This is a genomic window from Aeromicrobium sp. REDSEA-S38_B2, assembly GCF_001628525.1.
Taxonomy (GTDB): Bacteria; Actinomycetota; Actinomycetes; order Propionibacteriales; family Nocardioidaceae; genus Aeromicrobium; species Aeromicrobium erythreum.
The window spans coordinates 1-53,017 of sequence record NZ_LUNH01000008.1; the positions used below are offsets into that span (position 1 = coordinate 1).

General features: G+C 73.0%; 52 protein-coding genes, 1 pseudogene and 1 riboswitch. Of the genes and pseudogenes, 16 read left to right on the forward strand and 37 right to left on the reverse strand.

What is annotated here, in order from left to right; translation table 11 throughout:
• Nucleotides 1–673: endonuclease/exonuclease/phosphatase family protein (locus tag A6Q81_RS01495; RefSeq protein WP_286689275.1), on the forward strand; the 673-nt coding region annotated here is incomplete at its 5' end.
• On the opposite strand, the gene A6Q81_RS01500 is transcribed toward A6Q81_RS01495, so the two are convergent.
• Together A6Q81_RS01500 and A6Q81_RS01505 are read right to left on the reverse strand one after the other, a co-directional pair.
• The gene (locus A6Q81_RS01500; protein ID WP_286689276.1) at nucleotides 663–1,643 is read right to left on the reverse strand and encodes a hypothetical protein; all 981 of its coding nucleotides are present in this window, start codon (nucleotides 1,641–1,643) and stop codon (nucleotides 663–665) included. The genes A6Q81_RS01495 and A6Q81_RS01500 overlap by 11 nt on opposite strands.
• Before the next feature lie 212 nt (nucleotides 1,644–1,855).
• A pseudogene (locus A6Q81_RS01505) lies at nucleotides 1,856–2,959 on the reverse strand (glycine--tRNA ligase); the annotation flags it as partial.
• 209 nt (nucleotides 2,960–3,168) lie between these two features.
• On the opposite strand from A6Q81_RS01505, the gene A6Q81_RS01510 reads away from it, so the two are divergent.
• Genes A6Q81_RS01510 through A6Q81_RS01535 form a run of 6 tightly spaced genes read left to right on the forward strand, consistent with a single transcriptional unit; the run spans nucleotide 3,169 to nucleotide 7,572 of the window.
• Entirely contained in the window at nucleotides 3,169–4,200 is a 1,032-nt protein-coding gene (locus tag A6Q81_RS01510) for a metal ABC transporter substrate-binding protein (RefSeq protein ID WP_286689277.1), read from the forward strand.
• Nucleotides 4,197–4,970, forward strand: a complete 774-nt coding sequence (locus tag A6Q81_RS01515) for a metal ABC transporter ATP-binding protein (protein WP_286689278.1) — start codon at nucleotides 4,197–4,199, stop codon at nucleotides 4,968–4,970. Before A6Q81_RS01510 ends, A6Q81_RS01515 begins: the two co-directional genes overlap by 4 nt.
• The gene (locus tag A6Q81_RS01520) at nucleotides 4,967–5,806 is read left to right on the forward strand and encodes a metal ABC transporter permease (RefSeq protein ID WP_236749843.1); all 840 of its coding nucleotides are present in this window, start codon (nucleotides 4,967–4,969) and stop codon (nucleotides 5,804–5,806) included. The genes A6Q81_RS01515 and A6Q81_RS01520 overlap by 4 nt, the downstream gene beginning before the upstream one ends.
• An 8-nt stretch (nucleotides 5,807–5,814) precedes the next feature.
• Nucleotides 5,815–6,204, forward strand: coding sequence for a Fur family transcriptional regulator (locus tag A6Q81_RS01525; RefSeq protein WP_286689279.1), 390 nt, complete (start codon nucleotides 5,815–5,817; stop codon nucleotides 6,202–6,204).
• A complete protein-coding gene (locus tag A6Q81_RS01530) occupies nucleotides 6,201–7,118 on the forward strand; it encodes a 3-methyladenine DNA glycosylase (protein ID WP_286689280.1) in 918 nt (305 codons plus the stop codon). Before A6Q81_RS01525 ends, A6Q81_RS01530 begins: the two co-directional genes overlap by 4 nt.
• Before the next feature lie 10 nt (nucleotides 7,119–7,128).
• Nucleotides 7,129–7,572 (forward strand): GNAT family N-acetyltransferase, encoded by a 444-nt coding sequence (locus tag A6Q81_RS01535; RefSeq protein ID WP_286689281.1) that lies wholly within the window; start codon nucleotides 7,129–7,131, stop codon nucleotides 7,570–7,572.
• A gap of 39 nt (nucleotides 7,573–7,611) precedes the next feature.
• On the opposite strand, the gene A6Q81_RS01540 is transcribed toward A6Q81_RS01535, so the two are convergent.
• Entirely contained in the window at nucleotides 7,612–8,373 is a 762-nt protein-coding gene (locus A6Q81_RS01540; protein ID WP_286689282.1) for a hypothetical protein, read from the reverse strand.
• A complete protein-coding gene (gene cimA / locus A6Q81_RS01545) occupies nucleotides 8,370–9,947 on the reverse strand; it encodes a citramalate synthase (RefSeq protein WP_144433711.1) in 1,578 nt (525 codons plus the stop codon). The genes A6Q81_RS01540 and cimA overlap by 4 nt, the downstream gene beginning before the upstream one ends.
• Nucleotides 9,948–9,988: 41 nt before the next feature.
• On the opposite strand from cimA, the gene A6Q81_RS01550 reads away from it, so the two are divergent.
• The gene (locus tag A6Q81_RS01550; protein ID WP_067856522.1) at nucleotides 9,989–10,687 is read left to right on the forward strand and encodes a hypothetical protein; all 699 of its coding nucleotides are present in this window, start codon (nucleotides 9,989–9,991) and stop codon (nucleotides 10,685–10,687) included.
• On the opposite strand, the gene A6Q81_RS01555 is transcribed toward A6Q81_RS01550, so the two are convergent.
• The 10 genes from A6Q81_RS01555 to A6Q81_RS01600 all read right to left on the reverse strand — a co-directional run bounded on the left by A6Q81_RS01555 (nucleotide 10,618) and on the right by A6Q81_RS01600 (nucleotide 21,679).
• Nucleotides 10,618–12,141, reverse strand: a complete 1,524-nt coding sequence (locus A6Q81_RS01555; protein WP_083516324.1) for an aspartate ammonia-lyase — start codon at nucleotides 12,139–12,141, stop codon at nucleotides 10,618–10,620. The two genes, A6Q81_RS01550 and A6Q81_RS01555, sit on opposite strands and share 70 nt — an antisense overlap.
• A 135-nt stretch (nucleotides 12,142–12,276) precedes the next feature.
• A complete protein-coding gene (locus A6Q81_RS01560; protein ID WP_067856520.1) occupies nucleotides 12,277–13,497 on the reverse strand; it encodes an MFS transporter in 1,221 nt (406 codons plus the stop codon).
• Nucleotides 13,494–14,057 (reverse strand): RBBP9/YdeN family alpha/beta hydrolase, encoded by a 564-nt coding sequence (locus tag A6Q81_RS01565; protein WP_067856517.1) that lies wholly within the window; start codon nucleotides 14,055–14,057, stop codon nucleotides 13,494–13,496. Before A6Q81_RS01565 ends, A6Q81_RS01560 begins: the two co-directional genes overlap by 4 nt.
• 10 nt (nucleotides 14,058–14,067) lie before the next feature.
• Complete coding sequence (locus A6Q81_RS01570) at nucleotides 14,068–16,311, reverse strand: acyltransferase family protein (RefSeq protein ID WP_286689283.1); 2,244 nt, start codon at nucleotides 16,309–16,311, stop codon at nucleotides 14,068–14,070.
• The gene (locus A6Q81_RS01575; RefSeq protein WP_286689284.1) at nucleotides 16,308–17,135 is read right to left on the reverse strand and encodes a sugar phosphate isomerase/epimerase family protein; all 828 of its coding nucleotides are present in this window, start codon (nucleotides 17,133–17,135) and stop codon (nucleotides 16,308–16,310) included. Before A6Q81_RS01575 ends, A6Q81_RS01570 begins: the two co-directional genes overlap by 4 nt.
• The gene (locus tag A6Q81_RS01580; RefSeq protein ID WP_286689285.1) at nucleotides 17,132–17,851 is read right to left on the reverse strand and encodes a hypothetical protein; all 720 of its coding nucleotides are present in this window, start codon (nucleotides 17,849–17,851) and stop codon (nucleotides 17,132–17,134) included. The genes A6Q81_RS01575 and A6Q81_RS01580 overlap by 4 nt, the downstream gene beginning before the upstream one ends.
• A 153-nt stretch (nucleotides 17,852–18,004) precedes the next feature.
• On the reverse strand, nucleotides 18,005–19,021 hold the full coding sequence (locus A6Q81_RS01585; protein WP_286689286.1) for an ROK family protein: 1,017 nt from the start codon (nucleotides 19,019–19,021) through the stop codon (nucleotides 18,005–18,007).
• On the reverse strand, nucleotides 19,018–19,662 hold the full coding sequence (locus A6Q81_RS01590; RefSeq protein ID WP_067856504.1) for an HAD-IA family hydrolase: 645 nt from the start codon (nucleotides 19,660–19,662) through the stop codon (nucleotides 19,018–19,020). The genes A6Q81_RS01585 and A6Q81_RS01590 overlap by 4 nt, the downstream gene beginning before the upstream one ends.
• The gene (locus A6Q81_RS01595) at nucleotides 19,659–20,399 is read right to left on the reverse strand and encodes an SDR family NAD(P)-dependent oxidoreductase (protein ID WP_286689287.1); all 741 of its coding nucleotides are present in this window, start codon (nucleotides 20,397–20,399) and stop codon (nucleotides 19,659–19,661) included. Before A6Q81_RS01595 ends, A6Q81_RS01590 begins: the two co-directional genes overlap by 4 nt.
• Complete coding sequence (locus A6Q81_RS01600) at nucleotides 20,396–21,679, reverse strand: sedoheptulose 7-phosphate cyclase (protein WP_286689288.1); 1,284 nt, start codon at nucleotides 21,677–21,679, stop codon at nucleotides 20,396–20,398. Before A6Q81_RS01600 ends, A6Q81_RS01595 begins: the two co-directional genes overlap by 4 nt.
• Before the next feature lie 265 nt (nucleotides 21,680–21,944).
• Here A6Q81_RS01600 and A6Q81_RS01605 point away from each other — a divergent pair, with 265 nt between their 5' ends.
• Together A6Q81_RS01605 and A6Q81_RS01610 are read left to right on the forward strand one after the other, a co-directional pair.
• Entirely contained in the window at nucleotides 21,945–22,373 is a 429-nt protein-coding gene (locus A6Q81_RS01605) for a hypothetical protein (RefSeq protein ID WP_067856500.1), read from the forward strand.
• On the forward strand, nucleotides 22,370–23,278 hold the full coding sequence (locus A6Q81_RS01610; RefSeq protein ID WP_286689289.1) for a zinc-binding dehydrogenase: 909 nt from the start codon (nucleotides 22,370–22,372) through the stop codon (nucleotides 23,276–23,278). The genes A6Q81_RS01605 and A6Q81_RS01610 overlap by 4 nt, the downstream gene beginning before the upstream one ends.
• A gap of 8 nt (nucleotides 23,279–23,286) precedes the next feature.
• Here the strand turns inward: A6Q81_RS01610 and A6Q81_RS01615 are convergent, their stop codons facing one another.
• From A6Q81_RS01615 to A6Q81_RS01640, 6 genes are all read right to left on the reverse strand, one after another.
• Nucleotides 23,287–24,411: an MAB_1171c family putative transporter gene (locus A6Q81_RS01615; RefSeq protein ID WP_286689290.1), complete on the reverse strand. Its 1,125-nt coding sequence runs from the start codon at nucleotides 24,409–24,411 to the stop codon at nucleotides 23,287–23,289.
• Nucleotides 24,393–24,902 (reverse strand): hypothetical protein, encoded by a 510-nt coding sequence (locus A6Q81_RS01620; RefSeq protein ID WP_144433710.1) that lies wholly within the window; start codon nucleotides 24,900–24,902, stop codon nucleotides 24,393–24,395. Before A6Q81_RS01620 ends, A6Q81_RS01615 begins: the two co-directional genes overlap by 19 nt.
• Before the next feature lie 99 nt (nucleotides 24,903–25,001).
• Nucleotides 25,002–25,832: an alpha/beta fold hydrolase gene (locus tag A6Q81_RS01625; RefSeq protein ID WP_067856489.1), complete on the reverse strand. Its 831-nt coding sequence runs from the start codon at nucleotides 25,830–25,832 to the stop codon at nucleotides 25,002–25,004.
• A complete protein-coding gene (locus tag A6Q81_RS01630; RefSeq protein ID WP_286689291.1) occupies nucleotides 25,829–26,992 on the reverse strand; it encodes an acyltransferase family protein in 1,164 nt (387 codons plus the stop codon). Before A6Q81_RS01630 ends, A6Q81_RS01625 begins: the two co-directional genes overlap by 4 nt.
• A gap of 133 nt (nucleotides 26,993–27,125) precedes the next feature.
• Complete coding sequence (locus A6Q81_RS01635) at nucleotides 27,126–28,223, reverse strand: branched-chain amino acid aminotransferase (protein ID WP_286689292.1); 1,098 nt, start codon at nucleotides 28,221–28,223, stop codon at nucleotides 27,126–27,128.
• 41 nt (nucleotides 28,224–28,264) lie between these two features.
• A complete protein-coding gene (locus A6Q81_RS01640; RefSeq protein ID WP_286689293.1) occupies nucleotides 28,265–29,359 on the reverse strand; it encodes a 3-isopropylmalate dehydrogenase in 1,095 nt (364 codons plus the stop codon).
• Nucleotides 29,360–29,896: 537 nt separating this feature from the next.
• Between A6Q81_RS01640 and A6Q81_RS01645 the strand changes: the two genes are divergently transcribed.
• A complete protein-coding gene (locus A6Q81_RS01645) occupies nucleotides 29,897–30,460 on the forward strand; it encodes an O-methyltransferase (protein WP_286689294.1) in 564 nt (187 codons plus the stop codon).
• Here the strand turns inward: A6Q81_RS01645 and yczE are convergent.
• The gene (gene yczE / locus A6Q81_RS01650; RefSeq protein WP_286689295.1) at nucleotides 30,441–31,061 is read right to left on the reverse strand and encodes a membrane protein YczE; all 621 of its coding nucleotides are present in this window, start codon (nucleotides 31,059–31,061) and stop codon (nucleotides 30,441–30,443) included. The genes A6Q81_RS01645 and yczE overlap by 20 nt on opposite strands.
• Nucleotides 31,049–31,189 (reverse strand): hypothetical protein, encoded by a 141-nt coding sequence (locus tag A6Q81_RS01655; RefSeq protein ID WP_158509192.1) that lies wholly within the window; start codon nucleotides 31,187–31,189, stop codon nucleotides 31,049–31,051. Before A6Q81_RS01655 ends, yczE begins: the two co-directional genes overlap by 13 nt.
• Nucleotides 31,190–31,309: 120 nt before the next feature.
• Between A6Q81_RS01655 and yczR the strand changes: the two genes are divergently transcribed.
• Nucleotides 31,310–32,740 (forward strand): MocR-like transcription factor YczR, encoded by a 1,431-nt coding sequence (gene yczR, locus A6Q81_RS01660; protein WP_067856474.1) that lies wholly within the window; start codon nucleotides 31,310–31,312, stop codon nucleotides 32,738–32,740.
• Here the strand turns inward: yczR and A6Q81_RS01665 are convergent.
• The 10 genes from A6Q81_RS01665 to A6Q81_RS01710 form a co-directional block, all read right to left on the reverse strand.
• Nucleotides 32,730–33,392: a TenA family protein gene (locus A6Q81_RS01665; protein ID WP_286689296.1), complete on the reverse strand. Its 663-nt coding sequence runs from the start codon at nucleotides 33,390–33,392 to the stop codon at nucleotides 32,730–32,732. The genes yczR and A6Q81_RS01665 overlap by 11 nt on opposite strands.
• The gene (gene thiD, locus A6Q81_RS01670) at nucleotides 33,389–34,192 is read right to left on the reverse strand and encodes a bifunctional hydroxymethylpyrimidine kinase/phosphomethylpyrimidine kinase (protein ID WP_286689297.1); all 804 of its coding nucleotides are present in this window, start codon (nucleotides 34,190–34,192) and stop codon (nucleotides 33,389–33,391) included. The genes A6Q81_RS01665 and thiD overlap by 4 nt, the downstream gene beginning before the upstream one ends.
• Nucleotides 34,189–34,842, reverse strand: a complete 654-nt coding sequence (locus A6Q81_RS01675; RefSeq protein ID WP_286689298.1) for a thiamine phosphate synthase — start codon at nucleotides 34,840–34,842, stop codon at nucleotides 34,189–34,191. Before A6Q81_RS01675 ends, thiD begins: the two co-directional genes overlap by 4 nt.
• Nucleotides 34,839–35,630, reverse strand: coding sequence for a hydroxyethylthiazole kinase (gene thiM / locus A6Q81_RS01680; protein ID WP_286689299.1), 792 nt, complete (start codon nucleotides 35,628–35,630; stop codon nucleotides 34,839–34,841). The genes A6Q81_RS01675 and thiM overlap by 4 nt, the downstream gene beginning before the upstream one ends.
• A riboswitch (TPP riboswitch) is annotated at nucleotides 35,619–35,712 on the reverse strand. (Overlaps the previous gene by 12 nt.)
• A 134-nt stretch (nucleotides 35,713–35,846) precedes the next feature.
• Complete coding sequence (gene ilvC / locus A6Q81_RS01685; protein WP_067856459.1) at nucleotides 35,847–36,872, reverse strand: ketol-acid reductoisomerase; 1,026 nt, start codon at nucleotides 36,870–36,872, stop codon at nucleotides 35,847–35,849.
• 35 nt (nucleotides 36,873–36,907) lie between these two features.
• The gene (gene ilvN / locus A6Q81_RS01690) at nucleotides 36,908–37,441 is read right to left on the reverse strand and encodes an acetolactate synthase small subunit (RefSeq protein WP_067856456.1); all 534 of its coding nucleotides are present in this window, start codon (nucleotides 37,439–37,441) and stop codon (nucleotides 36,908–36,910) included.
• A 31-nt stretch (nucleotides 37,442–37,472) separates the two neighbouring features.
• Complete coding sequence (locus A6Q81_RS01695) at nucleotides 37,473–39,260, reverse strand: acetolactate synthase large subunit (RefSeq protein WP_067856453.1); 1,788 nt, start codon at nucleotides 39,258–39,260, stop codon at nucleotides 37,473–37,475.
• Between the two features lie 935 nt (nucleotides 39,261–40,195).
• Nucleotides 40,196–41,647 (reverse strand): SDR family NAD(P)-dependent oxidoreductase, encoded by a 1,452-nt coding sequence (locus A6Q81_RS01700; RefSeq protein WP_286689300.1) that lies wholly within the window; start codon nucleotides 41,645–41,647, stop codon nucleotides 40,196–40,198.
• Nucleotides 41,647–43,365: a dihydroxy-acid dehydratase gene (ilvD, locus tag A6Q81_RS01705; protein ID WP_067856447.1), complete on the reverse strand. Its 1,719-nt coding sequence runs from the start codon at nucleotides 43,363–43,365 to the stop codon at nucleotides 41,647–41,649. The genes A6Q81_RS01700 and ilvD overlap by 1 nt, the downstream gene beginning before the upstream one ends.
• Nucleotides 43,366–43,406: 41 nt before the next feature.
• Nucleotides 43,407–44,006, reverse strand: a complete 600-nt coding sequence (locus A6Q81_RS01710; RefSeq protein ID WP_286689301.1) for a hypothetical protein — start codon at nucleotides 44,004–44,006, stop codon at nucleotides 43,407–43,409.
• A 121-nt stretch (nucleotides 44,007–44,127) separates the two neighbouring features.
• On the opposite strand from A6Q81_RS01710, the gene A6Q81_RS01715 reads away from it, so the two are divergent.
• Nucleotides 44,128–44,685 (forward strand): Pycsar system effector family protein, encoded by a 558-nt coding sequence (locus A6Q81_RS01715; protein WP_286689302.1) that lies wholly within the window; start codon nucleotides 44,128–44,130, stop codon nucleotides 44,683–44,685.
• Here A6Q81_RS01715 and A6Q81_RS01720 read toward each other — a convergent pair.
• The gene (locus A6Q81_RS01720; RefSeq protein ID WP_286689303.1) at nucleotides 44,679–45,365 is read right to left on the reverse strand and encodes a sigma-70 RNA polymerase sigma factor region 4 domain-containing protein; all 687 of its coding nucleotides are present in this window, start codon (nucleotides 45,363–45,365) and stop codon (nucleotides 44,679–44,681) included. The genes A6Q81_RS01715 and A6Q81_RS01720 overlap by 7 nt on opposite strands.
• Before the next feature lie 56 nt (nucleotides 45,366–45,421).
• Here A6Q81_RS01720 and A6Q81_RS01725 point away from each other — a divergent pair, with 56 nt between their 5' ends.
• Both A6Q81_RS01725 and A6Q81_RS01730 read left to right on the forward strand, forming a co-directional pair.
• Nucleotides 45,422–46,273, forward strand: a complete 852-nt coding sequence (locus A6Q81_RS01725) for an ATP-grasp domain-containing protein (protein ID WP_067856438.1) — start codon at nucleotides 45,422–45,424, stop codon at nucleotides 46,271–46,273.
• Between the two features lie 67 nt (nucleotides 46,274–46,340).
• Complete coding sequence (locus A6Q81_RS01730) at nucleotides 46,341–47,237, forward strand: alpha/beta fold hydrolase (RefSeq protein WP_286689304.1); 897 nt, start codon at nucleotides 46,341–46,343, stop codon at nucleotides 47,235–47,237.
• 12 nt (nucleotides 47,238–47,249) lie between these two features.
• On the opposite strand, the gene A6Q81_RS01735 is transcribed toward A6Q81_RS01730, so the two are convergent.
• The 4 genes from A6Q81_RS01735 to gatC are packed head-to-tail and all read right to left on the reverse strand — an operon-like array spanning nucleotide 47,250 to nucleotide 51,246.
• Nucleotides 47,250–47,942, reverse strand: coding sequence for a SanA/YdcF family protein (locus A6Q81_RS01735; protein ID WP_286689305.1), 693 nt, complete (start codon nucleotides 47,940–47,942; stop codon nucleotides 47,250–47,252).
• A gap of 7 nt (nucleotides 47,943–47,949) precedes the next feature.
• Nucleotides 47,950–49,455, reverse strand: a complete 1,506-nt coding sequence (gene gatB / locus A6Q81_RS01740; protein ID WP_286689306.1) for an Asp-tRNA(Asn)/Glu-tRNA(Gln) amidotransferase subunit GatB — start codon at nucleotides 49,453–49,455, stop codon at nucleotides 47,950–47,952.
• Nucleotides 49,452–50,945: an Asp-tRNA(Asn)/Glu-tRNA(Gln) amidotransferase subunit GatA gene (gene gatA, locus A6Q81_RS01745; RefSeq protein ID WP_286689307.1), complete on the reverse strand. Its 1,494-nt coding sequence runs from the start codon at nucleotides 50,943–50,945 to the stop codon at nucleotides 49,452–49,454. The genes gatB and gatA overlap by 4 nt, the downstream gene beginning before the upstream one ends.
• 1 nt (nucleotide 50,946) lies before the next feature.
• Nucleotides 50,947–51,246 (reverse strand): Asp-tRNA(Asn)/Glu-tRNA(Gln) amidotransferase subunit GatC, encoded by a 300-nt coding sequence (gatC, locus tag A6Q81_RS01750; RefSeq protein ID WP_067856425.1) that lies wholly within the window; start codon nucleotides 51,244–51,246, stop codon nucleotides 50,947–50,949.
• A gap of 88 nt (nucleotides 51,247–51,334) precedes the next feature.
• Between gatC and ppk2 the strand changes: the two genes are divergently transcribed.
• Complete coding sequence (gene ppk2 / locus A6Q81_RS01755; RefSeq protein WP_067856422.1) at nucleotides 51,335–52,231, forward strand: polyphosphate kinase 2; 897 nt, start codon at nucleotides 51,335–51,337, stop codon at nucleotides 52,229–52,231.
• The last annotated feature ends 786 nt before the right edge of the window (nucleotides 52,232–53,017 follow it).

Genomic DNA, 53,017 nt, shown 5'->3' on the forward strand with positions numbered 1-53,017 from the left:
GGCGCAGGAGATGGCCGCGCTGCAGGTCGACGTCCTGCTGCTGCAGGAGGTCGACAAGAACCGCATCAACAGCGGCCGCGTCGACCAGGCCGCCTACCTCGCCGGTCAGCTGGGCATGGAGTACGCCTTCGCGACCAACGTGCTGCGCCCGAGCGACAGCCGCTACGGCACGGCCGTGCTGTCGGCGTACCCGATCCTCGAGAGCAGCAACACCCTGCTTCCCCGGCCACCCGGCACCCAGCAGCGCGGCCTGCTCCGTGTCGTGGTCGAGCCGCTGCCGGGCCAGCGGGTGAGCGTGTTCACCACGCACTTCGAGCACACCTCACAGGACGCGCGGCTGACCCAGGCGCGCACCGTGGCACGCATCCTGGCCGACGACCCGCACCGCGTCGTGCTGGGCGGCGACCTCAACGCACGCCCGGCCTCGGCGCCCATCACCACGCTGCGCGGCGTCGCGACCGACACCTGGGCGGCCGCGGGTCGCGGCGCCGGCCTGACCCACCCGTCGGCCAACCCGCGCAGCCGCATCGACTACCTCATGCACCGCGGCCAGCTGGGGGTCAACGTCGTCAGCACCCACCCCAGCAGGGTCTCCGACCACCGCGTGGTGCGTGCGTCCTACGACCTGACGCCGGGCATCCCCGACGAGATCGTGGTCCCGCTCATCTGTTGATGCCGGCGTCGACGCCGAGCAGACGTCGCACCCGGCCCCGCCAACCGCGGCGGGCGCGCTCGGCCGCCTCCGCGGCCGCACGGTCCTTGCGGGTCCGGTGGGTGGTGAGCTGGCGCGAGACCATGGTGGTGAGCGCGTCGACCGCGACCTGCGCGACCTGCTCCTCGCTCACCTCCTGCTCGTCGGGCGCGAAGGCCGAGTCTCGCGGCAGCAGGTCCTCCACGTCGCCGACCACGTCGTAGCCGCCGTCGCGGACGTGGTCGACGTAGCGCTGCGAGAGCTCCTCGCACCAGGCGCGTTCGCTCTCCGGCAGCAGGATCGGCCGACCCTCGGCGCCACCGAGGACCTTGACCGAGAAGCCGCGCTTGCCCACATCGCCGTAGACGTCGCGGCGCTTGAGGTCGTCGGGGATGCCGGCGTTGACCCGGCGCAGCACCTCGGCCTGCTCCAGCCGCAGGCCGCGGTTGGCCCGCCCCACCGAGGACTGGTCGAGGAGAGCGGGGTCGATGCCGAGCACCGAGCAGAAGCGCTCGAGCAGCAGCCCCTTGTCGGCGCCGGGCGGCGGCACCGTCACGACGTGGATGCGCTCGGCCGGCACGTGCCGGCTCCACTTCTCCAGGACCGCCGGCAGGTCCTTCTGCCACCAGATCGGAGCGGGCGTGCCCTGCGTCTTGTGCAGGCGCGCGAGGTAGTCGGGGAAGGTGATGGCGCGGCCGGACTGCAGGCCCTGCTGCCACACCGACGGGATCTGGCGGCCCAGGTCGCGAGCGGTGACGACCACGTGGACCTCGCGGTCCGAGCAGGCCGCGAGCAGCCGCTGGACCTGCGCGTCATCGGCCGGGGAGAAGGACTCCTCGGAGACCAGCGCCGCCCGACCCTGCGCGGCGTCGAGGTTGCCGGGCAGGTCGCGCAGCCCCTCGCGCGCCTGCGGCGGGTCGTGCGGGCGGAACCGGTCGCGCACGTCGAGCATCAGCCGAAGAGCCCCTGGAGGTACGACGTGCCGGTCTTCTGCAGACCGATGTGGAGGTAGAGCGGGCGGGTCACGCGCACACCCTAGGGGGCAGCGGTCTCCTCCGGCGCCGGCGCGTCCCCGCCCTCACCCTCGCCGGGCTCCCCACCGGGCTCCTCGGTCGGCTCCTCGGGCTCGGCAGAGGGGGGCGCGGCGTCGGCCTGGAAGGCGCGGACCTGCTTCTTGTACGCCTTCTTCTTGGTCTCCAGGCGCAGCACGGTGCGCTTGTCGACCCCGCCCTTGGTGTTGGGCGCCTCGTCCTCGGCGTAGGCGTCCACGAGGAAGGCCATCATCGAGCGGTTGACGCCGGCCGCGGGCTCGATGACGTACGGCGTGTACCGCTCGCCCGTGGCCTGGTCGAAGTAGGACAGATCCTTGCCCGAGTGCTTCGCGTGGGTGCTGAGGTCGTAGTCGGTGCGGTTGGCGATGCCCTCGAGCTCGCCCCACTCCGAGCCCTGGAACTGGAAGCGGTACTCGATGTCGACCGTGCGCTTGGAGTAGTGCGACAGCTTCTCCTGCGCGTGCTCGTAGAAGCGCAGGTTCTCGGGGGCGACGCCGAGGTCGGTGTACCAGGCCATCCGCGTGGCCAGCCACTCCTCGTGCCACTGCTCGTCGGTGCCCGGCGGGACGAAGAACTCCATCTCCATCTGCTCGAACTCGCGCGTGCGGAAGATGAAGTTGCCCGGCGTGATCTCGTTGCGGAAGCTCTTGCCGATCTGCGCGATGCCGAACGGCGGCTTCTTGCGCGACGTCGTCAGCACCTGCGCGAAGTTCACGAAGATGCCCTGCGCGGTCTCCGGACGGAGGTAGTGCAGGCCCTCCTCGCTGTCGACCGGACCCAGGTAGGTCTTCATGAGCCCGGAGAAGGCGCGGGGCTCGGTCCAGTGGCCGCGCTCGCCGGTGTCGGGGTCGGGGACCTCGTCCCAGCTCTCGGGCTCACGGCCGTGCTTGGCCTCGAACGCCTCCCACAGGTGGTCGGCGCGGTAGCGCTTGTGGGTCTTGGTCGACTCCACGAGGGGGTCGGTGAAGACGTCGACGTGGCCGGAGGCCTCCCAGACGGGGCGCGGCAGGATCACCGAGGAGTCGAGCCCGACGACGTCGTCGCGGCTCTGCACCATCGAGCGCCACCACTGACGCTTGATGTTCTCCTTCAGCTCGACGCCGAGCGGGCCGTAGTCCCAGGCCGAGCGCGTGCCGCCGTAGATCTCGCCGCACTGGTAGACGAACCCCCGTCGCTTGCACAGGGAGATGACGGTGTCGATCAGGCTGGTGGCCATGGTGGGGCGCTCCGTTTCCGGCTGGGTGTCGGCGGGTCGTGCGCACGTCCGTGGCCGTGCGCTCCCGATGGACGTCCAGCGTATCGATCGTGCGCGAGGCGTCCGACGGCGGTGCGACCCCCATGGTGGTGCCAGCGCGACGCGGGTGTGACGCGTCCGTCAGGCGAGGGATTTGACAACGGTTCCCGCTCGTCTTGACAATCGTTCTCATGGCTCTTCGTCGCACCCGCTCCGCCGTCCTGCTCGCCTCCTGCGCCCTGGTCCTCGCGGCCTGCGGCAGCGGCGGCTCCTCCGACGGCGGCTCGGACGGCAGGCTGTCGGTCGTCACGTCGTTCTACCCGCTGCAGTACGTGACCGAGCGCATCGCCGGCGACCACGCCGACGTCACGAACCTGACGAAGCCCGGCGGCGAGCCGCACGACCTCGAGCTCAGCCCGAAGCAGGTCGCGTCGGTGCAGGACGCCGACCTCGTGGTCTACCAGGACGAGTTCCAGACCGCCGTCGACGAGGCCGTCAAGGAGGCCGACCGCGAGCCCGGCACCACGGTCGACGCCGCCGACGGCGTCGACCGCATCGAGGAGTCCGAGGAGGCGCACGCCGAGGGCGAGGAGGAGGGCCACGACGACCATGCGCACGGCGACGAGGAGCACGCCGACGAGGAGGGCCACGCGGAGGAGGAGGGCCACGACCACGGGCACGACCACGGGCACGACCACGGCGGCGTCGACCCGCACCTCTGGCTCGCCCCGACGAACCTCGAGCCGCTGACCGAGCACGTGCGCGACGCCCTCGTGAAGCTCGACCCCGACCACGCCGACGAGTACGAGGCGAACGCCGCGGCCCTCGTCGCCGACCTCCAGAAGCTCGACGGCGAGTACCGGGCCGGGCTCAAGACCTGCAAGGTCCGCGACATCGTCACCAGCCACGCCGCGTTCGCCTACCTCGCCCGCGCCTACGACCTCGTGCAGATCCCCATCGCCGGCATCGACCCCAGCACCGAGCCGTCGGCCGCCCAGCTCGCCGAGATCTCCGACCTCGTGAAGCGCGACGGCATCACGACGGTCTTCACCGAGACCCTCGTCAGCCCCGCGGTCGCCCGCACGGTGGCGCGCGAGGCCGGGGTGCGGACGGCTACGCTCGACCCGATCGAGGGACTCACGAAGGACACGTCCGACGAGGACTACCTCTCGATCATGCGCTCCAACCTCGCCGAGCTCCAGAAGGCCAACAGCTGCTCATGACGCACCCCCCACTCGTCCTGCGTGACGTCGAGGTCACGCTGGGCGGTGACCCGGTGCTGCGCGGCGTCGACCTCACGGTCGAGCGGGGCGAGTTCGTGACCCTGCTCGGCTCGAACGGATCCGGGAAGTCGACGATGGTGCGCGCGGCCGTCGGGCTCGTGCCCTCGACCGGCACGGTCGAGCTCTTCGGCGAGCCGCTCGCGCGGTTCCGCAGCTGGCGACGGGTCGGCTACGTGCCGCAGCGGTCGGCCGCCTCGACCGGCGTGCCCGCCACGGTGCGCGAGGTCGTCTCGAGCGGTCGCCTGTCGCTGCGCCCGCGCGTGGGGCTGCCGCGCCGGTCCGACCGCGAGGCGGTCGTCACCGCCCTGGAGAGCGTCGGCCTCGCCCACCGCGCGTCGTCGCCGCTCGTCGAGCTCTCCGGTGGCCAGCAGCAGCGTGTCGCCATCGCGCGGGCACTCGCCGGCGAGCCCGAGCTGCTCGTCATGGACGAGCCCACCGCCGGGGTCGACGCCCACCACACCGAGGACCTCGCCGACCTGCTCAGCCACCTCGCCACCGAGGGCATGACCGTGCTGCTCGTCGCGCACGAGCTCGGCCCGATGCTCCCGCTCGTGGACCGCGCCGTCGTCCTCGACCAGGGTCGCGTGGTGCACGACGGCCCGGTCGACGACCACGTCGCCGACGTCCACCAGCAGCACCACGGCGACGCCCACCCGCACACGGCCGACCCCGACCGCGTGCGTCCCCTGCCCGAGGAGGGGGTCTGGTGAGCCTCGACCTGCTCGACTACGAGTTCATGCGGCTCGCCCTCGTGGCCGCGTTCTTCACCGGTCTCGCCGCACCGGCGATCGGCACGTTCATGGTCCAGCGCCGTCTCGCGCTGCTGGGCGACGGCCTCGGCCACGTCGCCCTGACCGGCGTCGCGCTGGGGCTGCTCACGGGGACGGCGCCGGTGCTCACCGCACTCGTCGTCGCCGTCCTCGGCGCGGTCGTCATCGAGGTGCTGCGCACCTACACGCGCACCAGCGGCGACGTCGCGCTCGCGATGCTGTTCTACGGCGGCATCGCCGCGGGCGTCCTGCTGATCGGCCTCGCCGGCGAGAGCGGCGCGACCCTCAACCGCTACCTCTTCGGATCCATCACGACCGTCACCGACACCGACGTCGTCGTCGTGAGCGTGCTCGGCGTCGTCGTCGTCGGCCTGTGCCTGCTGCTCTCGCCCCAGCTGTTCGCCGTCTGCCAGGACGAGGAGCACGCCAAGGTCAGCGGCGTGCCGACACGCCTGTACGGCCTGCTGATCGCCGTCATGGCGGCCGCGACCATCACGGTCGCGATGCGCACCGTCGGGCTGCTGCTGGTGTCCGCGCTCATGGTCGTGCCCGTGGCGGCCGCACAGCAGGTCGCGCGCAGCTTCCGGCTCACGCACCTGCTGGCGATGGCCATCGGGCTGCTCACCGCGGTGCTCGGCGTCGTCACCAGCTTCGAGGCCAACACGGCACCAGGCCCCACGATCGTCATGCTCGCACTGGGCACCTTCGTGCTGACCACGCTGCTGCGTGGTGTCACCGTGGGCCTGCGTCGTCGACGGTCGGTACGCTCCTCCTGAGGAGGACCATGGTTGACATCCGCAACACCCGACAGCGGCGCGCCGTGAGCGCGGTGCTCGACGAGCTCGAAGGCTTCGCCAGCGCCCAGCAGATCCATGGCGTGCTGGGCCAGCGGGGCGAGAAGGTCGGCCTGTCGACCGTCTACCGCAACCTGCAGGCGCTCGTCGACGCCGAGCAGGTCGACGCGCTGCGCGGCAACGACGGCGAGGTGCTGTACCGGCGCTGCGAGGCCGGCGAGCACCACCACCATCTCGTCTGCCGCTCCTGCGGGCGCGCCGTCGAGGTCGCGGGCCCGGCGGTCGAGTCGTGGGCCACGAAGGTGGCGACCGAGAACGGCTTCACCGACGTCGAGCACACGCTGGAGATCTTCGGCACCTGCGCCGACTGCGCCGCGTGAGCACCTCCCCGACCCTCGTGCGGCAGGTGCTGGACCGCGACGTCTGGGAGCCGCGCGCCGCAGCCCACCGCGAGCGTGCCCGCACCTGGACCGCGCCACACCTGCTCCGCCGCGAGCGGCACGAGCCGCACCCCGTCGTCGACTTCCTCTTCGAGTACTACAACCTCTCCCCCGCCCAGCTCGAGCGCTGGCACCCCGGCCTCGACGTCGGGCTCGCCGACGCGCCGGAGCACGCCGCCCTCGGCGCCTACGTGACGCGTGACGGCGTCAGCACGGTCGACCCCAGGCGGCTCGCCTCCCGCGTGCGCGGCCTGCGGTGGACCAGGTCGCTGCTGACCGCCACGCTCGACCGCCCGGCCCGCTACGGCTGCTTCGGCCTGCACGAGTGGGCCATGGTCTACCGCTCCGAGCAGCCCCGCCACGACCTGCCGCTCCGGCTCGGCCGCAGCGGCACCGACGCCGTCGTCGAGGCCCACCCGCTCACCTGCACGCACGTCGACGCGTTCCGCTTCTTCACCCCGGCGGCCGAGCCGCGCAACGCCTGGCAGCTCGGCCGGGAGCACCAGCTCGCGCACGAGCAGCCGGGCTGCCTGCACGCCAACATGGACCTCTACCGGATCGCCTTCCGGCTGCTGCCGTTCGTCGAGTCGACGGTGGTGCTCGACGCGTTCGAGCTGGCGCTGGAGATCCGCACCGTCGACATGCAGGCCTCGCCCTACGACGTCGGCTCCTACGGCCTCGACCCGATCCCGGTCGAGGTCGCCGACGGTCGGGCCGAGTACGTGCGCCGCCAGCGCGACCTCGCGGCCCGGGCGGAACCGCTGCGGCGTGCGCTGCTGGCGCACGTCGACCGTCTGCTCGCCCACCCGGCCGCCCACGCGCCCGAGCAGCCCGACGCTCGAGACGGCCAGTAGATTGACCGACGTGGACGACGACCTGCACGTGCGCTCCGGCGACGAGCTCACCGCCGCCGAGGTGTACGACATCTGGCGGATCCGCGACGTCGTCTTCGCCGTCGAGCAGCAGTGCGACGAGCCCGACGTCGACGGCATCGACCTCCTTCCGACCTGCCACCACCTGTGGTTCGCCGACGCCGACGGACCGACCAGCTATCTGCGCACCTTCACCACCGAGTCCGGCGTGCGCAAGGTCGGGCGGGTGGCCACGCGCCAGGACCAGCGCGGCCGCGGGCTGTCGAGCCGGCTCCTGCGGGCCGTCCTGGAGCGCTGGGGCGACGCCGAGGTCCGGCTCGGCGCGCAGGCGTACCTGCACGACTGGTACGCCGGCTTCGGCTTCGAGCGGTGCGGCGAGAACTTCTGGGAGGCGGGCATCGAGCACGTGCCGATGCGGCGACTCCCCCGCGCCTGACGCCCGCCCCGGGCCGCACACAGCATCAGCGCACCAGGATCAGCGCCCGACGCCGTCGCCGGCCAGCACGTTGTCGAGCGCCTCGCGTAGGTCGGCGCGCGTGCGCTCCTCGTACTGCGTCACCGCCGTGCGCGCGGCCGCGTACTCCTCGGCGTACTGGAAGCTGCCGCTCTGACCGGCGTCGAGCCGCGCCGCCAAGGCCTCGGCCTCGGTGATCACGTGGGTGAGCGCGCGCCGCACCGCGTCGCGCACCGGGGCGGCGTCACGGGGTGCCTCGACGGCCTCGAAGCTCGCCAGGGTGGTGCGCATGGGTGGCAGCAGCTGGGCCCGCAGCGGCGCGCCGCTCGTGACGAACGTGCCGGGCGCGAGCGCGTTCGGGTCGACCTCGAGCGCCCGACGCGCGGCGACCAGGTAGCGCTGCGCGGCCCGGGTGTCGACGACGACGTCGTCGAGGCGGTCCATCGCCTCGGTGACGACGGACTGCTCACGACGGGCGGCGCCGTAGTCCGGGGAGGCCGCTGCGCCGCGCTGCGACGTCGCGCCGAGCGTCGGCACGTCGTCGCGGTGCCGTGCCAGCACCCGGGCCACGGCGTCGGGGTCCGTCGCGTCGGCGGCCTCGAGCTCACGCACGACCACCTCGCGGTAGTGCGAGAGACGTTCCTGGTAGCGCAGCGCCACGGCGTCGGCACGGTCGACGTCGACCTGTCGCGCGCGGGCGTCGACGACCAGCGCTGCACCGAGCCCGAGGCCCAGGAGCAGGGTGGGCGCGAGGACCAGCGCGAGGAGTCGACGTCGGGTCACGCGGTGCCGACCGGGACCCCGTGCCGCCGCAGCCCGTAGGTGAGCGCGTCGACGAGCGCCTCCCACGAGGCCTCGATCATGTTCGGGCCCACCCCGACCGTGACCCACGCGTCCTTGCCGTCGGAGGTCTCGATGAGCACGCGCGTGACGGCGTCGGTGCCGTGGCCCTGGTCGAGGATGCGCACCCGGAAGTCGATGAGGTGGAACCGCGCCACGTCGGGGTACAGCTGCTCGATCGCCTGGCGGAGGGCGTGGTCGAGGGCGTTGACGGGGCCGTTGCCCTCGCCGATGACCGCGAGCCGCTGACCGGCGGCGCGCAGCTTGACGGTGGCCTCCGTGCCGCGCGAGGACTCGGCCAGCACGCGCCACGACTCGACGTCGAAGTACGAGGGTCGGGCACCCTCCATCTCCTCGGCGAGCAGCAGCTCGAACGACGCGTCGGCCGCCTCGAAGGTGTAGCCCTGCTGCTCCATGGCCTTGACGCGCTCGGTGATGCGCCCGAGCCGCTCGGCGTCGTCGCCCACGTCGTAGCCGAGCTCGCGACCCTTCAGCTCGATGGTGGCCCGACCGGCCATCTCCGAGACGAGCAGGCGCATGTCGTTGCCCACGAGCGCAGGGTCGATGTGCTGGTACAGGTCGGGGTCGACGCGGATCGCGCTGGCGTGCAGGCCGGCCTTGTGCGCGAACGACGACACGCCGGTGTACGGCTGGCGCGCGGAGGGTGGGTAGTTGGTGATCTCCGAGACGGCGTGCGCAATGCGCGTGGCCTCGGCCAGCGCCCCCTCCGGCAGCACCTGCATGCCGAGCTTGAGCTCGAGGTTGGCGACGGACGTCACGAGGTCGGCGTTGCCCGTGCGCTCGCCGTAGCCGTTCAGGCAGCCCTGCAGGTGCGTGGCCCCGGCGCGCACCGCGGCCATCGAGTTCGCGACGGCGCAGCCCGTGTCGTTGTGCGCGTGGATGCCGAGCCGCGCCCCGACGGACAGCGTGTCGGCCACGACCTCCTCGACCTGGTGCGGCAGCATGCCGCCGTTGGTGTCGCACAGCACGACGACGTCGGCGCCGGCCTCGGCGGCGGTCCGCACGACCTCCAGCGCGTACGCGCGGTTCGCGACGTAGCCGTCGAAGAAGTGCTCGCAGTCGACGAAGACGCGCTGCCCCTCGGCCCGGAGGTGCTCGACCGTGTCGCGCACCATCGCCAGGTTCTCCTCCAGCGTGGTGCGCAATGCCAGCTCGACGTGCCGGTCGTGGCTCTTCGCGACGAGCGTGACCACCGGCGCGCCGGACTCGCGCAGCGCCGCGACGAGCGGGTCGTCGGCGGCCCGCAGCCCGGCCCGACGGGTCGCGCCGAAGGCGGCCAGGGTCGCGGTCCGCAGCTCCAGCTCCTTGGCGGCGAGTGCGAAGAACTCGGTGTCCTTCGGGTTCGATCCCGGCCAGCCGCCCTCGATGAACCCGACGCCGAGGTCGTCGAGGTGGCGCGCCACGTGCAGCTTGTCCTGCACGGAGAGGTTGAGTCCCTCCTGCTGGGCACCGTCGCGCATCGTGGTGTCGTAGACGTGGAAGGCGTCGCTGGTCACGCGCGCCAGTCTACGCAGCGGCCCGCCTAGGATGGGCCCACATGAGCACCCGACCCGTCCCGGTCCCCGCCACGTGCGAGTCGCTGTACGCCGTCATGACGGCCGAGCCGCTCGAGCACGAGGACCACGTGCCCCTGCCCCACGCCGCGCTGCTGCGCGCGCACGGCACGTCGCCGCAGGGCCTGGAGCGACTGGAGGCCCGGCCCCACCAGCTGGTGCTGCAGAGCCAGGCGCCTGTGGCGGAGGCGGCCGCCGCTGCGCGCGACACCCGCGTGCAGGCGCTCGAGCTGGCAGCCCGCCACGACGGGGTCGTCGTCGAGCTGCTCACGCCCCGCGTCCTGGAGCTGACGAGCGAGGACGTCTCGCTCGCGCACGCCGCCCAGTGGTACGTGCTCGACCACGCGGCCCTGCTCGACGGCGACCTCGTGACCGACGGACTCGCCCAGTTCGGCCTCCCCGACGTGCGGGTGCGGGCCGTCGGGTCCGACGACGTCGTGCGGGCCATGAGCAGCGCCGTGCTCGCCGGCGTCGTGCACCGGCTGATCGCCGAGTGGCCCGAGCACGACCCGGTCGGCGAGGCCACCGTGACCCTGCGCGACATCGCCTACGGCCTGGGCGACGTGCAGGCCTCCGTCACCCCGCACGACCGCGGGGTGCGGATCTCGATCGACTACGTGGCCGACGACCACGTGCTGGCGGTCGAGCTGCTGGACGACCCCGCCACGACGCTGTTCGCCTGAACGTCGGCCTCGGGGCCACGTCGGGGCGTCAGGTTCGCGAGCACCTCGGGCTGCAGGATCGCGCGCAGCTGCTCCGGCGGCAGCAGCTGCTTCTCGAGCACGAGCTCGGCCACCCCGCGTCCGGTCGCCAGGGCCTCCATCGCGACCTCGGTCGCCGCCGTGTAGCCGATGAACGGGTTGAGGGCGGTGACCAGGCCGATGGAGTTCTCGACCTCCTGGCGCAGCAGCGCCTCGTTGGCGGTGATGCCGTCGACGCAGCGGCGCGCGAGCACGAGCATCGCCTCGCGCAGCCGGTAGAGGCCGGCGGACAGCGAGTAGCAGATGACGGGCTCGAAGGCGTTGAGCTGCAGCTGACCGCCCTCGGCGGCCATCGTGACGGTGACGTCCATCCCGATCACCTGGAACGCGACCTGGTTGACCACCTCCGGGATGACCGGGTTGACCTTGCCGGGCATGATGCTCGACCCTGCCTGCACCGCGGGCAGGTTGATCTCGTTCAGGCCCGCGCGGGGGCCCGACGACAGCAGGCGCAGGTCGTTGCAGATCTTGCTGGTCTTCGTCGCGACCCGCTTGAGCGTGCCGGAGAGCTGCACGAACGCGCCGCAGTCCTGCGTGGCCTCGATGAGGTCGACCGCGCTGACCAGCGGCAGTCCCGTGAGCCGGGCGAGGTGCTGCGCCGCGGCGGGCACGTAGCCGGCCGGCGCGTTCAGCTGCGTGCCGATGGCGGTCGCGCCGAGGTTGATCTCGTGCAGCATCGCGACGGCCTCGGTGAGCCTGCTGTGGTCCTCCCCCAGCATGACGGCGTACGTACCGAACTCCTGCCCGAGCGTCATCGGGACGGCGTCCTGCAGCTGCGTACGACCCATCTTGAGGACGTCGCGGAACTCCTCGGCCTTGCGGACGAAGGAGTCCTGCAGCACCACCATCGCGTCGAGCAGCGCGTGGGTGGCCAGGATGATCGCGATCTTCACCGCCGTCGGGTAGACGTCGTTGGTCGACTGGCTGAGGTTGACGTGCTCGTTCGGGTGCAGGAAGCCGTAGTCGCCGCGCGGGCGGCCCAGGATCTCCAGCGCCCGGTTGGCGATCACCTCGTTCGCGTTCATGTTCGTCGACGTGCCCGCCCCGCCCTGCATCACGTCGACGACGAACTCGCCGCGCAGGGAGCCGGCCCGGATCTCCTCGCAGGCCTGCTCGATGGCGCGGAAGCGCTGCGTGTCGAGCAGCCCGAGCTCGTGGTTCGTGGTCGCCGCCGCCTGCTTGACCGCGGCGAGCGCCTCCACCAGGAAGGGGCTCTGCCCGATCGGGATGCCCGTGATCGGGAAGTTCTCGGTCGCGCGCAGCGTGTGGACACCCCAGTACGCGTCGGCCGGGACGTCGCGGTCGCCGATCAGGTCGTGCTCGCGTCGCGTCGCGGTGGTCGGGGCGGCGCCGTCGGGGCCGGTCGAGAGGGTCATGGCTTCCTTCCGTCACGCGCGGGCCCAGGGTGTGGCCCGTCGGCGTTCCTGTGGGTGGTCGGCGCGCGAGATCACCGGGCGCGTGACCGTGGTCACATCCATCTCACCACATCACGACGGGCCGGTGCGGCACGGTCAGGCGCGCGTCCCGACGGTCGTCCTCGGGGCGTAGACGTCGCGCCGCAGGAGGGTCAGGGCGAGGGCGACGGCGCACGCCGACGCCGACACGACGGGCAGCACCTCGACGTCGATCCCGACGAGCAGCGCACCGAGTCCCGACCCGGTGGCGATCCCCACCTGGAAGCAGGTCACGTAGACCGCCGACGCGGTGTCGACCCGGTCACCGGCGAGGCGCATGACGCCGGCCTGGTAGCAGGGGCCGATGGCGGCGAAGGCAGCTCCCCACACCGCCACGGCCGCGAAGAGCACCAGACCCACCAGCACGGAGGAGCCGGCGCCGAGGCCGAGGGCGGCGGCCAGGCCCGCGGTCCCCACGAGCATGGCCGCAACCGCGGTCACGGTGGTGCCCACCGGACGGACGTCGAGCACCCGGCCGACGACCAGCGTCGCCGCCGCTCCGGCCACGCCGAACCCGGCGAGCAGCAGGGGCACGTCGACGCCGTCCAGGGCCCGGCGCGCGATCGGCGCGACGTACGTGAACGACGTGAAGTGGGCCGACACGACCACGACGGCGAGGGCGTAGAGCACCACCAACGGTCCGGCGGCCGGACCGAGCAGACGGCCCAGCCCGCGCTCGCTCCCCGCCTGGTCGAGCGGGTCGGCGGCCACCGAAGGGGCCGGTGTCGACGGCTCGGCCGGCAGCGTCAGGACGAGGCCCACGAGCGTGAGTGCCACGAGCGCGGCGAGACCGCCGGCCGCCACGCGCCAGTCCGTGGCCTCCCCCACGAACGTGGCCAGGGGCGAGCCGACGACCGAGGCCGCCGTCGCGCCACCGAACACCGCGGCCGTCGCCATGCCCGCACGCTCGCGCGGCACGAGCGACGCCGCGGCCGGGGCCACGAGCGACCAGAGGATGCCGTGGGTCAGCGCCGCGAGCACCCGACTCAGCACCATCGCCGCGTAGCTGGTCGCGACGGTCGCCACGACGGCGGCGACGAGCAGCACGGCCAGGGCGCCCTGGACCGCCCGGGCCCGGGGCCACCTCGCCACCAGGCGGACGCCCGGGATGGTGCACAGCCCCGCCACGACCGCGTACCCGCTGACGAGCAGCCCGACCCGCCCTTGGGAGACGTCGAGGTCCTCCGCGATGTCGCCGATCAGGCCCACGGGGAGCAGCTCGAAGGTGACGTAGACGAACGTCGCCACGCCGAGCAGGCCGAGCCGCAGCGCGGTCACCGCGTGAGGTCCTCGACGGCCTCCAGGACCTCGGCCAGCTCCGTGAAGCCCTCGTCGGCGAGGAAGTGACCGCCGCCCGGGACCTCGCGGGTGCGCGCGCCGAGCTGTGCGGCCAGCGCCTTCGACGCCTCGGGAGGGACGATCGAGTCGTCGTCGGAGTAGATGCCGACGCGCGCGTCGACCGCCTCGCAGACCCGCGCGACGTCCGCCGGGTCGAGCGGCTCGGCGAGGTAGTCGTCGAGCTCGGGGACCGCGGCGATCGGCCCCTGGAAACCCGAGACGGCGACGAGGCCCCGCAGGCGCCAGGGCGCGGGGCGCGCGGCGAGCCAGCGCAGCACGGTGACCGTGCCGAGGCTGTGGGTCACGAGCAGCGTCTCCTCGTCGACGTCGCCGACGCGCTCGTCGAGGGTGCGCTCCCACGCGTCGCGCGACGGGTTCGTGGAGTCGGGCATGGGCACGACCTCCACGACGTGGCCCTCGGCGCGCAGCTTCTCGGCGAGCCAGGGGAACCAGTGGTCGTGCGGGGCGGCGGAGTAGCCGTGGACGACGTAGATCTTCATGAGGTCCTCCTCAGGACAGGTCGGTGGTGGGGTGGGCCATGAAGTCGAGCAGCACCTTGGGCCTCACCCGCAGGGGGTCGGCCAGGCGTTCGTAGGCGGACCGCACGTCCTCCAGCGGTACCACCCGGTCGACCATCGCGTCGAGGTCGACGTGCCCGGCGACCACCAGGTCGACGAGCTCCTCCCAGTGCCCGACGCCGGACAGGACGCCGACGACGCTCAGGTCACGGACGACGAGGTCGGCGACCGGGACGCCGTCGACGGCGTGGTGCGGGGTGCCGAGCTGCGCCACCCGACCGCCGGACGCGGCCAGCCCGATGGCCGACACCAGCCCCACGGTCGAGCCCGAGGCCTCGACGACGACGTCGAAGGACTCGCCGTGCGACCCGTCCGGGCGCTCGACGGCGACGAGCCCGAGGCTGGCCGCGAGCTCGCGCGCCTCCTTGCGCGGCTCGACGACGAGCACGTCGGCGCCTCGTGCGCGGGCGGCCTGGGCGGCCACGAGACCCAGGGTCCCCGCGCCGACGACAGCCACCCGGTCGACCGCGCGGACGTCGACGCGGTGCATCGCGTGGACGGCGGCGGACGCCGGCTCCAGCAGCGCCGCCGAGGTGTCCGAGAGCGCGTCGGGCACGGCCACCACGGTCGAGACCGGCACGACGACGAGGTCCGCCGCGGCACCAGGGCCGTCTCCGAGCACGCCGATCTCGCGGCGCTCGGGGCAGTGCGTGATCCGTCGCGCCGCGCAGTGCTCGCAGCGCCCGCAGGCCCTGATGTTGTGCCCGGCGACGCGGCGTCCGACCCAGGCGTCGTCCACGTCCGCGCCGACGGCGACGACCTCGCCGGTCCACTCGTGGCCGGGTACGAAGGGATACGAGGCGAGCCCGTCGTGCAGGTAGGAGCTGCTGCCGTCGTAGAAGCCCAGGTCGGTGCCGCACAGGCCCAGCAGGCGCACCCGCACCAGGAGGTCGCCCTGCCCCGGCACCGGGGCGGGGCGCTGCACGAGCGCCACCTCCCGCGGTCCCGGGAGCAGGACGCTGCGGACGGACGTCGGTCCGATCGGCTCGCCCGACGCCCGCACGGCCGGCGACTCGATGCTGCGGCGAGGACGCAGGCCGCGCACGGTCCGGCCGCCGTAGGCGCGGACCAGGGGCATCTCGACCCAGTGGTACAGCGCTCCGGCGCCGAGGACCGTGAGCGCGACCGCACCCAGCAGGTACGCGACCGCTGCCGCGACGGAGTCGGTGGGTCCGTGCAGCACGTGCACGTCCAGCGCGTCGAGGACGATGAAGTGCAGCAGGTAGAACGCGAAGGAGACCTCACCGAGCCAGCGCAGCGGCCTGGCACGCCACACCGAGGGTCGACCGGCCAGGTCGCGCTGGGCGGCCGCGGCGATGATCAGCGCGCAGGGCACGACCAGCACGGCGCGCTGCGCGAGCAGGACGGGCGCGGACAGCGCGAGCACGTAGGCCCCGGCCAGGGCGGCGAAGGACCAGCGCAGGGACAGCCGCGGGAGCGCGTCGCCACGCACCAGCACCGCGAGCGCCATGCCCACGCCGAAGTCGGGGAGTCGGGTCAGCGGCAGCACGTAGGCGAACCAGTACTGCAGGCCCGAGACGTCGGGCTCGTTCGAGAGCCGCTGGCTCCCCTCCGGCAGGAGGGTCGCCACGAGCGGCACGGCCACGACGGCCAGCACCGACACGGCGAGCACGGTGGCGGCCCGTCGGGTCCCCCGGCCGACCACCAGGCCGACGAGGAGGGGGAAGGTGAGGTAGAAGAAGGCCTCCGTCGCGAGCGACCAGCCCGGCGCCAGCACGGAGAAGTTGAGCGGGTAGTCGGGCGGCCAGACCTGCGTCATGGTCAGGTAGGACGCCAGGTCGCGCCACGGCACCGACCCCGCGTGCATCACCAGCACGGCGAGCAGCGCGGTGACGTAGTACAGCGGCAGGATCTTGACGAACCGTCGGCGGTAGAACGACGCGGGACGGTCACCGGCGCTCGCCGACCACGTCAGGACGAAGCCGCTGAGCAGGAAGAAGAACGTGACGCCGAGGCCGCCCGCCTGGGAGAGCCAGTGGTAGTAGCCCTCCTGGACCCCGCGGTCGGCGAACAACGGCAGCTCGGGCAGCGCGCTGTGGAACAGCAACACGGCGAGCGCCGCGGGGAAGCGCAGTCCGGTGAGCGAGTCCAGGCGGACTCCTGGGCGCGGACGCTCCTGGGCGGCTCGGGCGTCGAGCAGGGCGGTGGCGGTCATCGTGACGCTCCTTGGGTCGGGCGGGTGCGCCGGAGGGTCGGCGGGTCGAGGGTCGCTCCGGCGAGAGAGTGCCGGCGGGCGGCGGCGCGGTCGTAGGCGGCGGCGACGTCGGCGGCCAGCAGGTCGGGGCGACCGCGATAGTCGTTCTCGAGCAGGACGTCACCGTCGCCGACCTGCGCGAGGATCGTGCGGGTGCGGGCCGCGACCTCGTCGGCTCGCACGTCCGTCGGTACCTTCACGTGGACCGAGGGCGCCAGCACGCCGTGCGCGCGGCAGGTGTCGACGAAGGCGAACGGGTCGCGGCCGGCGTCGAGCAGGTTGCCGGTGTCGGCGACCACGCGGACGGTCGACGCGCCGGTGGCCGAGACCAGCGCGACGGCATCGGCGGCGTCGAGCGTCGACTCGGTCAGCACGAGCAGGTCGGCCCCGCCCTCGCCCGCGCAGCGCGCCAGCACCTCCGCCGTCGCGTCGCGCGACGGCGCGTCGACGATCGCGCTCGCCCGGAAGCTGGGCACGTGGACCGCAGAGACCCCGTGGCGGCGGGCGAGCCCGACCGTGGCGAGCAACAGGTCGAGGCACTCCGGCGTCGGACGCCCGTCGCGGTGCAGACCGAGGTCGTTCGCGCGGTTGACCGCGAGGGCGTCGACGACGACGCCCAGACGGCACAGCTCGGCGAGCACCGCGTCGTCGAGGATCGGACCGCGACCGGGCCCGCCGACGTCGAGCTGCACGTGCCGGGTCCCCGCCGCGAGCACGCCGACCACGGCCTCCCGGTGGTCGGGGGCGACCCGCCACTGGGCCACGGCCACGACGCCCGCGCTCACCGCGAGATCCTCATTGCGAGCTTCAGGACGTCGAGCGTCACGTGGTGCGTCACAAGGTCGGCCCAGGCCGTCGGGTCGCCGGACACCACGTGGGCCGCCCGCTGGAGCGTGGCCGGGGCGACGCCGCGGTGGCCCACGAAGGTCACCGGTGCCGCGCCTCGGCGGCCCACCGTGCGAGCGACCGGCACGACGGGACGCCCGGCGCGGTTGCGCGCTCGCAGCGCAGCGAGGTCGACGACGTCCTCGACGCCGTTCCAGCGCACCGGCCCGGCGGGCAGGCCCGCGTGCAGGTCGATCGTCAGAGCAGCGCGGCACAGTCCCACCAGCGCAGCCACGGCCTGGAGCGATGCCGTGCGCGGGGTGGCGACGACGGCGGTCACGGGACCTGTGAGCCCGACCAGGACGGCCGGGAGGTCCTGGTCGTCCGCGGCGAGGGCCAGCGTGCCCGGCTCCGGCAGGAGCGGCGGCTCGCCGGGGCGGTGCACGTGGAGGACCCGCAGGTCGGGACGGCGGTGCCGCCACCACCGCACAGCCAGGCGGCCGACCACCCCGCCACCCCAGACCACGAGCGTCGACGGTGCGCCGGCGGCCACGTCGGTCGCGACCCGGTACCCCTCCAGCACGGACGACAGCGGCTCGGCGAGCGCGGCCACGACGGCCGCGTCGTGGTCGGGGCCGGCCGGTGTGGCGGGCCCGGGGCCGGGTGCCCGCACCACGAGCGACCTCCGGGGCCAGCAGCAGCTCACCCGGTCCGGGCGTGGGGGTCGGAAGGCTGTGCAGCCGCAGGCCGGCGGGCGTGCGGACGAGGGCGCGGTGCCGCTCGACGCGCACCAGTGCCGCGGGGCGCCCCGACGCGACGGCTCCCCTGGTCATCGGACCGCCTCCGCTGCTCCGGACACGGCTGCGGCGGCGCCGGCCAGCAGGTCGACGTCACCCGGCACGCAGCACCGCAGGTGCTCGTCGAACCACGCGTCGTCCCGCGGCGGGTCGGCGTACGACGCGGGCACGGCCAGCAGCTCGCGGAGCGTGTGCTCGTAGACGGCGCCGAGTCCCTCGACCACACCGCCGCCGAGGGCCAGCAGGTCGAGGTGCGGGTCGAGGGTCCACAGGGTGCGGACCAGCGCCGCGACCGGGGCCACGGCGGAGCGGAGGACCCCCTGGGCCCAGTCCTCCCCTGCGCCGAGGCCCGCGCGAAGCCTGGCGACCGGGTCCGACGTGGCACCCGCGCGCCGCACGACCAGCCGCGCGATGCCCGGACCGGAGGAGATCGCGGCGAGGTGGGCCGCTCCCCCGCACTCGCAGCGCAGGCGCAGCAGGTCGGCGTCCTCGGCGTCGACCTGGGCCACGAGGTGGCCGACCTCGCCCTGCAGCCCGCGTTCGTCGATCTCGATCCGTGCGCGCGGGACGTCGAGACACCGGTAAGCAATGCCGCTGCTGACGGTCAGGTAGCCCACGTGCCGCACCCCTGCGGGTGCGTGACGCACGGCGAGGTCGGTGACGGCCGCGGTGACGTCGTTGACGAGGTGCCAGGCGACATCGGGACGGCGTCGGGCGAGCGCGGCGCCCAGGTCGACGGGGTCGTCGGCCGCCCCCCACAGCGGCGCCGAGCCGTGCACGATGCCGGTGCGCTCGTCGAGGGCGGCGCCGAGCGAGACCGCCACGCACGCACCCGGCGGTGCGAGACGGGCGAGCAGCGCGACGAGGTCGTCCCGCAGCACCGCCACCGGGACTCCAGGACGCCGCAGGATGCTCGGTGTGGGCACGCGCTCGGTGGGTGCGCCGTCCTCCAGGGGCCGGCTCCTCGTCCAGGTGCCGCCGACGTCGACGGCGAACGTCGCGGTCGCTCGCGTGCGTGCCGTAGGGCCGCGGGTGTCGAGCGCCGTCACGACGGGACCCTCGTGGCGGCGACGGCGCCGGGGACGTCGGGACCGCTGAGGTCCACGACACGTGGCAGCGTCCCGTCGTGGGACGACAGCGTGCCGACCACGACCGTGCGCGCGCCGCTCGCGACCGCGGCCCGGACCCCCGCCTCCGAGTCCTCGAAGGCGACGCACGCGTCGACGGGGACGCCGAGGAGCCGTGCAGCCAGCAGGTAGCCCTCCGGGTCGGGCTTGGGCCGTGCCACGTCGTCGGCCGTCACGAGGACGGCAGGACGCGGGACGCCGGCGGCGTCCAGGCGCCGCTCGGCGAGACGTCGGCCGGCCGAGGTGACGACGGCCCACCGGTCCTCGGGCAGCCCGGCGACGAGGGCCGCCGCGCCCGGGACCTCGACGATGCCGTCGACGGTCTCCTCCTCCAGGGCGGCCAGCCGGATCGCCTCGTCGGCAGCCACGTCGGCGTCCTCGAGGAAGTGGGCGGTCGTGCTGGCCGTCGGACGACCGTGCGCGTAGGCCAGCACCTCCTCCACGTCGAGGCCGTGCCGCCGGCTGAAGTCGGCCCAGGTCCGCTCGACCACCGACGTGGAGTCCACGAGCGTGCCGTCCATGTCGAACAGGTACGCGTCCGCCTCCGCGTGCCGCACGCTCATGCCGACACCCCCGCCGGTCGGCTCTGCGACGTCGGCAGCGTGTCGCCGAGCGGACGGTAGGCACCGCCGTGGTCCACCACGAGGACCTCACCGGCGAGGTCGGCGGCACGTCGCTCCACGAGGTCGCGGGCGAGCGGGCCGAAGTCGTCACCCGTCATGTAGTCGGCGTAGTCGAAGTCGTCCGGGCGGCGCGCCCTGATGCCCGGCGAGTCCACCATCTGCGCCGGCAGCGCCTGGACGACGCGCACGACGTCCGGGTCCTCCTCCTGCGCGAGCGACTCGACCAGCCCACGGGCCGCGGCTTTCGTGGCCGCGTAGCCGGCCCGCAGCGGGCCCGCGTTGTAGACGACCTCCGAGGAGATGCTGAGCACGACCGAGGGCGCCGCACGTCGCAGGGCGGGCAGCAGGCTGTGCAGCGCCAGCCACAGCCCGTGCACGTTGATGCGCCACTGGTCCTCCCAGTCGCGCTCGGTGGTCTCGGCGAACGGCGCACGTCCGGCGGTGAAGTAGACGGCCGAGTAGCAGAGCAGGTCGACCTCGTCGGGCAGCGAGCGCAGGACGACGCGCGCGGCGTCGGGATCGGCGAGGTCGACCGCGACGTGCTCCAGCAGCTCGGCCCCCGGGCCCACCGGACGGGACCGGTTGAGCGTCAGCACCCGGCAGCCGGCAGCGGCCCACGCGTCGGCGACGCCGCGACCGACGCCGGTGGAGCCGCCCACGACCACGGCCGTCGTCATCGCGTCTCCTGCGCGTAGTCCCGGGAGCGCGAGCGCAGCAGCTCCAGCGCCCTCTGCAGCTCGGCGTCGGTGACGTCGTTGACGAAGCGGTGGCCCCCGATCCCGACGGGCAGGGGTAGCCGCTGCTGGCCGTCGCGGTGGCGCACGGTGTCGCGCAGGGCGGACGCCAGCAGCCCCGGCTCGGCCAGCACGTCGTCCCAGGTGGGCAGTCCCAGCTGGCGCATGACGGCGAGGACCCGCGCCGACTGCTCGATCGAGACGTAGCCGCGGAGCTCGCCGATCACGGTGGTCAGCGCCATGTCGACGGCGACGGCCTCACCGTGGAGCAGGGAGGGGAGCGCGCGCATCTCGATGACCGGGCTGAAGGTGTGCCCGTAGTCGACGCAGCGCTCGAGGGTGGACTCCCAGAGGTTGGGCTGCAGCTCCTCCAGCATCAGGTGGATCGACTCGGCCACGACGGTCGCGGCCGCGGCGTCGAGCTCCGGCGTGCTGCCCAGCAGCCGGTCCTCGAGCAGGTCGCGACCCGAGCGCTCGAGCAGCTCGAACAGCTCTGCCGACTTCATCAGGGCGACCTTGAGCACCTCCGCGAGGCCGTTGGACACGTGCCGCGGGTCGAGGGTGCTGAGCCAGGTGCGGTCCAGGAACGTCGCCTTGGCCGCCGCGTAGGTCCCGACCCGGTTCTTGCCGGCCGCGTAGTTCACCCCCGTCTTGACCCCGACACCGGCGTCCACGAGACCGATCAGCGTGGTTGGGATGCGCAGGTACGGCGTGCCGCGCCGGTACAGGCTGGCCGCGAAGCCGACCACGTCGGTCAGCACACCCCCGCCGACCGCGAGCACCGGCTCACGGCGCCGGTCGATCCCGAAGGCGTTCATGGCGTCGATCACCGCCGAGACGGAGTCCCACTGCTTGACCTCCTCGTCCGCGCGCAGGGCGACGATCGTCGCGGCGACGTCGTGGGCGTCGAACCAGGTACGGATCCGGTCGCCGTGCAGGGCGTCGACCGCGCTGTCGACGACCACGAGTCTGCGCTCCCCCGCGGCCATGGGCGCGTCGGCGCAGCCGTCGAGCAGCGTCGTGTTGTCGACGTCGAACAGGCCCTGGGACCGCACGACGTGGTAGCGGACCTGCTGGACCGCCTCGACCGTCCACGACGCGTCGGCTCCGAGCCGTGGCGTGCGGGTCGGGTCGGGGACGGCGGTCGAGGGCGACGGGAGGTCGCCCCGCGTGCGGTGGACGTGGTGGTGGAGCCCCTGGGTGAGGGCCGTGGCGCTGCGCATCGGTGCTCCTGCTCCTGCTCCGGCCCGAGGGCCCGTGGTCGTGGCGTCGGTTGGTGGTGGTGCGCTGCCGCCCTGCAGGGATCTGCGGGCGACCACACCCGGTCAGTTCATCGTCGCGTGTGCCACTATAGTGGCACACAGCAGTTGTGGATGGCGAGTGTGATACTGTCAACACAGGAACGCCACTCCCTGTCGTTCCCCCACCGTGTCCCCGCCGCTGTTCCCGCCGCTGTCCCCACGGCGACCTCTCACCCCGGGAGTGACCATGTCGACCCTCGCCGAACGCCTGAACGCCTGGTTCGCCGACGCCGCCACGCGCGATCCCGTCGGTCGCATGCGCGAGCCCTCCACCGCCGAGGTCGCCCAGGCCATCAGCGAGAGCCCCGAGCACGACGTCACCATCTCGCGCAGCTACCTCGCGGCGCTGCGCAGCGGCGCGCAGACCAACCCCACGGTCTCCGTCCTCTCCGCGCTCGTGCACTACTTCAAGCCGCGCGCGGCGTCGCTGCCCATCTCGATGGCCGCCCTCACCGGCGAGGAGGAGGACGACGCCGGTTGGGCGCAGGCGCTGGCGGACCGCCAGGTGCGCTCGATCGCCATGCGCGCCGGCGAGCTCACGCCGGAGGCACGCAGCCAGCTCCTCACCATCATGGACGCGCTCGACGCGTCCCGACGCGAGACCGGTCAGCCGTGAGGGCCGTGGGCTTCCACGCCCCCGGCGGCCCCGAGGTCGTCGAGGTGCTCGACGTCCCCGAGCCCGACCGGGACGACCTGCTGGTCGTCGACGTCGCCGGCGCGGCGGTCAACCCGGTCGACCTCGCCACCCGCTCGGGCCAGATCCCGACGGAGGGCACCACGCTGCTGGGCTGGGACCTCGCCGGCACCGTGCTCCGCGCGCCGCACGGGTCGGGGTTCGCGGCCGGCGACCGCGTGGCGGCGATGACCGCACCCCTGGGCACCGGGATCGCCTCGATGGCCGAGCGTGTCGCGCTCGACCCCGCCTTCGCCGTCGCGGTGCCGGCGTCGCTCGACCTGCTGGTCGCCGCCGCGCTCCCGCTCGCCGGCGTGACCGCCGTCCAGACGCTGCGCCTCGCCGGCCTGGGCGCGGAGGACCGCGTGCTGCTCGTGGGCGCCCAGGGCAGCGTCGGCTCCCACGTGGCCGGTCGGCTCCTCGCACGGCAGGGACCTACCGACCTCGTGGTCCGACCGGGCGACGCGGACGTGTGGGCCGTGCGCCTCGAGCAGTCCGAGGCCCTCGGCACCGTGCACACGAGCCCGGACGCAATCGGTCCCGGCACCTACGACGTCGTGATCGACACCGCGGGCGTCCCGACGCTGGTGGACGCGGTACGCGAGGGTGGTCGCTTCGTGACCATCACGCCGTTCAGCGCCCCCACGCCTGAGGACCACCCCAGCGTCGACGTGCGGCTCACGAGCGTCGAGATCTCGCGCGAGGACCTCCAGGACGTCGTCGCCCGCGCGGCGAGCGGCGCGGGCGTGCTCCCCGACGTCGAGAGCCTCCCGCTCGAGGCGGCCGGCCGGGCACACGCGCGACTCGAGGCAGGCGGCGTCCGCGGCAAGCTCGTGCTCGTGCCCTGACCTCTGGGTCACCGGGCCAGGGCCGGCGCCCGGCTCCGCAGCGAGCGCAGGGCGCTCGAGAGACGCACGAGGGCGTCGACGTCGTCCTCGTACCTCTCGTGCACGCCCCAGACCACCGGCTCCCCCACGGGAGCTCCTCGCAGCACGGCGTCGAGCGCCTGGGCAGCCTCGGCTGGTCCTGCCGAGTCCTCCGGCGCCCCCGGCACCAGCGCCCCCACGCGGACCAGCCCGTCACGGCACTCGACGTAGCGCCGGTAGGTCGCGAGGGCGTAGCCCGTCGCGACCGCCGGGCCGCGGTAGGTGAGCCCGTCGAGGACGAGGTCGGGATGGATCTCGACCAGACGGGTCCAGAGCTCCCGCAGTCCGCGGCAGCGACGGCGGTGCCCGCGCACCTCGGCCAGCATCGCCACGACGCTGCGCACGGCCGGGAGGCTCATGCCCACGCACACCACGATCGTCGCCACGAGGGCGAAGGCGAGCACGTCCTGGTCGTCAAAGACCTCCTCGGCCGGTCGGGGCGCGACGACGTCGACCCACACCAACCGTGCCACGCAGCTGAGCGCCAGTCCCGCGAGGCCGACCGCGATCGTCGCCAGGGCCACCCGCACCACGCCGGCGGAGCGCCGGGTCTGGCGCCCGGCGAGCACGGCGCAGGCCGCGTAGCCCGCCAGGAGATAGGTGTTGCCGACGTTGTAGAAGGCGCGGACGTGCTCGTCCTGCAGGAACGGGGCCGCGAGGGTGTGGTTGCGCAGCGACGGGTCGATGCCTGCCGTCACGACGAGCAGGCCGCCGACGCAGGCGACGCACAGCAGGACCTCCCAGCGGCGCAGGGCGCGCGCCCCGACGAGCGGCCGTTCGCGCAGGAAGGCGATCATCAGGCACAGCCCCACCAGGATCAGCACGTTGTAGGTGAGCTTCGTGGCGCCGACCGTCGTCCTGGCGTCCACGACCGCGATGACCGGCGGGCGGGAGAGCAGGTTGCCCAGCCCCAGCAGCAGCATCGAGGCGAACAGCGTGAGTCGCATGGGGTCCCGGAAGCTCTGGCGCGCGAGCGCGGGCAAGGTCCAGGCCGCGCCCACCAGCAGGGTCACGACGGCCACCCATCCGAGGTCGTTCACGACCAGCCGTCCCACAGCACGAGGCTGCTCTGCACGGACCGTCCGCCGACCTGCGCCACGTGGTCCAGGCGGCGGGTCATCGACAGCGCCCGGTGCATGATGGTCGACGCGATGACCTCGGCGTCGCGTTCGTCGCGAGCGGTGTAGGAGGTCCTGAGCAGGGGCTGCGGCAGGGCCACGCCGTCGAGGTCCTGAGCCACGATGTGGCCGACCTCGTGCAGGATGATGTGTGCCTGGTGGGCCCGCGAGGTGCGCGACTGGAAGACGATGACGTCCTCGTCCACGCGCGAGACGAGCATCCCCGACGGCCCCGTCGGCTCGAGCTCCCACTCCAGGAGGGCGATGGGCGTCCCCCGCAGCTGACCCAGCCGCTCGCACAGCAGCCCGACCTCGAGGGGAAGCGGGAGGTCGAGCCGGCGCAGGAGACCCCGCAGGTGACGACGCAGGCGTGCGTCGCGCAGCCGTGAGCGGACTGCCCGCACCACTGCCGTCGACGCGTCCTTCACCCTCGTCCCCCAGACGTCTCGTGGACGTTCCCCTGCCGGCACAGGGATGTCGCGACTATAGGACCGCTCACGTGCGCTCGGCGGCGCACGTGCACAAGGTCACAGCGCAGCCGGTCGATCGTCCACCCGCGACAGGAACGCCTCGACGTCGCGCGCCCAGACGACACCCTCCTTGGCCGTGAACGCGTGGCCCGCCGCCGGGTACTCCAGCAGCTCCGCCCCCGGGATGCCGGCCGCGAGCTCGCGCGTCGTGGCGGGGAGCACGACCCGGTCGGCGCCCGCCACGACCACCAGGGTGGGCACGCGGACCTCGGCCAGCCGGTCCTGCAGGTCCACCTGGGTCGCCGCGCGCAGGTGCGCGAGCCCCGACGGGTTCACCCCGCGACCGGCGTCGAGCGCGTCCGACGCGAAGGTGCCGGCGCGGTCGAGCTCGGCGAGCCCGTCGGGCGAGCCGAGCTGGGAGAGCAGGAACGCCCCGAGCCGCTCCGGCGGCCCGCCGGCCAGCTGCTCCCACGTGCCGAGCATCTGACGCAGCTGCACGTCGGGCCTGGCGAAGCCGACCGTGAGGACCAGGGCCGACACACGGTCCGGGTGGCGCAGCGCGGCCTGGATCGCGACCGAGCACCCGAAGGACACGCCCGCGACCGGGACGCGCTGGTGGCCCTCGGCGTCGAGCGCCTCGACGAGACGGTCGGCCAGCACCTCCGGACGCAGGACCGACGGCAGGTCGTCGAGGGGTCCGGACCCGCCCGTGCCGGGGTACCGCGAGCCCACGAACGACCACCGGTCCCCCAGCGCGTCGAGCAGCGGCGAGAAGTTGGCGTCGACGTCGCCGGACGCACCGTGCGCGAGGCCCATCGCCCGACCACGCCCCGCGCACACGTACTCGGCGTCCCCGAGCCGCTCGACGCGCAGCGCGACGGCCGTCACCGGGCCACCGCCGCCGCTGCCGCGCGGGCCTGGCGCCGGGTCCCGAGACGACGCATCGCCGGTTCCTCCACGAGGCGGTGCAGCGCCGTCGCGAAGCCGAGCGTCAGCGCGAAGACCAGCAGCCAGTCCGCGATCGCGAGCGGCACCGGGTACGTGGCGCCGTGCTGCCAGGTGATGCGGACCGTGTACATGACGATCTGCTGCGCCATGTAGAACCCGAAGGACACCTCGCCGAGCCAGACCATCGGCCGCGACGAGACCCAGGTGCCACGGCCTGCGAGGTCGCGCTGGACGGTGGCCACGACGACCATCATGAGCGGCACGAGCATGACGGCCACGAAGCCGAGCACGAAGGGGCCCAGCGAGGCCACCACGTAGCCGACGAGCACCGCCGTCCACGCCACCCACGGCGCGATGGTCGGCACCCGACGCTCCGCGACCAGGCGTGCGAGCAGCATCCCCGCCACGAACTCGAGCAGACGAGGCAGCGGGAGGTTGTAGCCGAACCAGAACTGCAGGTTGGTCACGGGCATGCCGTCGACCCCCGGCCCGTCGGGCAGCGACATCGTGACGAGCGCGACGACCACGGTGCCCGCGACGCACGCCGCGAGGGCGAGCGCGAGGCGGTCGGCCCGAAGCCGCCTGACGAGCGGGACGAGCGCGGGGAAGGACAGGTAGAACAGCAACTCGCTGCAGAGCGACCAGCTGGGCAGGTTGACCGACAGGTAGACGTCGTGGACCGGGATCCAGGAGCTGACGAGGACGAGGTTGGGCAGGTACTCCCACGGCGACCCCGCGAGGGCGAACGCGTACAGGACCATCGCCACGGACCAGGTCACCACGTGCAGCGGGAAGATCTTCGCCAGTCGCTTGCGCACGAAGGCTGCGGTCCCCCGGCTCTCCGAGCACCGCCAGGTCAGCAGGAACCCGCTCAGCACGAAGAAGAACGACACCCCGGTCCAGCCGCCCTGGCCGAGCAGCGAGGCGTACGTGCGCGCCCACCGCCCGTCGGCGAAGGGGTTGAGCCCGAAGTCGACGAGCGAGAGGTGGAACGCGAAGACCGGCAGCGCCGCGAGCCAGCGCAGCCCGGTCAGGCCGGGCAGCGGACTGCGGCGGTCGACGGCGACCGGAGTGGTCGGGCGGAGCACGGGACGCGACACGTCAGTGCGTCGCCCGCTTTCCGCAGGACGTCTCGTGCTTGCATCATCATTCACGCCGATATAGTAGCGAGACCTCTCGCACAAGAGCCAGGGTGACCGTAGACACCCTGGCTCCCGTGCCGTCGAGGATCTGTCAGCCGGGGATGCGGCGCATCCACCCGTGGCGGTCCTCGGCTCGGCCGTACTGCAGGTCGACGAGCGCGGAACGGACGTCCATCGTGATCTTCCCGGCCTCGCCGTCGCCGGCCACGGCCTCGCCACCGTCCCACTTGAGCACGCCCACGGGCGTCACCACGGCGGCGGTGCCACAGGCGAAGACCTCGGTGATGGTGCCGTCGGCGGTGCCCTCGCGCCACTCGTCGATGCTGACCCGGCGCTCGACGACGTCGTGCCCGAGGTCGCGGGCGATGGTCAGGATCGACTCGCGGGTGATGCCCTCGAGGATCGAGCCCGACAGCTCCGGCGTGACGATCGAGCCGTCGGACTGCACGAAGTACAGGTTCATGCCGCCGAGCTCCTCGATCCAGCGCTGCTCGGTGGAGTCGAGGAAGGCGACCTGCTGGCAGCCGTGCTGCGCGGCCTCCTGCTGCGGCAGCAGGCTCGCGGCGTAGTTGCCGCCGCACTTGGCCGCGCCGGTGCCCCCGGCGCCCGCCCGCGAGTACTGCGTCGACAGCCAGATCGAGACGGGCTTGACGCCACCGGGGAAGTAGGCGCCGGCCGGCGAGGCGATCACGCAGTACGTGACGTGCTGGCTGGGGCGCACGCCGAGGAAGGCCTCGGAGGCGAACATGAACGGCCGCAGGTACAGGCTGGTCTCGCCGCCCTCGGGCACCCAGGCGCGGTCGGCGGCCACGAGGGCGTCGATCGACCCGAGGAACCAGTCCTGCGGGAGCTCGGGCAGGGCGAGGCGGTGCGCCGAGCGTTGCAGACGCGCGGCGTTCTCCTCCGCCCGGAACACGCGGACCGAGCCGTCGGCCCAGGCGTAGGCCTTCAACCCCTCGAAGATCTCCTGCGCGTAGTGCAGGACGGCCGTGGCGGGGTCCAGCTGCAACGGTCCGTAGGGCACGACGCGGGCGTCGTGCCAACCCTGCTCGGGCGTCCACTCGGCCAGGAACATGTGGTCGGTGAAGTGGTTGCCGAACCCCGGAGAGGCGAGGATCGCCTCCCGTTCGGCGTCCGTCCGCGCAGCCGGGTTGGTCTCGACGGTGGGGGCGAACGGTGCGGAGGTCATGCTGGACACGGTAGTCCTTTCGAGGTCGTGGAGGCGGGAGGTCAGACCGCCGCTACGCCCTCGGCCGCGGCCGCGCTGGCGCGCGCGGCGATGGCCTCCCCCACCTCCTCGGTGCTGCGGGACTGGGCACCGGCGGCCGTGCCGCGCTCGGCGATGTCGGCCTCGACGGCCGCGCTGATCTGAGCGGCCGCCTGCGGGTGGCCGAGGTGCTCCAGCAGCAGCGCTCCGGACAGGATCGCCGCCGTCGGGTCGGCCTTGGACTGGCCCGCGATGTCGGGCGCCGAGCCGTGCACGGGCTCGAACATGCTCGGGGCGGTGCGGTCGGGGTTCACGTTGCCGCTCGCCGCCAGTCCGATGCCGCCGGTGACGGCCGCCGCGAGGTCGGTGAGGATGTCGCCGAACAGGTTGTCGGTGACGATCACGTCGAAGCGGCCCGGGTCGGTGACGAGGAAGATCGTCGCCGCGTCGACGTGCAGGTAGTCGACGCTGACGTCGGGGAACTCCTCGCCGACGGCCGCGACGGTGCGCGTCCAGAGGTGTCCGGCGTGCACCAGCACGTTGTTCTTGTGCACCAGGGTCAGCTTGCGGCGCGGTCGCGCCTGGGCCCGGGCGAACGCGTCGCGCACGACGCGCTCGACGCCGTACGCCGTGTTGACGCTGACCTCCGTGGCCAGCTCGTGCGGCGTGCCGACGCGGATGGCGCCGCCGTTGCCGACGTACGGGCCCTCGGTGCCCTCGCGCACGACCACGAAGTCGATCGGGCCGCGCTCCGTCACGTGCGAGCCCAGCGGCGTCGGCACCCCCGGGTAGAGCGTGCTCGGTCGCAGGTTCACGTAGTGGTCGAGCTCGAAGCGCAGCCGCAGCAGCAGACCGCGCTCGAGCACGCCCGACGGCACGCTGGGGTCGCCGACCGCACCCAGCAGGATGGCGTCCTGGCCACGGATCTCCTCCAGCACGCTGTCCGGCAGGGTCTCCCCCGTCGCGTGGTAGCGACGGGCACCCAGGTCGTAGTCGACCGTGTCGAAGGACAGGTCGTGCTGCGCGGCGACGGTGTTCAGCACCGTCAGCGCCTGGGTCGTGACTTCGGGGCCGATGCCGTCGCCGGGGACGACGGCCAGCGTGTAGGAGCGCGTCATGAGGCTCATCCTAGGAGGCGCGGTCTCAGGATCTGAAACCGCGGTCTCACTCGATGGACGCTCTCAGTTGTCGTCCGGGCGCTCGGCCGGCTCCACGGCGGGCGTCACGGCGTCGTCGCGCAGGTGGGCGGGTCCCCACTCGATCGGGTAGGTGTTCATGGTCTCTCCTGAGGTGGTGCGAGGGTCGGTCCGTCGAGTGACGGACGCTGGACGGTGCGGGCACAGCACCGACCCGACGGCTCCAGGAGGTCGTGTCACCCGGTGATGACCGGATGGTTCAGGAGAGGGGACCAGGTCGTGGTCCCGACGAGAGATGAAGCTGACCTGCTGCGGAACGGTCGGGCCAACGCCTGGACTCCGCGGCAGGGTGTGGCCCTAGGAGGCCCCGCCGCGGCAAGCGATGACTACGAGCTGCTTCCGCATGATGTCGACCACCCTACCCGCCGTCCGTCGCCGCGTCGGGAGCGCCGTGCGGTGTGTCTCGGTCGGTGAGACGTCGCCGCTGGGGCGACGTGACGGCGGTGACACACTGACCGGGTGAGTGCGCCTGCGGAGATCCCCGACCTCGTCGCCCGGTCCCTCGATCTTGCGCGACAGCGAGGGTTCATCACCTCGACGCGGCACGAGACCGGCCGGCTCCTGGCCGCGCTCGCCGCCTCGCGCGCCGGCACGCTGGCCGAGCTCGGCACCGGCACGGGCGTGGGCTCCGCGTGGCTCTCCAGCGGTGCCCGCAAGGAGGCGCGCATCGTGAGCGCCGAGCTCGACCCCTCGCTCGCCGGCGACGTGCAGCAGATCTTCGCCGACGTCGACAACGTCGAGATCGTGGCGGGCGACTGGTCGGCGCTCGAGGAGCGCGCCCCGTTCTCCCTGCTGTTCGTCGACGTCCGCGAGGTCATGGAGCAGATCGACGTCCTCGCGAACCTCCTCGAGCCGGGCGGCATCGCGGTCCTCGACGACTTCGTCCCGTCCGTCCACTGGCCGCCGATCGTCGACGGCCAGGTCGACGTGGTGCGCGAGCAGTGGCTCACCGACGAGCGCTTCGCCGCGGTGGAGCTGCTCATCGACGAGGGTGCGTCCCTCGTCATCGCGACGCGACGCTGAGCCCGCGAGGCTCGCGGACGCGGCGCACCTGCACCAGCGGCAGGAACATCTGCACGACGGGCCCGATCACGAGGGCGTAGACCACGGTGCCGATCCCCACGGTCCCCCCGAGCGCGAAGCCCACGAGGAGCACGGTCAGCTCCAGTGCCGTGCGCACCAGCCGCACGCTGCGGCCCGTGCGACGCACGAGCCCGGTCCAGAGCCCGTCGCGCGGGCCGGTCCCGAGGTCGGCGCCGATGTAGAGCGCGCCGGCCAGGCCGTTGCCCACGACGCCGAGCAGCAGGAAGGCCACCTGGATGGCGAGGTGGTCGGGCGTGGGCAGCCACGCGAGCGTGACGTCGACCGCGACACCGACGAGCAGCACGTTGAGCACGGTGCCGATGCCGGGGCGCTGGCGCAGCGGCACCCAGAGGAGCAGTACGACGGCACCGACCAGGATCACGACCTGCCCGAAGGTCAGCGGCAGGTGGTGGGTCAGTCCCTCGTGGAACACGTCCCAGGGGTCGAGGCCGAGCCCGGACTCCACCATCAGCGCCATGGTGGCGCCGTAGAGCCACAGGCCGAGGACGAGCTGGGCGAGGCGGCGGGTCATCGCGGCCATGTGCGCGTCCCCTCCTGGTCGTGGCGCGAGGCCGGGGGCGGACGCATGCCGTAGCCGTCGCGGGACACGGCGCGCAGACCGAGCCCCGACGGCACGCACGCCAGCAGCAGCAGGAGGACGAGGAGCATGGGACCAGGGTCGAGCCCGGGTGGCCTCGTGCGACAGAGCCACTTCAGACACGGTGGCTGCGGCCACTTCGCCTGAAGTGGCCCTTTCGCCCGGGTCCATTGAGGCGGCATGCTGGGCGCGTGGACCCCCGTACCTCCGCCTTCCGGCTCGCGGCGCTGATCGGCACGCTCCCCGACGGTCCCGCGTACCGCACGCTCGCCGACAGCATCCGCCTGCTCGTCGTCGACGGTCGACTGCTCGACGGCACCCGGCTGCCGAGCGAGCGCGCCCTGGCCCAGGCGATGGGCCTGAGCCGCACCACCACGACGCGGGCGTACGACGAGCTGCGCCGCCGCGGGGTCCTGCACTCGCGCCAGGGCAGCGGCAGCGTGCTGAGGGTGCCCACCACGTCGGCCACCGCGAGCAGCCTGATCGTCGACCCCGACGACCCCGACACCATCGCGATGACGTTCTCGGCACCGACCGGGCCCTCCGGGCTCACCCGTGCCTTCCAGGCGGCGGCGGAGCAGCTGCCGTCGCTGCTCACGACCACCGGCTACCTGCCCGACGGCCTTCCCGCCCTGCGCGAGCTCGTCGCCGCCGAGTACGCCCGGGCGGGCATCCCGACCGACCCGGACCAGATCATCGTCACCAACGGCGCCCAGGGCGCGATCTCGCTGGTGGGGCGCACGTTCGGTCGACCCGGGGCCGGACTCCTCGTCGAGGGCACGTCGTACCCGCACGGGGTCGAGTCGCTGACCGGGTTCGGCTACCGGACCGCTCCCCTGCCGATCGGTGACGACCCGTGGGACCTGGAGGCGGCGAGCACGAAGGCCCCGCACGTCGACGCCGCGTACCTGATCCCCGACTTCCACAACCCGACCGGTGCGGTCATGCCGGAGGGCACGCGGCTGCGGCTCGCCCGGACGCTGCGACGGCACGACGTGCTGACGGTCGTCGACGAGTCGATGCGTCGCCTGGACCTCTCCGGCGACGGACTGCCGACGTCGTACGCCGCCCACGACCCCGACGCGATCGTCGTCGACTCCCTATCGAAGGTGCTGTGGGGCGGCCTGCGGATCGGCTGGATCCGCGCTCCGCGGCGCCACGTCACCGCGCTGCTGCAGTCGCGCATGCGTCACGACCTCGGGACCGCTGCGTTCGACCAGCTGGTGGCCGCGGAGGTCCTGCGGCACCACACGCACCTCTTCGAGGAGACCGTCGCCCGGTTGCGCGGTCAGCGGGCGGCGCTGGTCGGCGCGCTGAGCGAGCGGCTGCCCGACTGGGAGGTCCCGGTGCCCCCGGGCGGGCCGAACCTGTGGGTCGGCCTGCCGAGCCGCTCGTCGAGCCTGCTCGTGGCCGCGGCGGCGCAGGAGGGGCTGCACCTCACGCCCGGCCCGCGGTTCACGCTCGGCGCACCGAGCGCCGGCGAACGTCGTCTGCGCCTGCCGTGCACCGCCCCCGAGCACGTCGGCGTCGAGGCCGTCGAGCGGCTCGCGCGTGCGTGGTCGGTCGTGGTGTCGGGGCGGCGTTGCCACACCGCCGGGCCGGCCGTCGACCTCATCGCCTAGTCCCGTCGGGGGCGCGCCACGAGGCGTCCCAGAAGTGCCACTCGCGGTCGGTCGCGTCCGCGTACGCCTCGAGCATCTCGGCGACGTACCGGCTGTCGGCGGCGAGCCGGTCGGCCGTCGCCTCGGCCCGGGCGACCGCCGCCTCGAAGGCGGGGTCGTCGTACGTGGCGATCCACGCGCCGTAGGGATGGGCGTCCAGGTCGCCCGCGGTCGACGCGAGGTGCCGCCCGACCTCGGCGTACACCCGGAAGCACGGCAGGACCGCCGCCACCGCGACCTCGACCGGCGACTCCTCGGCATGACGGGCGAGCGCGTCGACGTAGTCGCGGCACGCGCTGGTCGGGACGTGCGTGGCCGGCTCGACCCCGCGCCGTGCGAGCTCACCCACGTGCAGCGAGCGCTCGGCCTCGACGGCACCGGCGGCGAAGCCGGCCCACGCACCGACGTCGTCGACGTCGGGCAGGCGCGACGCGATGCGCGCGAGGGTGCGGGCGTAGCCGACGAGGTAGTGCGCGTCGTCGGCCAGGTAGTGGGCGAAGACGGCGTCGGGCAGCGTGCCGCCGGCCAGACCGGTGACGAACGGGTGGCGGCAGACGTCGGCGTAGCGGTCGGCCACGTGCGTCCACGCCCGTGCGGAGAACGCGGTCGTCATGCCGTCGTCTCCCGGAGCCGGACAAGGTGGTCGACGGGGCCGCGGCCCTGCCCGACCTGCCGCTCGGCGCCGGACGCGAGCGCCTCGCCGAGGTAGGCCTTGGCGGCCCCGACGGCGTCGGCCAGCGGGTCGCCCAGGGCCAGCCGCGTCGCGACCGCGGCCGAGAGCGTGCATCCCGTGCCGTGGGTGTGGGGCGTGTCGATCCGGGGCGCCCGGAACCACGTGCTGCCGCGACGGTCGACCAGCAGGTCGTCGCTCGCCGGACCGTCGCCGTGACCGCCCTTGAGCAGGACGGCACCAGGCCCCAGCGCGAGCAGTGCCCGGCCCAGCTCGCCGGGGTCGGTCTGCGCGGCGAGGCCCGTGAGCACGGAGGCCTCCGGCAGGTTCGGCGTCACCAGCGTCGCGCTCGGGAGGAGGAGGTCGCGCAGGGCCGCCTCGGCGTCCCGCGGCAGCAGCCGGTGGCCCGACGTCGAGACCATCACGGGGTCCACGACGAGCGCGGGCACGTCGGCGAGAAGCTCGGCGACCAGCTCGACCAACGCCGGCGAGCCCAGCATGCCGACCTTGACCGCCCGGACGTCGAGGTCCTCAAGGACGACCTCGAGCTGGCCGCGGACGACGTCGAGCGGCACCTCGTGCACGGCGCGGACCCCGGTCGTGTCCTGCACCGTCACGGCGGTGACGACGGTCGCCGCGTACGCGCCGAGCGCCGTGGCCGTCTTGAGGTCGGCCTGGATCCCGGCTCCCCCCGACGGGTCGGAGCCTGCGACGGTGAGCACCACCGGCTCGCGACCCGTCATGCCGACACGTCCTCGCGTCGGGCTGCGAGTGCGACGTCGACGACCCGACGCAGCCGGGCGGCGACCGCACGCGGGTCGGGGTCGGCGCCGACCGCACGCACCACGGCCACGCCGTCGAGGCCGGCCCGCACGGCCGGGCCGGCCGTGGTCTCGTCGAGGCCACCGATGCCGACGACCGGCAGCCGTCCGCCGACCCGTGCCGTCACCGAGGCCACGCCGGCGAGGCCGAAGGCCGGTGCCGTGTCGTGCTTCGTCGGCGTGTCGTGGACGGGGCTCACCGCGAGGTAGGTGCACGCGGCGAGGGCCGACGCGTCGTCGAGCTGCGCGAGGGTGTCGACCGACCAGCCGACGACCGCGTCGGGACCGGCCGCCGACCGCAGCACCGTGGGGTGCGCGTCCGCGCGACCGCCGTGCACCCCGTCGGCCCCCGGGACGACGTGGTCGTTCGCGAGCACGGGCACCCCCGAGCCGACGAGGGCGTCGCGCAGCAGCTTGACCTGGGCCTCGACCTCGGCCGGGGTGGCCTGCTTGTCGCGGACCTGCACGCAGGTGACGCCACCCTCGACCGCGGGGACGACCACGCGACGCAGGTCGGCGCCGAAGGACGGGTCGGTCACGAGGTAGAGGCGCAGGTCGGGGACGCCGCTCATGCCGGCACCGGACGGACGCGCCCGACGAGCTCGAGCCCGTCGGGGTCGGCCAGCCGGTCGACGAGCGCGACCCGCAGGCTGGCCGGACCCTGTGCGACCGCGGCGGCCGACGTGCCCGCAGCAGCCAGCAGTCCCATGGCTCCCGCAGCCGCATCGAGCGGGTCGTCGACGACCGCGCAGGCCGCCGCGACGAGGGCGCTCGAGGAGCAGCCGAGCGCGGTGATCATCGGCATCCACCGGTGCCCGCCGACCACGTGGAGCGTGCGGTCGCCGTCGGTCACGACGTCGACCTCGCCACTCACCACGACGACGCACCCGTGCTCGCGGGCGACGAGCGCGGCCGCGTCGTGCGCGTCGTGCGAGGCGGCGAGGCTGTCGACGCCTCGCGAGCCGCCGACGGCGCCGGCGAGAGCCAGCACCTCCCCCGCGTTGCCCCGCACCACGGTGGGCCGCAGCTGCAGGAGGTCGGCGACGAGCTCGCGGCGGTATGCCGTCGCGCCCACGGCGACGGGGTCGAGCACCCAGGGCGTGGCGTCGGCCTGCGCCCGCTCGGCGGCCAGGCGCATGCCGTCGGCCCACGACGGCGACGGGGTGCCGATGTTGACGCAGACGGCGTCGGCGAGCGCCGCCATGTCGGCGGACTCGTGGGGGTCGTGGACCATCGCGGGCGACGCGCCCGCGGCCGACAGCACGTTGGCTGCCAGGTCCATCGAGACGTAGTTGGTGAGGCACTGCACGAGCGGGCTGCGCTCGCGCAGGGCCGTCGTGACGGCAGACGTCGGATCCATGTGTCTCCCTCGCGCCGGTGCTAACCGGATCAGGTTCGGCGGGTGTCATCTCAGCCCCTGCGGGGCACCCCGGACACGTCGACCATAGCGAAGGCCCCCGTCCGGTGGACGGGGGCCTTCGTGGGTCAGGCGTCAGCGAGCTGCCCCGACACCGGAGGCGTCAACGAGCTGCCCCGACGCCGGAGGCGTCAACGAGCTGCCCCGACGCCGGAGGCGTCAACGAGCTGCAGAGCCCTCGACGTAGTCGGCGTCCTGCTGCTTCCACGAGAAGTGGGAGCGCAGGACCTTGCCGGTGGCCTCGATGGGGTGCTGGGCCTCCTGCTCGCGCAGGGCGAGGAACTCGGCGGCGCCGTTGTCCTGGTCGTCGATGAACCGCTTGGCGAAGGTGCCGTCCTGGATGTCGGCGAGGACGGCCTGCATGCGCTCCTTGACGGAGGCGTCGACGACGCGGGGTCCGGAGACGTAGTCGCCGTACTCGGCCGTGTCGGAGATGCTCCAGCGCTGCTTGGCGATGCCGCCCTCCCACATGAGGTCGACGATGAGCTTGAGCTCGTGGAGCACCTCGAAGTAGGCGATCTCGGGCTGGTAGCCGGCCTCGGTCAGGGTCTCGAACCCGGCCTGGACGAGGTGCGACATGCCACCGCAGAGCACGGCCTGCTCGCCGAAGAGGTCGGTCTCGGTCTCCTCGGTGAAGGTCGTCTTGATGACGCCGGCGCGGGTGCCGCCGATGGCCTTGGCGTAGGAGAGGGCGAGGTCCCAGGCGCCCTGGGTGGCGTCCTGCTCGACCGCGATGATGTCGGGGATGCCGCGCCCGGCGACGAACTCGCGGCGCACGGTGTGGCCGGGTGCCTTCGGGGCGACGAGGAGCACGTCGACGCCTGCCGGGGGCTTGACGTAGCCGTAGCGGATGTTGAAGCCGTGGCCGAAGACGAGCGCGTCGCCGTCGACGAGGTTGGGCTCGATCGACTCGGCGTACACGTGACGCTGGACCTGGTCGGGGGTCAGCACGACGATGACGTCGGCCTCCTCCACGGCGTCGGCGACGTCGAGGACGCGCAGGCCCTCGGCCTCGGCCTTCTCGCGGCTCTTGGAGCCCGGGGCGAGGCCGATGCGGACGTCGACGCCCGAGTCGCGCAGGTTGAGGGCGTGCGCGTGCCCCTGGCTGCCGTAGCCGATGACGGCCACCTGCTTGCCCTGGATGATGCTGAGGTCTGCGTCGTCGTCGTAGAACAGCTCGGCCACTGGATTCTCCTGGTGTCGTGGTGTGGGTCGGGGGGTCAGGCGCTGTGGTGCCCCGGCACCGTCCGCAGCGTGCGGTCGGTGATGGAGCGGGCGCCTCGTCCGATCGCGACGCGACCGGACTGGGCGATCTCGCGGATGCCGAACGGCTCGAGCACGTTGAGCATGGCCGTGAGCTTGCCGGAGTCGCCGGTGGCCTCGATGGTGACGGCGTCCGTGGACACGTCGACCACCTTGGCGCGGAACAGCTGGACGGTCTCGAGCACCTGGCCGCGGGTCTGCGCGTCGGTGCGGACCTTGATGAGCATCAGCTCGCGCTCCACCGCGGAGGAGGAGTCGAGCTCGACGATCTTGAGGACGTTGACGAGCTTGTTGAGCTGCTTGGTGACCTGCTCGAGGGGCAGCTCGTCGACGTTCACGACGATCGTCATGCGAGAGATCTCGGGGATCTCCGTGGGGCCGACGGCGAGGGAGTCGATGTTGAACCCGCGCCGCATGAACAGGCTCGAGACGCGCGCGAGGACGCCGGGCGTGTTCTCGACCAGGACGCTGAGGGTGTGCTGGGTGGTCATGCCGTGTGCCCTGCCTCTCGGTGCCGGTCGCTCACAGGTCCTCGTCCTCCCACTCGGGCGCGAGGTCGCGCGCGATCTTGATGTCGTCGTTGCTGGTGCCGGCGGCCACCATCGGCCAGACCATGGCGTCGCGCTCGACCACGAAGTCGATGACGACGGGCCGGTCGGTGATGGCCATGGCCTGCTCGATGGTGGCGTCGAGCTGGTCGGGGCTGTCGCAGCGCAGACCGACGCAGCCGTAGGCGTCGGCGAGCTTGACGAAGTCGGGGATGCGGCGCGCGCCGATCGACTCCGGGCCCGTGTTGAGGTCGGTGTTGGAGTAGCGGCCCTCGTAGAAGAGGGTCTGCCACTGGCGCACCATGCCGAGCGAGGAGTTGTTGATGACGGCGACCTTGATCGGGATGCCCTCGAGCGCGCAGGTGGCGAGCTCCTGGTTGGTCATCTGGAAGCAGCCGTCGCCGTCGATGGCCCACACGACGGAACCGGGCAGCCCGACCTGCGCGCCCATGGCGGCGGGCACGGAGTAGCCCATGGTGCCGGCGCCGCCGGAGTTCAGCCACTGGCGGGGACGCTCGAAGTCGATGAAGTGGGTGGCCCACATCTGGTGCTGGCCGACGCCCGCCACGTAGGTGGCCTCGGGGCCCGCGATGGCGCTGATCCGCTCGATGACGGTCTGCGGCGCGAGACCCTCGCCGGGCGTGTCGTACGCGACCGGGAACTTGTCCTTGACGGCGAGCATCTGCTGGCGCCAGGCCGTGTAGTCGCCCTTCGTGCCGGTCTCGTCGGCCTGCTTGCGCAGCGTGACGACGAGGTCGGCGATGACCTCGCGGCAGTCGCCGACGATCGGCACGTCGACCTCGCGGTTCTTGCCGATCTCGGCCGGGTCGATGTCGGCGTGGATGACCTTGGCGCCGGGCGCGAAGGTCTCCAGCTGTCCGGTGACGCGGTCGTCGAAGCGGGCGCCGAGCGAGATCAGCAGGTCCGACTTCTGCAGGGCGGCGACGGCGGCGACCGTGCCGTGCATGCCGGGCATGCCGAGGTGCAGCTCGTGGCTGTCGGGGAACGCGCCGCGCGCCATCAGCGTGGTGACGACGGGGATGCCGGTGAGCTCGACCAGCATGGCCAGCTCGGCCGCGGCGTCGGCCTTGATCACGCCGCCGCCCACGTACAGGACGGGCCGCTCCGCTGCGGCGATGAGGCGTGCGGCCTCGCGCACCTGCTTGCCGTGGGGGCGCGTGGTGGGCCGGTAGCCCGGCAGCGCGAGCTCGTTCGGCCAGTGGAAGGTGGTGGTGGCCTGCAGAGCATCCTTCGCGACGTCGACGAGCACGGGTCCGGGGCGGCCGGTGCTGGCGATGTGGAACGCCTCGGCGACGACGGTGGGGATGTCGGCGGGGTCGGTCACGAGGTAGCTGTGCTTGGTGATCGGCATCGTGATGCCGCGGATGTCGGCTTCCTGGAAGCCGTCGGTGCCGATGAGGCTCGACGACACCTGGCCGGTGATCGCGACGATCGGCACGGAGTCCATGTAGGCGTCGGCGATGGCGGTGACGAGGTTCGTCGCGCCCGGGCCGGAGGTGGCCATGCACACGCCGACGCGGCCCGTAACCATCGCGTAGCCCTGCGCCGCGTGGCCCGCGCCCTGCTCGTGACGCACCAGCACGTGGCGGATGCTCGAGTCGAACAGCGGGTCGTAGGCGGGCAGGATCGCGCCGCCGGGGATGCCGAAGATGACCTCGACACCCGCGTGCTCGAGCGACCGGACGAGGCTCTGGGCGCCCGTCAGCGTGTCGCTGCTCGGCCTCGTGACCACTTCCGTCATCGCTTCGTCCTCATCTCGTCTGGTCGTGCCCGGTGGGTGTGCTGCGTGCTCGTCGGCCCCGGCGTGGCGCCGGCCGGCGTCCTGTCCCCTCGCATGAAAAAACCCCCCGGCCAATGATGGCGCACGGAGGGTGACGCGAGACGGCGGGTCGTCGCGTCAGTCGTCTACGACAAGGCGGGTGAACGGCACCTCGACAGTCTCGCCCTCCCACGGGGCGTGGTCAAGTTCTGAGACAGGTCGTACCAGCATCCGGACGGCATGGGTGGGGATCAGTGGTGGTCGTGGCGTCGTGGGTGCACTACCGCAGGTGGTCTCGTCGTGCTGGTGCGCTGCCGCAGGGGTCGTGACCTTGCTGGTGCGCTGCCTCGGCTGGCGCTGGGTGTGGTCTCCGAAAGGGCCTCGACCGGGCGGTTGGCAGCAGCGTCGGGTTGGGCACTCGGGCTGTGGGTCGCGTGGGACGCAAGGATCTGCGTTCGTGCGTGAGGCTCCGAGGCTTCTGCGTTTCCTACGGGATCCCGTCACCAACGCAGAAGCGTTCGACCTCAGGCGCGCGAAGGAAGAATCTTGGGTGCCCTTTGCGTTGGGGTGGGCAGAGCCCTTCTCCCTTCTCGTGGCACGGTCCACGAGAAGGGAGAAGCACTGACACGCCTGACCCCGCCGGCGGTGGATATGCCACCTGTAGAGCGCTCCGAAGGTGGCAGATCCACCGATGGGACGCAGAAACGCAGATCCTTGAGTCCATCCCGAGTGCAACCCGCAGCCCGAGACCCCAGACCAGCACGCTCGCCAACCGCCCGGTCGAGGCCCTCTCGGAACGCAGCTCCACGAGAAACCGCGCCGACGCAGCCCCACCTCGAGTCGAAGCCGCGCGGACGCAGCCCCACCCGAGGGAGAACCCACGCCGACGCACCCGCAGGTCGAGGGAAGTCCCACCCTCACCAGGGCGAGACGGCGTAGTCCTTGAGGAAGACGCCGTGCACGTCCTCGCCCGCCTCTCCGCGGACGATCGGGTCGTACACGCGGGCGGCGCCGTCGACGAGGTCGAGGGGGGCCTTGAAGCCCTCCTCGGCCAGCCGGACCTTGGTGGTGTGGGGGCGTTCGTCGGTGATCCAGCCGGTGTCGACGGCCGTCATGAGGATCCCGTCGGTCTCGAGCATCTCCCCCGCGCTGGTGCGGGTCAGCATGTTCAACGCCGCCTTGCTCATGTTCGTGTGCGGGTGGCCCGGTCCCTTGTAGCGGCGGGAGAACTGGCCCTCCATCGCCGAGACGTTGACGACGTAGGTGCGGCGCGCGGGTGAGGCGGCGAGCGCGGGGCGCAGCCGGCTGATGAGGATGAACGGGGCCGTCTGGTTGCAGAGCTGGACCTCGAGGAGCTCGAGCGCGTCGACCTCGGAGACCGTCTGCACCCAGCTGTTGGTGTCGACGACGTCGGGCACGAGGCCGCCCGCGTCGACGCGGTCCAGGTCGGCCGACCCCGCCGTCATCGCCTCCTCGAGCCGCTCGGAGAGCCGGTCGGCGGTGGCCGCGTCGGCTGCCAGCACGGGGTGCGACTCGACCGAGCCGACCAGGGCGGCCGGGTGCAGGTCGCTCGTGTGCCCGAACGTGACGAGCTCCGGTCCCCCGGTCTCCTGGCTCAGCCCGGGCGGCAGCGGCACGCCCTCGGACTCCGCCAGCGGGCCGTAGGCGCCCGGCGACCGCCGGACCGTCTGCGCCGCGTTGTTGATGATGATGTCGAGATGGCCGCGCGCCGCGAGGTCGTCGGCCAGCCCGACCACCTGGGCGGGGTCGCGCAGGTCGATGCCGACGACCCGCAGCCGGTGCATCCAGTCGGCGCTGTCGGGCAGGCTGGCGAACCGACGCACGGCGTCGCGCGGGAAGCGGGTGGTGATGGTGGTCTCGGCACCGTCGCGCAGGAGGCGCAGCGCGATGTACATGCCGATCTTGGCCCGGCCGCCGGTGAGCAGCGCCCGACGCCCGGTGAGGTCGGTGCGTGCGTCGCGCTTGGCGTGGCTCATGGCCGCGCAGTCGGGGCACAGCTGGTGGTAGAACGCGTCGACCAGCGTGAACTTGCGCTTGCAGATGTAGCACCCGCGGGGCACCTGCAGCACGCCTGCCGTCGCCCCGCGCGCGGTCGACGTCAGCGCGATGCCGGCCGTCTCGTCGTCGATGCGCTGCGCCGAGCCGGTCGCCGTGCGCTCGACGACCTCGCGGTCGGCGGCGGCGGTCGCCGCTCGCGCGGCCCGACGCCGCTGCTTCTTGACGTCCTTGTAGAACGCGCCGCAGGCACGACGCAGCGCCACGTACGCCTCGTCGTTCTCGCCCAGGAACTGCGCCTCCCCGAGGACCTTCAGGGCGGTCGCGAGCTCCTCGTCGGTGAAGTCGGGCACTACCCGGTGACGGCGCCGTGCGCCGCGGAGCTGACGAGCTTGCGGTACTTCGCGAGCACGCCGGAGGTGTACTTGGGCGCCGCCGGCTCCCAGCCGACCTTGCGCCGCTCGAGCTCGTCGTCGTCGATCTCGACCTCGAGGGTGCGGTTGGCGACGTCGAGCGTGATCGGGTCGCCGTCGCGCACGAACGCGATGGGGCCGCCGTCGACGGCCTCGGGGGCGACGTGGCCGACGCACAGGCCGGTGGTGCCGCCGGAGAAGCGGCCGTCGGTGAGCAGCAGGACGTCCTTGCCGAGACCGGCGCCCTTGATGGCCCCGGTGATGGCGAGCATCTCGCGCATGCCCGGTCCGCCCTTGGGGCCCTCGTTGCGGATGACCACGACGTCGCCGGAGGTGATCGTGCCGTCCTCGAGGGCGTCCATCGCGGCGCGCTCGCCGTCGAAGACGCGCGCGGTGCCGCGGAACACGTCGGAGTCGAAGCCGGCGCTCTTCACGACGGCACCCTCGGGCGCGAGCGACCCGTGCAGGATCGTGAGCCCGCCGGTCTTGTGAATGGGGGCGTCGAGCGGGCGGATGATGTCGCCGTCGAGGCCGAGGTCGATGTCGGCGAGGTTCTCGGCCATGGTCCGACCCGTGACCGTCATGACGTCGCCGTGCATGAGCCCGGCGTCGAGCAGCGCCTTCATGATGACCGGGATGCCGCCGACCTTGTCGACGTCGTTCATGACGTAGCGTCCGAACGGCTTGAGGTCGCCGAGGTGCGGGACCTTGTCGCCGACGCGGTTGAAGTCGTCGAGGGTGAGCGGCACGCCCGCCTCGCGGGCGATCGCCAGGAGGTGCAGCACGGCGTTGGTGGAGCCGCCGAGCGCCATCACGACGGTGATGGCGTTCTCGAAGGCCTCGAGCGTCATGATGTCGCGGGCGGTGATGCCCCGGCGCAGCAGCTCGACGACGGCCTCGCCCGACTTGGCGGCGTAGTCGTCGCGACGACGGTCCGGGGCGGGCGGCGCGGCCGAGCCGGGCAGGCTCATCCCGAGCGCCTCGGCGGCGGACGCCATCGTGTTGGCGGTGTACATGCCGCCGCAGGCGCCCTCACCGGGACAGATCGCCCGCTCGATGCGGTCGACCTCCTCACGCGTGATGAGCCCCTTGATGCAGGCGCCGACGGCCTCGAAGGCGTCGATGATCGTGACGTCCTTGCCGTCGACGTTGCCGGGCATGATCGAGCCGGCGTAGAGGAACACGCTGGACAGGTCGAGGCGCGCGGCGGCCATGAGCATGCCGGGCAGGCTCTTGTCGCAGCCGGCCAGCAGCACCGAGCCGTCGAGCCGCTCGGCCATCATCACGGTCTCGACGGAGTCGGCGATGATCTCGCGGCTGACGAGCGAGAAGTGCATGCCCTCGTGGCCCATGCTGATGCCGTCGGAGACGCTGATGGTGCCGAACTCCAGCGGGTAGCCGCCGGCCGCGTGCACGCCCGTCTTGACCGCCTTGGCAAGCCGGTCGAGCGAGAGGTTGCAGGGGGTGATCTCGTTCCAGCTGGACGCGACGCCGACCTGCGGCTTCGGCCAGTCCTCGTCGCCCATGCCCACCGCGCGCAGCATGCCGCGGGCGGCGGTCTTCTCGAGACCGTCGGTGACGTCGCGGCTGCGGGGCTTGATGTCGACGCCGGGCTCGGGCGTCGGGGCGGGGCGGCGTTCGGGGGTCTCGCTGGACATGGGCTGATCCTACGACCGGGCGGCTCGGCGGCGTCCGCTGGTCAGGTCGCCGCATCGTCGGCCCGCACGAGCAGCCGCGCAGCGAGGTGACGCAGCCGCTGCTCGTCGTCGCGGCGCGCCACCTGGAGCCTTGCGCTCATGGCCTGCGGCGTGATCCCCAGCTCCTGGGCAGCGGCCCGCTGCGTCGCGTGTCGCTCGAGCACGTCGACCGCCTGCTGCCCGTCGGCCGACCGGTCGGCGACGAGCCGCGCCAGCACCTGCAGCGCCGTCTCGGCGTCGACGCCGGCCTCCTCGTCACGACCCGTCCCGACGTCGAGGGCGACGCCTGCGGGGCAGCGCGCCGCGCGCTCGACCGCCGTCCGCGCCGCGTACAGGGCAGGGCCTCGCGCGGCCCGCACCGACGTCGGCACGGGGGTCTCGACGTCACCGACGCCGATCCCGATCCACCAGCGCTGCGTCCGGGCGACCAGCACCACGACGTCGACCGCGGCCACGGGATCGTCGACGAGGGCCTGCACCTCGTCGCCGACGGTGCGCTCGAAGCCTCGCACCGTCGGCGTCGCATCCAACGCGCGCAGGAGGTCGGGGACCGCGTCGGCGGCCTGGCGGCTTCGGCGCTGGTCGAGGGTGAGGGCGAACATGACGTCACCCTATCAATGCTTGAGACTTGATTCACGTGTATCAAGCATGAGGACTTGATGTGTCGTCACGTCCGGGAGGACGTCCGAGGCTCGTGGCACGATGACGGCGGAGAGGAGCACCATGACCGACCGGCCCGCCGACCCCTCGGCCGACGCCCCGTCCGGGTCCACACCGCCCGTGGACCCTCCCGTCGAGGCGATCGAGGTCGAGCTGAGCATCCTCGCGGAGGCCCGCAACGAGGTAGGTGCGGCCGACCACAAGGCTTCGATGGTGCTGGCGGTGCTGGGCATCGGCTTCGGGGCGCTGCTCGCCGGGCTCATCGCGCGCGACTGGAGCCCCACCGAACTCGACGTCCCCGGGCGGACGGTCTGGTACGTCGGCGCCCTGCTCGCCGCCGGCTCGGTCGGCGCGGCGGCGCTCGCCGTGTGGCCGCGGTTCACCGTGCCGCCGCCCTCCCCCCAGGTCTACTACTGGGGCCACGTCGCCGCGTTCGGCACCCGGGAGGCCCTCGACGCCTCGCTCGACGCCCAGCCGCCGACCCTGCCGGCACGGACCCGGCACCAGCTCTACGAGCTGTCGCGGATCGTGGCGCGCAAGTACCACTGGGTGCGCGTGGCGATGCGTCTGGCGGGGGCGTCGGTGCCGTTCTTCGTCCTCGCGGCGCTGGTGGGCTACTGACCCGGCGCGGAGGGCGTGAGCACGGTGCCGTGCAGCAGCAGGTCGTGCGCGTGCAGGACGGCATAGGCGCCGCTACGACGCAGGTTCTGCGACACGGCGGAGGCGCTGATGCCCTCCTCGTCGGCGAGGTCGGCCTGGGTCCGACCGTCGAGCACGCCGCGCAGCAGCCGTCGCGACCGCGGCAGCATGCCGCTGACGATCTCGTCGCGCAGGAGCAGGAAGGCGTCGACGTGGGCGGGGTCGGGGTGCTCGGGGGCGCGCGGAACCCCGTCGGCGACGACGTACCAGGTGCGCAGGGTGCGGTCGCGGCCGGTCTCCCGCGCCTTCGCCTCGTTGATGGCGTCGCGGGCGGCCCACCAGCCCGGACCGTCCTGGAGCAGTCCGACGGCACCGTGCCCGAGGTGCTGCACCGGCCCCACGCCGATGCCGGTGCGGGCGTCGAGCTGCTCCGGGAGCTCGAGGCGCAGCAGCAACGACGACCTCAGGGCCTGCTCGACGGTCGCGTAGCGCGCCTGCGCCTCGTCGCCGACCGTGGGCTCGAGCGGCTGCTCGGCGGGCACGGACCGGTTGACGGCGGCCAGCGCGTCCGTGAACGCCCGGTGCACCCAGACGCGGTCGGCGTGCCGGCGCGAGCCCACGAGGTCGACGATCATCGTCACCCGCGTCGACAGCCCCGTCATGAAGATAAGTCTATGCCTTCAGGTAAGACAGAACCTGTTCCTGACATCATGGCCTCATGCACATCGCCTGGGCCGTCGGGAAGACCTTCGCGCACCACGACCCCGACCTCCCGCTGCTCACCGCGGCCATGACCGCCCGCGGCCTCGACGCGCAGACCGCCGTCTGGGACGACCCGGACGTCGACTGGGGCGCCTACGACCTCGTCGTCGTGCGCTCCTGCTGGGACTACGTGCCACGGCGCGCCGAGTTCCTCGCATGGGCCGACGCGGTGCCGCGGCTCGCCAACCCCGCCGCCGTGCTGCGGTGGAACACCGACAAGACCTACCTGCGCGCCCTCGACGAGGCAGGCGTGGCCGTCGTGCCCACGGCGTGGTCCGTGCGGTCCGTCGACGACCTGCCGGCGGCCGAGGAGTGGGTGGTGAAGCCGACCGTCTCCGCCGGCGCGGCCGACACCGCCCGCTGGAGCGACCCGGAGCAGGCCGTCGCCCACAGCCGTCGCCTGCTCGACTCCGGTCGCGCCACCATGACGCAGCCCTACGTCGACGCCGTCGACACCGAGGGCGAGACCGGCATCCTCCTCTTCGGAGGCACCGTGTCGCACGCCTTCCGCAAGGGTGCCCTCCTCACCCGCGGCGACGACCCCCGCAGCCTCCCGGAGCTGAAGGAGGACATCGGGCCGCGTGAGCCGTCCGCCGACCAGGTGGCCTTCGCCCAGCACGCGGTGCACGTGGCGCGGGAGCTCACCGGCCACGAGCTCCTGTACGCCCGGGTCGACGTCGTGACCGGACCCGACGGACGTCCGCGCCTCATGGAGCTCGAGCTGACCGAGCCGTCGTTCTTCCTGCCGCACACCGCGACGGGCGCCGCGACCTTCGCCGACGCCCTCGTGGCACGGCTGTCGGGATGAGGACCACGCGGTCGAGTTCCGCCGAACGCGTTGCGGACGGCCCCGCGAGCGGGCAGGATCGTCGCCCGTGAGCCAGACCCCGGGCCTCGTGCGCTTCCACGACGTCATCAGCGCCGACGGCACGCGGCTGCGCGCCTGGACCAACGACGCCGACGGACCGACCGTGCTGCTGTGCAACGGCCTCGGCACCAACCCCTACGCCTGGCCGACCCTGCTCAACCCCGACTGCGGCGTGCGGGTCGTCTCCTGGAACCACCGCGGCGTCGGCGGCTCGGCACGTCCGGCGGACGGTCGTGTCGACCTCGACTCCTTCGTCGAGGACGCGCTGGCCGTGATGGACGACGCGGGCCTGGAGTCGGCGCCCGTCCTGAGCTGGTCGACCGGCGTGACGGTGGCCTTCGAGCTCGCCGGGCGTCACCCGGAGCGGGTCGAGGGCATCCTGGCCGTCGCCGGCGTCCCGGGCAACACCTTCGGGACGATGCTCGCTCCCCTGCACGTCCCGCCGTTCCTCGCCCGACAGCTGATGGTCAGCCTCGCCCGGGTGACCACGGTGACGGGTCACGGTCTTGCACCGGTGACCCGCAGGCTGCCCTGGACCCGTTCGACGACGGACCTGCTGCGCCGAGCACGGCTCATCGACCCCGCCGCCGACACCGCCGACCTGCAGGCCATGGTGAAGGAGTTCTTCACCACGCACCCCGCCTGGTACGCCCGGCTCGCCCTCGGCGTGTCCAAGCACGCACGGGTGCGCCTCTCCGCCATCGACGTGCCGACCACGTTCGTGGCGGGACGCTGGGACGTGCTCACCGGGGCCCGCGACATGTACACCGCCTCGCAGAACGTCCGCAGGTCCCGCTTCCGCGAGCTCGACGCGACCCACTTCATCCCCGTCGAGCACCCCGACGTCGTGCTCGAGGAGCTGCAGCTCCTCCTCGAGCGGATCGAGGCGCTGCGCGGGACGTGAGACCGTCCGTCGTCAGGCGGGGTCGTCGGCCCACGACGTGCGACCGTCGCCGGTGATCGGGATCGCCGGCCCCGGCGTGACGCGAGGGCGGAACGTCGCCTCGCCCAGACCCCGCACGCGGGCGAGCCACTCCCGCGCGCGCCGACCGCCCTCGCTGACGACGTAGCCCTGCACGTCGAGCCCGGCCGCCACCCCGAGGTCGACGGTGCGGGCGGCGTAGACGCCCTGGGTGACGACGATCGCGGTGTCGGCCTCGAAGACGTCGCGGGCGCGTCGCATGGTGTGCCACGTGCTGAAGCCGGCGTAGTCGGTGAACACGTCGGCGGCCGGCACGCCGGCCTCGAGCACCGCGTCGCGCATGGCGTCGGGCTCGTTGTAGCTCGGCGTGCCGTTGTCGCCCGAGACCAGGATCTTCTCGACCAGCCCCCGGTCGTAGAGCTCGAGGGCGGCACGCACGCGCTGCTCGACGGGGCGACCGAGCGAGCCGTCGGGGTACACGCCGGCGCCCGGGACGATCGCGACCTGAGCCGGGTCGAGGTCGTCCGGCTGACGGGTGATCCGCTCGGACGTGCGACCCACGACCAGGAGGTTCGCGACCACGACCAGCGCGACGCCAACGACGCCGAGGGCGAGGACCGAGATCACCAGCACCCGCGACCACGACCTCGGTCGTCGGCCGACGTCCTCACCCTCGTGCGTCGTCACGGGGTGCTCAGGCGAGCTTCTCGAGGATCAGCTCGCGCACTCGCCCGGCGTCGGCCTGGCCGCGCATCTCCTTCATGACGGCACCGATGAGCGCGCCGGCCGCCTGGACCTTGCCGTCGCGGATCTTCTGCGCGACGTCGGGGTTCGCGGCGATCGCGGCGTCGACGGCCGCTCCGAGCGCACCGTCGTCGGAGACGACCTCGAGCCCCCGGGCGGACACGACCTCCTCGGGCGAGCCCTCGCCCGCCAGGACGCCCTCGAGCACCTGGCGCGCCAGCTTGTCGTTGACCCGACCCTCGTCGATGAGCGCCTGGACGCCGGCGACCTGCTCGGGCGTGACACCCAGCTCGTCCAGACCGACGCCCGCCTCGTTGGCACGTCGGGCCAGCTCGCCCAGCCACCACTTCTTCGCCGCGGCCGGCGTGGCGCCGGCCGCCACTGTCGCGACGACCAGCTCCAGCGCCCCCGCCCCCACGGTGTCGCGCATGTCGAGGTCGGAGAAGCCCCACTCGGCCTGCAGCCGCTTGCGACGCTCTGCCGGCGGCTCCGGCAGGGTGCCGCGCAGCTGCTCGACCCAGTCGCGTGACGGCGAGACCGGTGCGAGGTCGGGCTCGGGGAAGTAGCGGTAGTCGTCGGCGTCGGACTTCGGGCGTCCCGGCGAGGTCGAGCCGTCGGCCTCGTGGAAGTGCCGGGTCTCCTGCAGGATGCTCTGGCCGGCGTCGAGGACGCCCGCGTGCCGTGAGACCTCGAAGCGCACCGCGCGCTCCACCGAGCGGAAGGAGTTGACGTTCTTCGTCTCGCTGCGGGTGCCCAGCGTCGCGGAGCCCTTCGGCTTGAGCGAGAGGTTGACGTCGGCGCGCAGCGAGCCCTGGTCCATCCGGGCGTCGGAGACGTCGAGCGCCACCATGAGGTCGCGCAGGTGCTGGACGTAGGCGCGGGCGACGGCGGGCGCCTTCTCGGCGGGCACCTCGATCGTGCGCGTGACGATCTCGATGAGCGGGATCCCGGCGCGGTTGTAGTCGAGCAGCGAGTGGTCGGCGCCGTGGATGCGGCCCGTCGCACCGCCGACGTGCAGCGACTTGCCGGTGTCTTCCTCCATGTGGGCGCGCTCGACCTCGATGCGGAAGGTCTCACCGTCGACGTCGAGGTCGACGTAGCCGTCGAACGCGATCGGCTCGTCGTACTGCGACGTCTGGAAGTTCTTCGGCATGTCCGGGTAGAAGTAGTTCTTCCGCGCGAACCGGCACCACTCGGCGATCTCGCAGTTGAGCGCGAGCCCGATGCGGATGGCCGACTCGACGGCCTTCGCGTTGACGACGGGCAGCGCACCCGGCAGGCCGAGGCACACCGGGCACACCTGCGTGTTCGGCTCGGCGCCGAACGTCGTGGCGCAGCCGCAGAACATCTTCGTGTTCGTGTTCAGCTCGACGTGCACCTCGAGCCCGAGCACGGGGTCGTAGCGCTCGATCGCCCGCTCGAAGGGGACGAGCGCGGGGGTGGTCTGCGTGCTCATCGGGCGGCTCCCGCGTCGATGTCGGACAGGACGGGTGCGTCGACGAGCCGCTCCAGGGCGGCCCCGACGTTGTACAACCGGTCGTCGGCCTGCGCCGGGGCGAGCACCTGCACGCCCACGGGCAGGCCGGTGTCGCTGGCGAGCCCGACGGGCAGGCTGAGCCCGGGCACGCCGGCCAGGTTGGCCGGGATCGTCGCGACGTCCTCGAGGTACATCGCGAGCGGGTCGTCGCTCTTCTCCCCCAGCCGCCACGCCGTCGTGGGCGCCGTGGGCGAGACGAGCACGTCGACCTGCTCGAAGGCAGCCGCGAAGTCGCGCGCCACCAGGGTGCGCACCTTCTGCGCCGAGCCGTAGTAGGCGTCGTAGTAGCCGCTCGACAGCGCGTACGTGCCGAGGATGATGCGGCGCTTGACCTCGTCGCCGAAGCCGGCGTCGCGGCTGGCCGCCATGACCTGCTCGGCACTCGCGAGCTGGCCGTCGGGCGTGACCCGCAGTCCGTACCGCATGGCGTCGAAGCGGGCCAGGTTGCTCGAGACCTCGCTCGGCATGACGAGGTAGTAGGCGGCGATGCCGTGCTCGAAGCTCGGGCACGAGACCTCCACGACCTCCGCCCCGGCCTGCGCGAGCAGCTCGACCGTCTCGTCGAAGCGCTGCTGGACGCCGGGCTGGAAGCCCTCCCCGCCCAGCTCCTTGACCACGCCGACCCGCAGTCCCGTGACGTCGCCGCGGCGTGCGGCGTCGACGACCGACGGCACCGGGGCGTCGAGGCTGGTGGAGTCGCGCGGGTCGTGGCCGGCGAGCACCTCGTGCAGGAGGGCGGCGTCGAGCACGGAGCGGGCCATCGGACCGACCTGGTCGAGGCTGCTCGCCATGGCGATGACGCCGTACCGCGAGACTCCGCCGTAGGTCGGCTTGACGCCCACGATGCCGGTCATGGCGCCGGGCTGGCGGATCGAGCCACCGGTGTCGGTGCCCAGCGCGAGCGGTGCCTCGTAGCCGGCGACGGCAGCGGCCGACCCGCCGCTCGAGCCGCCGGGGATGCGCTCGGTGTCCCACGGGTTGCGGGCGGGCTTGTAGGCGGAGTGCTCGTTGGACGAGCCCATCGCGAACTCGTCGAGGTTGGTCTTGCCGAGGATCGGCAGCCCGGCGGCGCGCAGCCGCGAGACGACGGTGGCGTCGTACGGCGGCACCCAGCCCTCGAGGATCCGCGAGCCGGCCGTCGTGGGCTGGCCGACGGTGTTGATGAGGTCCTTCACGGCCACCGGCACGCCCGCCAGCGTCGGGAGCGTCTCGCCAGCGGCGCGGCGCGCGTCGACGTCGGCCGCGGTGGCCAGCGCCCCCTCGGGGTCGACGTGCAGGAAAGCGCCGAGCCGGTCGTCGACGTCGGCGATCCGGTCGAGGTGGGCCTGCGTGACGTCGACGGACGTCAGGCTGCCGTCGCCGAGCGCCTCGGCGATCTCGGCGGCCTTCAGGCGGATGGGGTCGCTCATGTCAGTCCTCCCCCAGGATCTGCGGCACGAGGAAGCGCTGCTCCTCGCTGGCCGGCGCGCCCGCGAGGGCCTCGTCGGGCGTGAGACCGGGGCGGACGACGTCGTCGCGGAAGACGTTGTCGATCGGCACGGGGTGGCTCATGGCGGGCACGTCGGCGCTCGCGGCCTCCTGGACCGCGGCGACGTGGTCGAGGATGGCGGGCAGCTCGGCGCCCAGCCGATCGAGCTCGTCCTCGCTGAGCGAGATGCGCGCGAGGTTCGCCAGGTGGGCGACGTCCTCACGCGAGATGGCCGACGACATGCGTCTCCCTTGCGGCTGGGGTGCGGGTACCGACCCATCGTAGTGAGGAGTCACCTCACGTTCACCGGCCTCCCCTACGCTGCGCGTCGTGCTCGAGACCCTCAGCCCCGTGCAGCTCTCCGCCTTCTCCGTCGACGACTCCGACGACGACGACCCCGTCCTCCTCGACGCCAGCGGCCTGGCCGTCGACACGTGGCGCGAGGGCTACCCGTACGCCGAGCGTCTGGACCGCGACACGTACGAGCTGGAGAAGCGTCTGCTGCAGATCGAGCTCATCAAGCTGCAGAGCTGGGTCAAGGAGTCGGGGCAGCGCCTCGTGCTGCTGTTCGAGGGACGCGACGCGGCCGGCAAGGGCGGCACCATCAAGCGCTTCACCGAGCACCTGAACCCCCGCGGCGCGCGGGTCGTCGCGCTGGTCAAGCCGACCGACCGCGAGCAGGGCCAGTGGTACTTCCAGCGCTACGTCTACCACCTGCCGACGTCGGGCGAGATCACGTTCTTCGACCGCTCCTGGTACAACCGGGCCGGCGTCGAGCGGGTGATGGGCTTCTGCACGCCCGAGCAGTACACGGAGTTCCTCAAGCAGGCCCCCGCGTTCGAGAAGATGCTCGTCAACGACGGCATCCACGTCGTGAAGTTCTGGTTCTCCGTGTCGCGGGCCGAGCAGCTCACGCGATTCACGATCCGCCAGATCGACCCGGTGCGTCAGTGGAAGCTCTCCCCCATGGACCTCGCGTCCCTCGACAAGTGGGACGCCTACACCGAGGCGAAGGAGGCCATGTTCCGCCGGACGGACACCAAGCACTCCCCCTGGACCGTCGTGAAGAGCAACGACAAGAAGCGCGCCCGTCTTGAGGCCATGCGCCACGTGCTGCACCGCTTCGACTACCCCGGCAAGGACCACGACGTCGTCCGCACCCCCGACCCCCTCGTCGTCGGCGCCGCCGCCGACCTCTTCGACCCCGACTCCGCCGACGTGGACTGAGCGCGTCTCCGGCTGGGGCGCGCTGCCTGCGGTCGTCGTGACCTTGCTGGTGCGCTGCCCGCGTGGGTCTGTGCTTGCGGCTGCGCCGCCGCAAGGGGTCTGACCTTGCTGGTGCGCTGCCTCGGCCGGCGCTGGGTGTGGTCTCCGAAAGGGCCTCGACCGGGCGGCTGGCGACGGCGCTGGGTTGGGGTCTCGGGCTGCGGGTCGATGCTGGGTGTGGACGCAAGAAGCTGCGTTCGTGCGTCGGAGTCCAAGGATTCTGCGTTTGGTACGGGATTCCGTCACCAACGCAGAAGCGTTCGACCTCCGGCGCGTGGAGGAAGAAGCGTGGGTGCCCTTGGGGGTGGGGTGGGCAGTGCTTCTCCCTTCTCGTGGCACGGTCCACGAGAAGGGAAGATCTCTGCTCCGTCTGACCCCGCCGGCGGTGGATCTGCCACCTGTAGAGCGCTCAGAAGGTGGCAGACCCACCGTTGGGACGCGCGAACGCAGAGTCGTGGCCCGAGAACGCAGAAACGAAGAATCGTGCGTCCAAAGGCGAGCTCAGGCCAAGCCCCGAGACCCGGAGCCGGCCCCAGGCCCACTGCCGGTCGAGGCCCTTTCGGAGGCCACCCCCAGCGCCAGCCGAGGCAGCGCACCAGCAAGGTCACGACCCCCTGCGGTAACGCACCAGCAAGGTCACGACCCCCTGCGGTAACGCACCAGCAGGCCGGGACCCCCGCAGGCAGCGCACCAGCCAGCCCACGACGACCCTGCCGCGAACCGGCCGGACTCAGCCCTCGGTGGGCG

Coding starts and splice junctions, on each gene's coding strand:
- A6Q81_RS01500 (WP_286689276.1), bottom strand. CDS start 1,643: ATGCTCGACGTGCGCGACCGGTTCCGCCCGCACGACCCGCCGCAGGCG.
- A6Q81_RS01510 (WP_286689277.1), top strand. CDS start 3,169: ATGGCTCTTCGTCGCACCCGCTCCGCCGTCCTGCTCGCCTCCTGCGCC.
- A6Q81_RS01515 (WP_286689278.1), top strand. CDS start 4,197: ATGACGCACCCCCCACTCGTCCTGCGTGACGTCGAGGTCACGCTGGGC.
- A6Q81_RS01525 (WP_286689279.1), top strand. CDS start 5,815: ATGGTTGACATCCGCAACACCCGACAGCGGCGCGCCGTGAGCGCGGTG.
- A6Q81_RS01550 (WP_067856522.1), top strand. CDS start 9,989: ATGAGCACCCGACCCGTCCCGGTCCCCGCCACGTGCGAGTCGCTGTAC.
- A6Q81_RS01555 (WP_083516324.1), bottom strand. CDS start 12,141: ATGACCCTCTCGACCGGCCCCGACGGCGCCGCCCCGACCACCGCGACG.
- A6Q81_RS01565 (WP_067856517.1), bottom strand. CDS start 14,057: ATGAAGATCTACGTCGTCCACGGCTACTCCGCCGCCCCGCACGACCAC.
- A6Q81_RS01570 (WP_286689283.1), bottom strand. CDS start 16,311: ATGACCGCCACCGCCCTGCTCGACGCCCGAGCCGCCCAGGAGCGTCCG.
- A6Q81_RS01590 (WP_067856504.1), bottom strand. CDS start 19,662: ATGAGCGTGCGGCACGCGGAGGCGGACGCGTACCTGTTCGACATGGAC.
- A6Q81_RS01595 (WP_286689287.1), bottom strand. CDS start 20,399: ATGACGACGGCCGTGGTCGTGGGCGGCTCCACCGGCGTCGGTCGCGGC.
- A6Q81_RS01600 (WP_286689288.1), bottom strand. CDS start 21,679: ATGCGCAGCGCCACGGCCCTCACCCAGGGGCTCCACCACCACGTCCAC.
- A6Q81_RS01605 (WP_067856500.1), top strand. CDS start 21,945: ATGTCGACCCTCGCCGAACGCCTGAACGCCTGGTTCGCCGACGCCGCC.
- A6Q81_RS01635 (WP_286689292.1), bottom strand. CDS start 28,223: ATGACCTCCGCACCGTTCGCCCCCACCGTCGAGACCAACCCGGCTGCG.
- A6Q81_RS01640 (WP_286689293.1), bottom strand. CDS start 29,359: ATGACGCGCTCCTACACGCTGGCCGTCGTCCCCGGCGACGGCATCGGC.
- yczE (WP_286689295.1), bottom strand. CDS start 31,061: ATGGCCGCGATGACCCGCCGCCTCGCCCAGCTCGTCCTCGGCCTGTGG.
- A6Q81_RS01655 (WP_158509192.1), bottom strand. CDS start 31,189: ATGCTCCTCGTCCTCCTGCTGCTGCTGGCGTGCGTGCCGTCGGGGCTC.
- A6Q81_RS01665 (WP_286689296.1), bottom strand. CDS start 33,392: ATGACGACCGCGTTCTCCGCACGGGCGTGGACGCACGTGGCCGACCGC.
- thiD (WP_286689297.1), bottom strand. CDS start 34,192: ATGACGGGTCGCGAGCCGGTGGTGCTCACCGTCGCAGGCTCCGACCCG.
- A6Q81_RS01675 (WP_286689298.1), bottom strand. CDS start 34,842: ATGAGCGGCGTCCCCGACCTGCGCCTCTACCTCGTGACCGACCCGTCC.
- thiM (WP_286689299.1), bottom strand. CDS start 35,630: ATGGATCCGACGTCTGCCGTCACGACGGCCCTGCGCGAGCGCAGCCCG.
- ilvN (WP_067856456.1), bottom strand. CDS start 37,441: ATGACCACCCAGCACACCCTCAGCGTCCTGGTCGAGAACACGCCCGGC.
- A6Q81_RS01695 (WP_067856453.1), bottom strand. CDS start 39,260: ATGACGGAAGTGGTCACGAGGCCGAGCAGCGACACGCTGACGGGCGCC.
- ilvD (WP_067856447.1), bottom strand. CDS start 43,365: ATGTCCAGCGAGACCCCCGAACGCCGCCCCGCCCCGACGCCCGAGCCC.
- A6Q81_RS01710 (WP_286689301.1), bottom strand. CDS start 44,006: ATGTTCGCCCTCACCCTCGACCAGCGCCGAAGCCGCCAGGCCGCCGAC.
- A6Q81_RS01715 (WP_286689302.1), top strand. CDS start 44,128: ATGACCGACCGGCCCGCCGACCCCTCGGCCGACGCCCCGTCCGGGTCC.
- A6Q81_RS01720 (WP_286689303.1), bottom strand. CDS start 45,365: ATGACGGGGCTGTCGACGCGGGTGACGATGATCGTCGACCTCGTGGGC.
- A6Q81_RS01725 (WP_067856438.1), top strand. CDS start 45,422: ATGCACATCGCCTGGGCCGTCGGGAAGACCTTCGCGCACCACGACCCC.
- gatB (WP_286689306.1), bottom strand. CDS start 49,455: ATGAGCACGCAGACCACCCCCGCGCTCGTCCCCTTCGAGCGGGCGATC.
- gatA (WP_286689307.1), bottom strand. CDS start 50,945: ATGAGCGACCCCATCCGCCTGAAGGCCGCCGAGATCGCCGAGGCGCTC.
- gatC (WP_067856425.1), bottom strand. CDS start 51,246: ATGTCGTCGGCCATCTCGCGTGAGGACGTCGCCCACCTGGCGAACCTC.